Source organism: Agaribacillus sp. DX54 (genome assembly GCF_056858335.1).
On sequence record NZ_JBXEQE010000012.1, the window covers coordinates 1 to 57,671 of the forward strand.

At 41.5% G+C, this 57,671-nt stretch carries 60 protein-coding genes and 2 tRNA genes (1 of these 62 running past the window's edge); 25 read left to right on the forward strand and 37 right to left on the reverse strand.

The window, feature by feature from the left end; genetic code table 11:
* Positions 1 to 104: 104 nt before the first annotated feature.
* Together AC04NP_RS14095 and AC04NP_RS14100 are read right to left on the reverse strand one after the other, a co-directional pair.
* Positions 105 to 503: a response regulator gene (locus tag AC04NP_RS14095; protein WP_482860409.1), complete on the reverse strand. Its 399-nt coding sequence runs from the start codon at positions 501 to 503 to the stop codon at positions 105 to 107.
* A gap of 182 nt (positions 504 to 685) precedes the next feature.
* Positions 686 to 1,204, reverse strand: a complete 519-nt coding sequence (locus AC04NP_RS14100; protein ID WP_482860410.1) for a DinB family protein — start codon at positions 1,202 to 1,204, stop codon at positions 686 to 688.
* Positions 1,205 to 1,589: 385 nt separating this feature from the next.
* Between AC04NP_RS14100 and AC04NP_RS14105 the strand changes: the two genes are divergently transcribed.
* A complete protein-coding gene (locus tag AC04NP_RS14105) occupies positions 1,590 to 2,213 on the forward strand; it encodes a Tll0287-like domain-containing protein (RefSeq protein ID WP_482860411.1) in 624 nt (207 codons plus the stop codon).
* A 10-nt stretch (positions 2,214 to 2,223) separates the two neighbouring features.
* On the opposite strand, the gene AC04NP_RS14110 is transcribed toward AC04NP_RS14105, so the two are convergent.
* Complete coding sequence (locus AC04NP_RS14110) at positions 2,224 to 2,820, reverse strand: porin family protein (protein ID WP_482860412.1); 597 nt, start codon at positions 2,818 to 2,820, stop codon at positions 2,224 to 2,226.
* 582 nt (positions 2,821 to 3,402) lie between these two features.
* Positions 3,403 to 3,618 carry a helix-turn-helix domain-containing protein gene (locus AC04NP_RS14115; RefSeq protein WP_482860413.1) on the reverse strand — a complete coding sequence of 72 codons (216 nt, stop codon included), beginning with the start codon at positions 3,616 to 3,618 and terminating at the stop codon, positions 3,403 to 3,405.
* Positions 3,619 to 3,800: 182 nt separating this feature from the next.
* On the opposite strand from AC04NP_RS14115, the gene AC04NP_RS14120 reads away from it, so the two are divergent.
* Positions 3,801 to 4,133 carry a hypothetical protein gene (locus AC04NP_RS14120; protein ID WP_482860414.1) on the forward strand — a complete coding sequence of 111 codons (333 nt, stop codon included), beginning with the start codon at positions 3,801 to 3,803 and terminating at the stop codon, positions 4,131 to 4,133.
* Between the two features lie 548 nt (positions 4,134 to 4,681).
* Positions 4,682 to 6,103, forward strand: coding sequence for a LamG domain-containing protein (locus AC04NP_RS14125; RefSeq protein WP_482860415.1), 1,422 nt, complete (start codon positions 4,682 to 4,684; stop codon positions 6,101 to 6,103).
* Positions 6,104 to 6,387: 284 nt separating this feature from the next.
* On the opposite strand, the gene AC04NP_RS14130 is transcribed toward AC04NP_RS14125, so the two are convergent.
* From AC04NP_RS14130 to AC04NP_RS14145, 4 genes are all read right to left on the reverse strand, one after another.
* Positions 6,388 to 7,116: an MBL fold metallo-hydrolase gene (locus AC04NP_RS14130; protein WP_482860416.1), complete on the reverse strand. Its 729-nt coding sequence runs from the start codon at positions 7,114 to 7,116 to the stop codon at positions 6,388 to 6,390.
* Positions 7,117 to 7,407: 291 nt separating this feature from the next.
* Complete coding sequence (locus tag AC04NP_RS14135; protein WP_482860417.1) at positions 7,408 to 7,653, reverse strand: helix-turn-helix domain-containing protein; 246 nt, start codon at positions 7,651 to 7,653, stop codon at positions 7,408 to 7,410.
* Between the two features lie 412 nt (positions 7,654 to 8,065).
* Entirely contained in the window at positions 8,066 to 8,413 is a 348-nt protein-coding gene (locus tag AC04NP_RS14140; RefSeq protein WP_482860418.1) for a helix-turn-helix domain-containing protein, read from the reverse strand.
* Positions 8,397 to 8,798 carry a type II toxin-antitoxin system RelE/ParE family toxin gene (locus AC04NP_RS14145; RefSeq protein WP_482860419.1) on the reverse strand — a complete coding sequence of 134 codons (402 nt, stop codon included), beginning with the start codon at positions 8,796 to 8,798 and terminating at the stop codon, positions 8,397 to 8,399. Before AC04NP_RS14145 ends, AC04NP_RS14140 begins: the two co-directional genes overlap by 17 nt.
* 316 nt (positions 8,799 to 9,114) lie before the next feature.
* Between AC04NP_RS14145 and AC04NP_RS14150 the strand changes: the two genes are divergently transcribed.
* Positions 9,115 to 10,599 (forward strand): phytoene desaturase family protein, encoded by a 1,485-nt coding sequence (locus AC04NP_RS14150; RefSeq protein WP_482860420.1) that lies wholly within the window; start codon positions 9,115 to 9,117, stop codon positions 10,597 to 10,599.
* A gap of 455 nt (positions 10,600 to 11,054) precedes the next feature.
* Here the strand turns inward: AC04NP_RS14150 and AC04NP_RS14155 are convergent, their stop codons facing one another.
* From AC04NP_RS14155 to AC04NP_RS14180, 6 genes are all read right to left on the reverse strand, one after another.
* Positions 11,055 to 11,255 carry a hypothetical protein gene (locus tag AC04NP_RS14155; protein ID WP_482860421.1) on the reverse strand — a complete coding sequence of 67 codons (201 nt, stop codon included), beginning with the start codon at positions 11,253 to 11,255 and terminating at the stop codon, positions 11,055 to 11,057.
* Between the two features lie 89 nt (positions 11,256 to 11,344).
* Complete coding sequence (locus AC04NP_RS14160) at positions 11,345 to 11,881, reverse strand: hypothetical protein (protein ID WP_482860422.1); 537 nt, start codon at positions 11,879 to 11,881, stop codon at positions 11,345 to 11,347.
* A gap of 153 nt (positions 11,882 to 12,034) precedes the next feature.
* Positions 12,035 to 13,027, reverse strand: coding sequence for a hypothetical protein (locus AC04NP_RS14165; RefSeq protein WP_482860423.1), 993 nt, complete (start codon positions 13,025 to 13,027; stop codon positions 12,035 to 12,037).
* Between the two features lie 363 nt (positions 13,028 to 13,390).
* Positions 13,391 to 14,212 (reverse strand): hypothetical protein, encoded by an 822-nt coding sequence (locus tag AC04NP_RS14170; RefSeq protein ID WP_482860424.1) that lies wholly within the window; start codon positions 14,210 to 14,212, stop codon positions 13,391 to 13,393.
* Positions 14,213 to 14,723: 511 nt separating this feature from the next.
* Positions 14,724 to 14,837, reverse strand: a complete 114-nt coding sequence (locus AC04NP_RS14175; RefSeq protein ID WP_482860425.1) for an ATP-binding protein — start codon at positions 14,835 to 14,837, stop codon at positions 14,724 to 14,726.
* On the reverse strand, positions 14,800 to 15,042 hold the full coding sequence (locus AC04NP_RS14180) for an ATP-binding protein (protein WP_482860426.1): 243 nt from the start codon (positions 15,040 to 15,042) through the stop codon (positions 14,800 to 14,802). The genes AC04NP_RS14175 and AC04NP_RS14180 overlap by 38 nt, the downstream gene beginning before the upstream one ends.
* On the opposite strand from AC04NP_RS14180, the gene AC04NP_RS14185 reads away from it, so the two are divergent.
* The gene (locus AC04NP_RS14185) at positions 14,926 to 15,549 is read left to right on the forward strand and encodes a mobile mystery protein B (protein ID WP_482860427.1); all 624 of its coding nucleotides are present in this window, start codon (positions 14,926 to 14,928) and stop codon (positions 15,547 to 15,549) included. The two genes, AC04NP_RS14180 and AC04NP_RS14185, sit on opposite strands and share 117 nt — an antisense overlap.
* Positions 15,550 to 15,735: 186 nt before the next feature.
* On the opposite strand, the gene AC04NP_RS14190 is transcribed toward AC04NP_RS14185, so the two are convergent.
* The 9 genes from AC04NP_RS14190 to AC04NP_RS14230 all read right to left on the reverse strand — a co-directional run bounded on the left by AC04NP_RS14190 (position 15,736) and on the right by AC04NP_RS14230 (position 19,418).
* The gene (locus AC04NP_RS14190) at positions 15,736 to 15,927 is read right to left on the reverse strand and encodes a hypothetical protein (protein ID WP_482860428.1); all 192 of its coding nucleotides are present in this window, start codon (positions 15,925 to 15,927) and stop codon (positions 15,736 to 15,738) included.
* 223 nt (positions 15,928 to 16,150) lie between these two features.
* Positions 16,151 to 16,528 (reverse strand): hypothetical protein, encoded by a 378-nt coding sequence (locus AC04NP_RS14195; RefSeq protein ID WP_482860429.1) that lies wholly within the window; start codon positions 16,526 to 16,528, stop codon positions 16,151 to 16,153.
* Between the two features lie 3 nt (positions 16,529 to 16,531).
* On the reverse strand, positions 16,532 to 16,792 hold the full coding sequence (locus tag AC04NP_RS14200; protein WP_482860430.1) for a hypothetical protein: 261 nt from the start codon (positions 16,790 to 16,792) through the stop codon (positions 16,532 to 16,534).
* 169 nt (positions 16,793 to 16,961) lie between these two features.
* Complete coding sequence (locus AC04NP_RS14205) at positions 16,962 to 17,336, reverse strand: hypothetical protein (RefSeq protein WP_482860431.1); 375 nt, start codon at positions 17,334 to 17,336, stop codon at positions 16,962 to 16,964.
* A gap of 33 nt (positions 17,337 to 17,369) precedes the next feature.
* Positions 17,370 to 17,651: a DUF4304 domain-containing protein gene (locus tag AC04NP_RS14210; RefSeq protein WP_482860432.1), complete on the reverse strand. Its 282-nt coding sequence runs from the start codon at positions 17,649 to 17,651 to the stop codon at positions 17,370 to 17,372.
* A 519-nt stretch (positions 17,652 to 18,170) separates the two neighbouring features.
* Entirely contained in the window at positions 18,171 to 18,671 is a 501-nt protein-coding gene (locus AC04NP_RS14215) for a hypothetical protein (protein ID WP_482860433.1), read from the reverse strand.
* Between the two features lie 208 nt (positions 18,672 to 18,879).
* A tRNA-Val gene (locus tag AC04NP_RS14220) sits at positions 18,880 to 18,954 on the reverse strand.
* Between the two features lie 103 nt (positions 18,955 to 19,057).
* Positions 19,058 to 19,132: transfer RNA gene (locus AC04NP_RS14225), tRNA-Val, on the reverse strand.
* Positions 19,133 to 19,211: 79 nt separating this feature from the next.
* The gene (locus AC04NP_RS14230; protein WP_482860434.1) at positions 19,212 to 19,418 is read right to left on the reverse strand and encodes a hypothetical protein; all 207 of its coding nucleotides are present in this window, start codon (positions 19,416 to 19,418) and stop codon (positions 19,212 to 19,214) included.
* A gap of 181 nt (positions 19,419 to 19,599) precedes the next feature.
* Between AC04NP_RS14230 and AC04NP_RS14235 the strand changes: the two genes are divergently transcribed.
* Positions 19,600 to 20,487 carry a glycerophosphodiester phosphodiesterase family protein gene (locus AC04NP_RS14235; RefSeq protein ID WP_482860435.1) on the forward strand — a complete coding sequence of 296 codons (888 nt, stop codon included), beginning with the start codon at positions 19,600 to 19,602 and terminating at the stop codon, positions 20,485 to 20,487.
* A 34-nt stretch (positions 20,488 to 20,521) separates the two neighbouring features.
* Here the strand turns inward: AC04NP_RS14235 and AC04NP_RS14240 are convergent, their stop codons facing one another.
* The 4 genes from AC04NP_RS14240 to AC04NP_RS14255 form a co-directional block, all read right to left on the reverse strand.
* Positions 20,522 to 21,526: an adenosine kinase gene (locus AC04NP_RS14240; RefSeq protein WP_482860436.1), complete on the reverse strand. Its 1,005-nt coding sequence runs from the start codon at positions 21,524 to 21,526 to the stop codon at positions 20,522 to 20,524.
* 8 nt (positions 21,527 to 21,534) lie between these two features.
* Complete coding sequence (locus tag AC04NP_RS14245) at positions 21,535 to 22,413, reverse strand: YicC/YloC family endoribonuclease (protein WP_482860437.1); 879 nt, start codon at positions 22,411 to 22,413, stop codon at positions 21,535 to 21,537.
* A 65-nt stretch (positions 22,414 to 22,478) separates the two neighbouring features.
* Complete coding sequence (locus tag AC04NP_RS14250; protein WP_482860438.1) at positions 22,479 to 25,745, reverse strand: translocation protein TolB; 3,267 nt, start codon at positions 25,743 to 25,745, stop codon at positions 22,479 to 22,481.
* 26 nt (positions 25,746 to 25,771) lie between these two features.
* On the reverse strand, positions 25,772 to 26,824 hold the full coding sequence (locus AC04NP_RS14255; protein ID WP_482860439.1) for an NAD(P)/FAD-dependent oxidoreductase: 1,053 nt from the start codon (positions 26,822 to 26,824) through the stop codon (positions 25,772 to 25,774).
* 258 nt (positions 26,825 to 27,082) lie between these two features.
* On the opposite strand from AC04NP_RS14255, the gene AC04NP_RS14260 reads away from it, so the two are divergent.
* From AC04NP_RS14260 to AC04NP_RS14280, 5 genes are all read left to right on the forward strand, one after another.
* Positions 27,083 to 27,733, forward strand: coding sequence for an MBL fold metallo-hydrolase (locus AC04NP_RS14260; protein ID WP_482860440.1), 651 nt, complete (start codon positions 27,083 to 27,085; stop codon positions 27,731 to 27,733).
* Between the two features lie 17 nt (positions 27,734 to 27,750).
* Positions 27,751 to 28,467, forward strand: coding sequence for a CDP-diacylglycerol--serine O-phosphatidyltransferase (gene pssA, locus AC04NP_RS14265; RefSeq protein WP_482860441.1), 717 nt, complete (start codon positions 27,751 to 27,753; stop codon positions 28,465 to 28,467).
* Positions 28,468 to 28,623: 156 nt separating this feature from the next.
* Positions 28,624 to 32,094: a type IX secretion system sortase PorU gene (gene porU, locus AC04NP_RS14270; protein ID WP_482860442.1), complete on the forward strand. Its 3,471-nt coding sequence runs from the start codon at positions 28,624 to 28,626 to the stop codon at positions 32,092 to 32,094.
* Between the two features lie 27 nt (positions 32,095 to 32,121).
* Complete coding sequence (gene porV / locus AC04NP_RS14275) at positions 32,122 to 33,345, forward strand: type IX secretion system outer membrane channel protein PorV (RefSeq protein WP_482860443.1); 1,224 nt, start codon at positions 32,122 to 32,124, stop codon at positions 33,343 to 33,345.
* Positions 33,346 to 33,349: 4 nt separating this feature from the next.
* Positions 33,350 to 34,651, forward strand: a complete 1,302-nt coding sequence (locus AC04NP_RS14280) for a M16 family metallopeptidase (RefSeq protein ID WP_482860444.1) — start codon at positions 33,350 to 33,352, stop codon at positions 34,649 to 34,651.
* A gap of 47 nt (positions 34,652 to 34,698) precedes the next feature.
* Here AC04NP_RS14280 and AC04NP_RS14285 read toward each other — a convergent pair whose 3' ends face one another.
* The 6 genes from AC04NP_RS14285 to AC04NP_RS14310 all read right to left on the reverse strand — a co-directional run bounded on the left by AC04NP_RS14285 (position 34,699) and on the right by AC04NP_RS14310 (position 40,245).
* On the reverse strand, positions 34,699 to 35,103 hold the full coding sequence (locus tag AC04NP_RS14285; protein WP_482860445.1) for a hypothetical protein: 405 nt from the start codon (positions 35,101 to 35,103) through the stop codon (positions 34,699 to 34,701).
* 180 nt (positions 35,104 to 35,283) lie between these two features.
* Positions 35,284 to 36,150, reverse strand: a complete 867-nt coding sequence (rfbA, locus tag AC04NP_RS14290) for a glucose-1-phosphate thymidylyltransferase RfbA (RefSeq protein WP_482860446.1) — start codon at positions 36,148 to 36,150, stop codon at positions 35,284 to 35,286.
* A gap of 44 nt (positions 36,151 to 36,194) precedes the next feature.
* On the reverse strand, positions 36,195 to 37,202 hold the full coding sequence (locus AC04NP_RS14295; protein WP_482860447.1) for an SDR family oxidoreductase: 1,008 nt from the start codon (positions 37,200 to 37,202) through the stop codon (positions 36,195 to 36,197).
* A gap of 2 nt (positions 37,203 to 37,204) precedes the next feature.
* Positions 37,205 to 38,266: a dTDP-glucose 4,6-dehydratase gene (gene rfbB, locus AC04NP_RS14300; protein ID WP_482860448.1), complete on the reverse strand. Its 1,062-nt coding sequence runs from the start codon at positions 38,264 to 38,266 to the stop codon at positions 37,205 to 37,207.
* A 2-nt stretch (positions 38,267 to 38,268) separates the two neighbouring features.
* Positions 38,269 to 39,291, reverse strand: a complete 1,023-nt coding sequence (gene galE / locus AC04NP_RS14305; protein WP_482860449.1) for a UDP-glucose 4-epimerase GalE — start codon at positions 39,289 to 39,291, stop codon at positions 38,269 to 38,271.
* Positions 39,292 to 39,300: 9 nt separating this feature from the next.
* Positions 39,301 to 40,245 carry a UDP-glucuronic acid decarboxylase family protein gene (locus AC04NP_RS14310; protein WP_482860450.1) on the reverse strand — a complete coding sequence of 315 codons (945 nt, stop codon included), beginning with the start codon at positions 40,243 to 40,245 and terminating at the stop codon, positions 39,301 to 39,303.
* Positions 40,246 to 40,689: 444 nt separating this feature from the next.
* On the opposite strand from AC04NP_RS14310, the gene AC04NP_RS14315 reads away from it, so the two are divergent.
* From AC04NP_RS14315 to hpf, 4 genes are all read left to right on the forward strand, one after another.
* Complete coding sequence (locus AC04NP_RS14315) at positions 40,690 to 41,829, forward strand: acyl-CoA dehydrogenase family protein (RefSeq protein ID WP_482860451.1); 1,140 nt, start codon at positions 40,690 to 40,692, stop codon at positions 41,827 to 41,829.
* Positions 41,830 to 41,918: 89 nt separating this feature from the next.
* Positions 41,919 to 42,113 carry a 30S ribosomal protein S21 gene (gene rpsU, locus AC04NP_RS14320; RefSeq protein WP_482860452.1) on the forward strand — a complete coding sequence of 65 codons (195 nt, stop codon included), beginning with the start codon at positions 41,919 to 41,921 and terminating at the stop codon, positions 42,111 to 42,113.
* A gap of 69 nt (positions 42,114 to 42,182) precedes the next feature.
* Positions 42,183 to 43,064, forward strand: coding sequence for a tyrosine-type recombinase/integrase (locus tag AC04NP_RS14325; RefSeq protein WP_482860453.1), 882 nt, complete (start codon positions 42,183 to 42,185; stop codon positions 43,062 to 43,064).
* Positions 43,065 to 43,093: 29 nt separating this feature from the next.
* Complete coding sequence (gene hpf, locus AC04NP_RS14330; protein ID WP_482860454.1) at positions 43,094 to 43,384, forward strand: ribosome hibernation-promoting factor, HPF/YfiA family; 291 nt, start codon at positions 43,094 to 43,096, stop codon at positions 43,382 to 43,384.
* Positions 43,385 to 43,429: 45 nt separating this feature from the next.
* Here hpf and metK read toward each other — a convergent pair whose 3' ends face one another.
* The 4 genes from metK to AC04NP_RS14350 form a co-directional block, all read right to left on the reverse strand.
* The gene (gene metK / locus AC04NP_RS14335) at positions 43,430 to 44,692 is read right to left on the reverse strand and encodes a methionine adenosyltransferase (protein ID WP_482860455.1); all 1,263 of its coding nucleotides are present in this window, start codon (positions 44,690 to 44,692) and stop codon (positions 43,430 to 43,432) included.
* Between the two features lie 105 nt (positions 44,693 to 44,797).
* Entirely contained in the window at positions 44,798 to 45,520 is a 723-nt protein-coding gene (locus tag AC04NP_RS14340; protein ID WP_482860456.1) for an SAM-dependent methyltransferase, read from the reverse strand.
* Between the two features lie 21 nt (positions 45,521 to 45,541).
* Positions 45,542 to 46,303, reverse strand: a complete 762-nt coding sequence (locus AC04NP_RS14345) for an alpha/beta fold hydrolase (protein ID WP_482860457.1) — start codon at positions 46,301 to 46,303, stop codon at positions 45,542 to 45,544.
* Positions 46,304 to 46,315: 12 nt separating this feature from the next.
* Complete coding sequence (locus tag AC04NP_RS14350; RefSeq protein ID WP_482860458.1) at positions 46,316 to 47,032, reverse strand: pyridoxine 5'-phosphate synthase; 717 nt, start codon at positions 47,030 to 47,032, stop codon at positions 46,316 to 46,318.
* Between the two features lie 63 nt (positions 47,033 to 47,095).
* On the opposite strand from AC04NP_RS14350, the gene AC04NP_RS14355 reads away from it, so the two are divergent.
* The 10 genes from AC04NP_RS14355 to AC04NP_RS14400 all read left to right on the forward strand — a co-directional run.
* Complete coding sequence (locus AC04NP_RS14355) at positions 47,096 to 47,551, forward strand: GatB/YqeY domain-containing protein (RefSeq protein WP_482860459.1); 456 nt, start codon at positions 47,096 to 47,098, stop codon at positions 47,549 to 47,551.
* Entirely contained in the window at positions 47,552 to 48,088 is a 537-nt protein-coding gene (locus AC04NP_RS14360) for a CvpA family protein (RefSeq protein WP_482860460.1), read from the forward strand.
* A gap of 132 nt (positions 48,089 to 48,220) precedes the next feature.
* Complete coding sequence (locus AC04NP_RS14365) at positions 48,221 to 48,991, forward strand: alpha/beta fold hydrolase (protein WP_482860461.1); 771 nt, start codon at positions 48,221 to 48,223, stop codon at positions 48,989 to 48,991.
* A 52-nt stretch (positions 48,992 to 49,043) separates the two neighbouring features.
* The gene (locus tag AC04NP_RS14370) at positions 49,044 to 49,709 is read left to right on the forward strand and encodes a CBS domain-containing protein (RefSeq protein WP_482860462.1); all 666 of its coding nucleotides are present in this window, start codon (positions 49,044 to 49,046) and stop codon (positions 49,707 to 49,709) included.
* Between the two features lie 51 nt (positions 49,710 to 49,760).
* Positions 49,761 to 50,636 carry an NAD kinase gene (locus tag AC04NP_RS14375; protein WP_482860463.1) on the forward strand — a complete coding sequence of 292 codons (876 nt, stop codon included), beginning with the start codon at positions 49,761 to 49,763 and terminating at the stop codon, positions 50,634 to 50,636.
* Between the two features lie 92 nt (positions 50,637 to 50,728).
* Positions 50,729 to 51,811, forward strand: a complete 1,083-nt coding sequence (locus AC04NP_RS14380; RefSeq protein WP_482860464.1) for a DUF6089 family protein — start codon at positions 50,729 to 50,731, stop codon at positions 51,809 to 51,811.
* Between the two features lie 694 nt (positions 51,812 to 52,505).
* Positions 52,506 to 53,609, forward strand: a complete 1,104-nt coding sequence (locus AC04NP_RS14385; RefSeq protein ID WP_482860465.1) for a DUF6089 family protein — start codon at positions 52,506 to 52,508, stop codon at positions 53,607 to 53,609.
* Positions 53,610 to 53,618: 9 nt separating this feature from the next.
* On the forward strand, positions 53,619 to 54,332 hold the full coding sequence (gene porG / locus AC04NP_RS14390) for a type IX secretion system protein PorG (RefSeq protein WP_482860466.1): 714 nt from the start codon (positions 53,619 to 53,621) through the stop codon (positions 54,330 to 54,332).
* 78 nt (positions 54,333 to 54,410) lie between these two features.
* Complete coding sequence (locus AC04NP_RS14395) at positions 54,411 to 55,148, forward strand: isoprenyl transferase (RefSeq protein WP_482860467.1); 738 nt, start codon at positions 54,411 to 54,413, stop codon at positions 55,146 to 55,148.
* Between the two features lie 5 nt (positions 55,149 to 55,153).
* On the forward strand, positions 55,154 to 57,671 hold the 5' portion of the coding sequence (locus AC04NP_RS14400; protein WP_482860468.1) for a BamA/OMP85 family outer membrane protein. It continues 215 nt past the right edge of the window; 2,518 of the gene's 2,733 nt are visible here — the first part of the coding sequence; the start codon lies at positions 55,154 to 55,156; its stop codon lies beyond the right edge, outside the window.

The following is a 57,671-nucleotide window of genomic DNA, read 5'->3' on the forward strand; positions in this document are numbered from 1 at the left end:
TTCTTGGTTCCTCCGTGGTGAAAAATGGTCAACCACGGAGGCACCAAGACACGAAGGGACACGGAGAATTTTGTCGGGTTTGTGGTTAAAAATGAGGCATCATTTTAATACTCGATAAATATATTCCCCTCATAGACCGTTTGAATCGCCCTGAGCAGGGTTTTTTGTGTAGTCAGTTTTGAAAGAAATCCCAAGGCCCCTGCCCTGAACATTTCATCTACATAGTCTTTTTCCTCATACATGGTAAGGGCCAATACCTTTACCGATGGATGGTTTTTTGAAATAAGTCGCGTAGCTTCAATGCCATTCATTTCAGGCATACTGATGTCCATTAATACAATATCACAGTCAATATTGTTATTATCCAGTATGGCCAACACCTCCTTGCCTGTTGACGCCTCTGCCTCGATCTCCACAAAATTAATTTTTAAAAGCAAGGCTTTTAAGGCATCTCTTATCATTTCATGATCATCTGCTATCAATAATTTAATCAAAAGTTCCAAAATGTCAATTTATTGTGAAACACATGGACTTATTCTCTATGTAAGTATGAATATAAGCGGCTTGAAATGATTAAAATATGATTATTGTCACCGAATCTGATATTTATAAACCGTTAAAATAAGCGGAATAGTGTATCGGACTGCTATCGGTAACAGCTTACAGCAACTGTGATTGGATTTTACTATTGTTGCAAACTGTTGCTGATTTCTGTTATTCTCACAAGGTGGTGGTCATCGTGGTCGGCGACAAAAAGGAACAGGTCCATCGTTCTCATGGGCTTTTTCAGCCGGGGATGGAGGGCAAATCTATATACCTCCACTTCATTAAGGGTTTCCAGTTTGGCCACGGTAGCATTTCTTATTTCTGTGAACGCCCGGATCAGTTCATCGACATCTTTGCTGTTATGGTTGGCCGAATCTGTTTTTCTGTTCAACAAATCAGTGGGCCTGAGTTCCTTTTCACCGTTAAGAATATCCTGAAGCCTTCCCTGCCACAAAGGTTCCAGGTCGATCAGATGACCGACATTTTCTTTTATAGACCAGGCATTGGCGGGCTTCATGGTAAGATATTCATCAGGTATTTTTGAAACCTTATCAGCCAGGCGAATGGGCGTGCCACGTAACCGTTCAATAACCGATGGAAAAATGTTTTGCTCAAAAGAAAAATCAAATTTCCGGTCAAACCACTTTGTTTGTTTCATGTAGACAGTTTTAGGTATGCATTTAATGGTTTTTATCCCAATTGCCTAAAGTTACTCAATCAATACCATTTTTAACAAGCTAAATAGCTGAATCCTCAGGGTGACCATCATTAGAATTTTTCATACAGCTTGAAAACAACAAACCAAAATTTGGGGTCGGTCCATCTATTCATTCAGCCGTTATGTCCATAATTTATGGTATAGATGCCGGGAGATTAACCCTTACAGGCAGTAACTCATCCTTACTAAATGACAGCTAAAACCTAGTCATAGCATGGCTCAAAGCCATACTATGACTTCCCACCATGAAAGATTTCTTCAATCAATTCCCAACTTATGAAAATATTTAGCTATATTCATGTATTGAAATAACACCCTACGAAAAATGAAAAAAACACTCCCATTATTGTCGCTAATTGTGCTCATTGCTTGCGCTGAGCGTAAAAAATCTAAAAGCATCACAGACCAGCAAATACAAGATGCCGTTATGATCGAGGGCAACCGGATTTCCAACGCCGCACAGAAGGCTCTGGGCGGGCAATTGAAAAAAGCTATGGGGGAAGGTGGCCCTCGATACGCTGTCCGGTTTTGCCAGACAGCCGCTTATCCGATTCTCGATACACTCACTACCGGTCTCGATGTTAAAATTAAACGCGCATCACTCAGACTTAGAAATCCCAAAGACGCTCCGGACGATACGGAAAGGAAAATACTCGAGCAATATCAAAAATCATTGGACGGCCAGGCAGCACTTCAGCCCGTGGTGGCATTTCCCAATGAAAATCAAATCCTCTTTGCCAAACCCATTGTGCTGAATAACCCTTTATGTCTCAATTGTCACGGCTCAGTAGGGACCGAAGTCAGCAGTGAAACCCATACTTTAATTAAAGACCTGTATCCCGACGATAACGCAGCCAACCACAAAATAGGGGATTTAAGAGGTATCTGGAGCATTACCTTTGACAGGGATAAGCTGATCACTTATCTGGAACAACAGAAACAGGAATGAATTTTTGCTTTTATTTCAGTAGGTATCCAACCGACAGTTGAAAAGTTCTGTTTTGCAACCTGGAACTACCGATACCAAATTCTTTGGTTAAATCTGACAACCCATGTGTGTACCTTAGCTCAGCGTGCAGGTTTTCAGTCATCCACACCATAACTCCGGCCGCTAATCCAAAATCAAACCTATCATACATATCGTCGATATCATCGGAAGATCCGGTGCGGTTATTTTCTTGCCTCGCGGCGATGATATAACCAAATTCCGGCCCGGCTAACAGACTTAACTTATCAAGGGGTGTGAATGCCATGAGTAGTGGTAAATTCAAATAATGAAACCGGTTATTAATTTCAAGTGTTTGATACACGGTAGATAACTTCCGGTCATATCCTTTTTTTGAATAAAGCGCTTCCGGTCTTAATGATAGTTTATGGGTTATCTCAATGGTACTAAATACCCCGGCATGAAATCCGAATATATAATCCCCATATTCGATGCTTGAATTATTGACGATAAGATTTGCGTAGTTGAGCCCCCCTTTAATGCCAAAGTTCTGACCGTAACTTGTCGTAGTAGCAATGATTACCAGCATTACTGTGAATATTTTTTTCATTTTAATTAGCTGTTTGGATTGGGCGATCTGTATAAAATTTAAAGGTTGTTTAAAAAATATCTTTGGCAAAGTAAAAAGTTTTCAAACGAGATAAAACGCTATTTATATTTTGTGTGGTTGCATGTAAGGTTTTAGCATTTTCATGATATCAGCTATCACAGGTTGTATTCCAGGGTTGTGCTTAGCTCTTGAATACAGGTTGGGTTGCAGGTTGCTCAAGGTTGAAAGTTTAGGGGCTTTATTGTTGCTGTATGCTATTAATATGGCGCAAGCATCCTGTGGCTGTTGCACAACGTTTTCGGCAAAGCTCTTTGTGTCTCTCCGTGACTTGGTGCCTTCGTGGTGAAAAATGGTTAACCACAAAGGCACCAAGTCACGGAGAGACACAGAGGTTTTTGTCGATAAAATAAAAATAGAGGCACCTGTTTGAGTCGTGCAACAGCTACGTCTCGCTTGTGCCTTTCGACACCGGGCGAGCACGCGTGTGATGCGATCGCTATCTGTTGCAGGTTGTGCGTAGCTCGAGGGTATGAACCATGGGTTTAGAGGAATTGAATAAACAAAGGAACTGTAGCCAGGTTTTTAAGATTTAAGTTTCAAATGGCCGCAAACATACTCAAATAGTTCACCGGGATTGGCTTCAATAGCCAGAGAAATAAGGTAAAGTTCTTCTGCTTTTATTTTAGTTTTTGGATTATTGGAGAGCTCATGAAGCCTGGTTGTCCTGATTCCGGTCTTTCTGGATACGCTGGCCCGGTTGATAGACCGTTTAACAAAGTATTCCCCAAGTTTGGTCATAATTCATCCTTTAAGAACTTTAATATAGCTTGTGAGAATAAATATTATGAAAAAAATAATAATTATTTTTGAAAGAATTACTTTTATAGATATATTTATAACTAATAAAGTAATTTTTAGTCCAAGCCTATATAGCAGGAAAGAATCGGACAAGGCCATAATTCAGATAAAGACAAGTACTTATGAAAATCAAACTCCCTAAAAACCCATCCTTAGTCACACTTCCCCCCAAAGCCGAGCTTGCCATATTGCTTATCAAAGCGGAATTAAAAAATCTGAAATTCATCAATGATTTAACCCAAAAGGGAATCGATGCCAGCGCCGGCTTATCGGACCTGAGTGAGTTGATCTTAGCCGTTGTTGGTTTTAACGGTGGTACTACTGATGAAATCCACGAATGGTATTTCCAGCGCCAGCTCAAGCTGACAGAAAATATTGACCCATCGAATGGTAAGGCGCTTTGGAAGCAGGCCTTTTATTTTTATGTTGATTTGATAAACAAAAAACGGGAATAGGATGCAGGGGGTTAAATCGGGGACATTGTCCGGGCTGTTCAATAAGTTTGATGTGGCTACGACATGGTAAATTTTGTGCGGCTTAGCATTATTATCAATTATTTCTCTATTACTTACTCCTTATCAAGAGATAAGAATGAGTTCTTCTGCCGCCTGGCCAAACAACCCAATTGCCTTGTATTTCCTCCCTTATTTTAGGTTAAAGGGTATGGTTAACCTTTGAAGCAAGTTATGCAAACAAATCTTACAATATGCTGAAAAAGAAAAGGTAGCGGTCGGCATTGACATCGGTGAGCGTCAGGGTAAAGCTGCCTGTTGCTATTCCCGGTCAGACATGAAATAAGAAATTAATTCAGGAAAGCATTCACGCCGGAAAAGGAGGGAATCACCCACATTAGTTGCCAAACCTGACATGGGTTAGGTATCCCTGTTCTATGTCCGATTCACGGGGTTACAACAAATTAACATGCGGTATTAAAATTGTATAAGGCAAACAAAGTTTTAACTAATCCAATTTTTTAGAAGTTTAACCAATCCATTTTTATAATATGAAAAAACTAGTTATTTCACTTCTTGTTTCAACTGCTATTTTTTATGGATGCGATGAGGATAGTCCCAAGGTTGAATCAGAAGCACTCGGCATTGAAAGCGGAATGATTGCCTACTATCCGCTTGACAAAGATGTCAAAGACGCCTCAGGGAATAACCGGCATGCTACGGTAATCGGTGTTTCTACCTTCCAGTCAGGAAAAGTAGCACAAGGCATTAAACTGGATGGCAACGAGAATTCTTATATTTCACTGCCTCCAATAGATTTTAACAGTATGGAATCCTTCACCTTGTCCATTTGGGTCAATGAAGAAGGTATAACCCATTCTGACGGTTCGGGGTATCTGTCTTTTGGTGATCACCACGGCGGCCAGTTAGGGATAGGACACTACTGGGGAAGCATACGATTTTCGGTAGGCGCCCAAATAGATACCGATGTGGAAAAAAACGTGTTTGTCTCTCATTCTTTCAATAAAACAGATGTCAAAAAATGGGTCTTGTATACACTGGTGTATGATCAGGGAAAACTCAGCGCCTACACCAATGGTGAGTTGATAGATGTCAAGGAAGATGAAGTCAATGTATCTAATGATAAAGCGGCGGCAGGTGCACACTGGTCAGCTAACGGCGCAGGCTTTTTCAACCGGTTTATTGGCATGATGGATGATATAAGGATCTACGATTGTGCTTTGACCCATGAGGAAATCAACGATCTTGTCACATTTCATGGATGCCCGAATGATGATAAGCCTGAACCTGAAACGCCCGGCATTGAAACCGGAATGATCGCTTACTATCCGCTTGACGGAGATGTGAATGATGCTTCAGGGAATGATCTGCACGCTAAAATCCAGGGATTCTCTGACTTCCGGCAAGGGAAAGTTTCACAGGGTATTAAACTGGACGGCAACCAAGAGTCTTACGTTTTACTTCCGGAAATTGATTTTAACAACATGGATGCTTTTACCTTATCTGTTTGGGTCAATGAAGAAGGTTTAACCCACACTGATGGTTCCGGGTATCTGTCTTTTGGCGATCACCATGGTGGTATGTTGGGGATAGGACACTACTGGGGAAACATACGATTCTCGATAGGGTCGCAAATCGATAACAATGCAGAAAAAAATGTGACTGTTGCCTATCCTTTCGAAAAAACAGATGCTAACAAGTGGATGCTGTATACAATGGTATATGATAAGGGCAAATTCAGTGCCTATACCAATGGTGTATTGAAAGGTTCTAAGGAAGACAAAATCAATGTGTCAAATAGTAATTCGGCTATTGGTGCACACTGGTCTGCAAATGGCGCTGGTTTTTTCAACCGTTTTATCGGAATGATCGATGACGTAAGAATTTATGACCGCGCATTGAGCACCGAGGAAATCGACGATCTTTTGACGTTTACAGGGAAACAAAAGTAAAATCATTTGTTCTCCATATGATATAGAAGAGGAGGCCGTCTCAAAAGTAATTTGAACGGCCTCAGTTTTTTGTATTGGGGATTTTTCTCAGGTAGGTACCCGGATATGTTTACCCTTTTGAGACAACCTCTTTTTCTGTTGCCCATCGGCCTGTTTCTGTGCAGGCTTTTTTTAAAAAACAATACAAGGCAAAAGGTTGTGAGTGGCTATCAGTATGAACTGTTGTCCTTCAAAAACTCCTTAAGGTTTTGCCTGCCCGTTTGCTGGTCAAACGAGTTCACCGCTCATAATATCTCAACTTTTACCTTCTTTTCAACCAGACTTTTAAAGTTCATCAAATCTTCCTGTTTTTTGACTTCATAGTGCATCGGGACTACCACTTCAGGACCAATTTCATTGACCATTTTCGCAGCATCTTCTATATTCATGGTCAGGTTATCTCCACCAACCGGAACAAGGGCGAGGGAAATATCTCTGACATTGCTCATTTCCGGAATATAGTCTGTATCGCCGGCATGGTAAATGCGTCCCCTGTTGCCAAGTGTCAGGATATAGCCGACATTTTGTTGCGATTTCGGGTGAGCTTTTATCCACAAAAAGACTGGCTTTGTGTTGTAGGCTGCCACTGCTTCACATTTCAAACCGTCACCCAAATCCAGTTTGTCACCGGGTTTTACCTGCTTAATATGATAATCATATTTTGCAAGGCGCCGGGCCGGCCCCCTGGCGCAGATGAAAATTGTTTCCGGTTTTGTCAGTTTCCTGATATCCTTCATAGAAAAATGATCCGGATGCGCGTGCGTCAGGAATAGGTAATCCGCCTTATCTGTACCATTTGTTTCCACCGGGTCTATAAAAATCACTTTTCCGTTTGATTTGATCCGGAAGCTTGAAGGGAAAAAATCCGATTGGTTAACTTTTATAGCCCCCCAGGTAGTTACTACCGTATCGCCATCCAGTAAAACATGCCTGGGTGATTGGCTCCGTTGGTCACTAACTGTTATTTTAACCATGGTACAACTTTGAAATAGTATAGTTAAGAAAAACAGAAATCCGATCAAATTTTCCTCCCGGATCATCTAAAGTTTAAGATTTGCCTGCAATTTCCATCGATTTCCTGTTGGTTACGATGATCATTGTTTTCAGTGTCAATGACAATCATCAGCAAAAATGGAAAAAAGTTAATGGCCGGTGTACCAAATATCTGCGATATTCTAAAATTTTAAGCCTCCTTGAGCTGAACTCAAGGCATCATTGCGAAACCGGTGCCATGGGGGATACAGGCCCGGCAGTTTCCGGTTTAATCAGGAAAGGCTTGTATCAACCTTGTCTTTTAAGTGACCGCAAAGAAATTCAACCAATTCACAGGGGCACGCCTCCAGTGCCATCGCAATTAAATAGAGTTCTTCTACCTGCAATTTGGTTTTTTTGTTAATTGCCAGTTCGCTTAACCGCTGCTTGCTTAGCCCGGTTCTCCTGGCTATTTGAGATCGGTTTACCGCCTTACTGGCAAAATACTCTCCTAGTTTGGTTAGATGTTTTTCTGACATGGCTTTTTTAATATGGTTTAACGATTTTATTTATGAATATCCTCTTCATCTGTATAATTATATGAATTATTAGTACTAATATAAATAAAATCTTCACATATTTTTTCAGATTGTCAAGTTTTTGTTGACAAATTGCAAATAAATGCTGATTTCCTGTTTGACCATTCACCGAAAACAGCCATGTACTACCTTTTAGCCCTCAGTGTTTTCCACAATCGGCCTGATCCTGAAGTACGTTGAATACTTTGACAGAAATGCTGAAAATAGATTATCGGGACAAAAGACAGACCAGGCTCCCAAACAAGCGAAGGAGCCTGGAACTACCTTGTATCTTACACGGGTTGTATGCTTCCTTGTAAGCCTGAAATAGCGATGAGCAGCAAGCTATTCTTTTACCCGGATCGACAGTTGCCTACAATACCGAAAAATCAATTTTGTTAGACATCGAGGAATGAATAGCGATACGTTTTTTTCCTTTCACCAATTCAATTCCGTATCCGCAAGCTTCGATGATAGAGACGAAGTTTTTAAACTTCACATCCTTTGTTTTTCCCGATCTGAGATCCTGAATGGCAGTAGGCGACAAGCCGGCCAGTTCGGCAAGCTTCCTGACGCTTATTGGGTCATCTTCCATCAATGCAAGCATAAGTTCGGATAAGGCGAATTCTTTTAGTTCCTTGTCATAATTCTTATTGTATTCGGGATCATTTTTCCACTTATCAAAAACTGAACCGCTCCGATTTTCATTTTTCTTTTTCATAGTAAATTCCTTTCTTGTTACGATTTTCATAGTCCCGCCTGCACCTCAAAGCCCTCTCTTTTTCAGCTTTTGGTAGTTTTCGCTGTTTCTTCATAAAAGCATTTGTAATGATGATTTTTCCATCATCAAAGAAAAAACACAGAAACCTGTGTGGCTGAGGTTTGAAAGCATAAATTTTATCGCCTTCATTTCTAAACTTTTGCTCATTGCGGATATATCCTGTATCACCCATTACAATCAGTAAGTGCTCAAATTTTTTGGCATCCGCACCCGAAAACTTCTCCAGCATATAATCTATGGGTTGACTTTTACCATTGACATCAAAGTAAAATTCGATTTGGTAAATTTGGCCTTTGTACGCTATGTAGTCCGGTTTTTCATCCATACCACAATGTACAAGTATACTTATACAATATCAACGTTTTTTTTGAAAAAAAGTTGTAGTTCATGCATCGAAGTCATACTATGGCTCGAAGCCATAGTATGACTATAGCATGGTGGATGGCGATATTACCCTTTCATTTTCGTTAGTCATAGTATGGCTTGAAGCCAGGCTATGACTGCTTGGCGTCATGCTATGTGCACAAAAGGTTGCCAGACGTGACAAAAGTCATCCGTTAACCTGATATAGCTAATTGTTTTCCCTTTTAAAACGTTTGAGTTTTACTTCGTTTAATTGAGCAACAATCTATCTATTGACAATGAAAAACAACGATATTCTCATCATTGGGGGTGGCATCGCGGGCATGACGGCCGGTATTTATGCCCAAAAAAGCGGTCTGCAGGCCACAATCCTTGAAATGCATGAAAATCCCGGCGGCCAGCTTACCGCCTGGGAACGGAACGGATACCTTTTTGACTACTGTCTGCACTGGCTCGTCGGTACCGATCATGGCACCTATCACGATATATGGCGGGAAACGAATGCTATTACCGATGATGTACAGATCATAAACCACCGCACTTATGCTAAAATGGTTGATGAAAAGCATGGCGAGTTTATCGTTTACAATAACCTTGACGAATGGGAAGAATACCTGATAAATCTGGCTCCGGAAGACAAAAAAAGTATAGAAAAAATGTGCAGATTGATGCGAAAAGGCAACCGGCTGGACCAGTTTGAAAACCCGCCGGGCATGCGGTCTGTTTTGGACTACTTTAGTTCATTCCTTCATATCGGAAGTTTTTTTCCGATACTGATAAAATATGGAAAACGCAACTGCCAGGAGCTATTAGAAGAACTCGGGTTCAATAACCAAAGGCTTCTTTATTTCCTCAACAGACTGTTTGTCGGGAGGGATTTTTCAGCCATCAGTTTCATTGTGATGTTGGGTTGGTTTCATGCCAAAAATGCCGGATACCTCCTGGGCGGCTCCTCTGCAATGACCCGGCGGATGGCCGAAAAGTTCTCCTCACTCGGTGGACAATTCCGGTTTAAAAGCAAGGTCACGGAGATTGTCGTTGAAAATGATACAGCGATCGGTGTAAAGCTGGAAAATGACGAAATCATTTATGCAGATCATGTGATTGGCGCCTGTGACGGGCATACAGTGCTATTTGATATGCTGAAAGGAAACTACCTTGACGACAAAATCAAAAAGGCTTATGCCGATTGGCCGTTGTTCACGCCTATCGTGATGGTATCTTTCGGAATCAACGATGTTATTGAGTCAGAAAATCATATTACCAGTTACTTTAAGGAGGGTTTATCCATCGGCAGCACCAAAATTGAAAGTTACAACATCATGAACCGTTCCTCCTATGATCCTGCATTTGCACCGGAGGGTAAAACAGTGCTGTTATGCCAGTTTGAGTCGCCCTGGTCACATTGGGAAAACCTCGAGGCCACCGCTTATCCGGACGAAAAAGAGGCCATTCGCAAAGATGCCGTAAACCTGCTCGAAAAACACTACCCGGGCATCACCGCAAAAATAGAGGTCATCGACATCGCCACACCTTTAACCACTGCGCGTTATACTGGTGTTTGGCAGGGATCATACGAAGGTTTTTTGCCTACCCTCGATATTACCAATGAGTTGCCCATGAAGCTTCCCCGCTTAAAAAACTTCACCATGATAGGCCAATGGCTCTATCCCGGAGGTGGTCTGCCACCTTCCGCACAGTCGGGCAAATGGGCCATCAAAATGCTTTGTGAAGAGAAGAAGCTGGCGTTTAAGTCAGTTTAGATATATAGGTCTTTTTAATTTATCACATAAAAAACCCCGATGTGAACATCGGGGATACTGCTTTTGTATCGAAATGGATACTTATAAAAAAGCAATCATAAAATGTGCAAAACCAAAGGCTTTTAGCTACGGTTATGAATAATCAATAATCTACATGGATTGCTATGGGTGGGCTTTCAAACAATATAGCAAATAAAAAAAAATAGTCGGATTTGCACAGGAAGGCGCTAAGAGCGTGGTATGCTTCGAATCATAGTTATTGAAAAAATCGCTGTTCCCATTCATGGTTTGGATACTTGTTCGTGCTAAAAATAACCTGGATAACCTCCCTGTCAGGAGTTCCAGGCTTTTAGCATCATTAAAAAGTGATAAAAATAGCTTTTGCATATAGGATTTATTAATAAAAATAGCTTTTTCAAAACCAGCAAAAAACATGACAGTTGGGCATGCTTTCACTATTTATATACCTGTAATCTGCTGGAAGTAACCTGGGGAATTGAAGTTTTTAACAAGAAAAAATACAATTTCGGATATACCTTGAAAAATGGATCGGTCTTGCGGCAAAAGCCGACTTTGAAGGAACTGGCATTTTGGTCTTGCAGGGCATTGAGCGCTTTGTCAATTTCAATGCGCTTACCATCCCCGGAGCCTATCATCGCAAACCGGGAATTTTTGTCGGAGGCATTTTCAATTTCTTTTGGCCCAAGGACAAAACGGTCTCATGTAACTGTCGTTTTTCTCTTTTTTACATACCAAAGTCAAAGAAATATGCCTTTTGTTTTTCCTGGTCATACCAATAGTATTTAAAGTATTGGTCTCCATTTGTCCAACTGTATTTCTTTAGTCCTGAAATTCTTTCCTTATCCCACCATTCAAAGTCGTGCTGTAATCCAAAGGCATTATCAGAATTAAGTGTGTCTATGGTCAAATTGTGCACTTCAATTATTTTTCTTGAAGTTGTCGATTCACAATTAAAAGCGAACATGTAATCTGCATCAATTCCAATTGCGTCAGCGAAACAATAGATGTTTTTCACATCCGGAGTAATTTCGATTTTCAGGAAGTCTTTGAACCTTTTCTTATTATTATACGTGTCCGGCCGGTCGTGGTCAAATGGAGGAAATACTTTGTCAACTATTTTTTGAGTTTGCTCCTTCAGTTCTTCTTTGGTTTTCTCTTTGACTTTATCTGCGAACCGCTCAGTTTTGTTCTTAATTCGGTCACAGGAAATCAGTACTGTTATCAGAATCAATATTGTTGCTATGTAACTTCGTAGTTTCATTTAAATGCCAAATAACAGTTTGGGCGCATAATCTTCAATGTACTGATATTCTTTTCATAAATCAGATTCATTTGGAAAAATTTTGAAGCTTTTGCGCTTCTATGGGTTGAGCGTTGGTTTTGTGCGGCTATGATTTCATGCATAGATATTGTTCTATGCTTTTTTTATGTTTTCCTCGAACCACTTTCGTTCAGTTTCATCAAGAAATGCCATTTTTTTGGCCTCAACAAATTTAAAAAGTTGGTCTGCCTCTTTTTGATGATTGTTTTGCAGGAATTCAAAAATATGAACCAGTTCAGGTTTTGTCCCTCCAACATAAATGGTGTTTGATGTACGCGCTTTAGATAATAGGCTTTTTGCTCTTTTTACTAACAAAGGAATAGCCTTTTCGTTTCCATATTCACAAAGAGTTTGGGTTGAAGTCGACTTTACATCATTGTTTCTGTTTGATTCGAAAATTTCAACAAAAAAGGCTGTTTGATTTTTTCCGTCAATTTCACCAATGGCAGTTAAAGCAGCGTTCACTGCCAAAGCCTTGCTATTTGTTCTCGCAATTTCTTTAATTGCTTCCACAGATTTAGTAGAACCATGTCTGCTTAGAACGCCACATAGAGCACTTAGTTCATGGGGTTTCTTCTTGTTGATTTTGATGAATTCCAAACATGCTTCTTCAATTCTTTCAGAATAAGAAGAGTCGAGTTTTTTAAGTAAATCAAGAGCACTTAGTTTTATTTGCCAATCTTTATGTTTGACCAACTCGAAGAGGAGTTCTCTGTTATTCTTAACTGCTAATTTGGATTGACTCAATTCCCTCAACGAAACATCATTTACCCATCTTATTTTCTCTTTTGCTACTAGGTCCAATACGTAGTCACCCAGTTCAACCCTATTCAACTTATCAGCCAGTCTTATTAAGTAGGCAATCAGGTTGATCTTATTGATGGTTGTTTTTTCTGTTTCCAAAAGCTTTTGGAAGACAGGTATGTACTGCTCATCGCTCAAATTATTAATTTCTTGATGTGCTTCATGAGCTACGGTCAAATGAGAACTTGACTTTACACCTTCAGGTAAAGTAATCCCCGGTCGAAGCCTTCGATCTTCCAATCTAACTAGCAGGTCTTGTAAATATGCTTCTCTATTCTTCATTTAATTGCATAGGACTTCAGCGTATGATACACTTTACGCAATCATCTATCATTTATACTATTTCATTTTTTATGTAAAAAAGTAAATCTCCAATAGCTTTCAAAATTATGCAAAGTTGGGATATGAAACTGATATCTGAAACTTTTACAAGTTAGTTGCGGCTGTTGCACAACTCAAACATGTGCCTGTATTTTTATTTTATCGGCGAAAACCGCTGTGTCTCTTTGTGTCTTTGTGCCTCTGTGGTTAAAAAAGGGACACCACAAAGTTCCCCAAGGTCAGACAATTGACCAAACATCTAACAAAAAGAACTAGTTCATAAATATTTGACAATCAATAATTTAAGAATTACTTATATAGTGATCAGTGATACAATAAATCAACATTTAACAGCGGTTGGCTTTTATTTATTGCCCCCTCAGACCGAAATACTACAAAAGAGGTTATGACTACTTCAGAATCAGGATCTCTTAGTGAATAAGGTTTGAGGTATGTTTTGACTCCCCTGCCTTTCAATCTAATTTTAGGCCAATCCTCCTTAAGCAAAGCGGGCCAATCCCCAAGGTTATGTCCTGGAATTAAGCTAAGCTCTTTTATGTCTTCCCTTATTTTGAATATTCCCTCATGGCCAAATTCTTCACCGACCAAGGGCTTCAAAATGTCAGGATTATCAGCGCTGTATATAGGGTATGAATAGGGATTAATCCCCCAAACTATCATGATTACTTGCTCCTCGAACAATTTATTTATTATTTCGGTATTAGAAAATATTTCAACTAAATCCAACTTTTTGTTTCCGTACTCCTTATAGATTACCTCTTTTATATATTCGAGCGCTCCCAGGCAGAAACCCAAATGGCTGTATCCATCGAAATATTTCTGAATAGCAGTGGCCGTATTGAGTGATAACTCTTTTTTGGAAAAGGTAAAATATAGCGTCAAGATATCTGTGGGAATTGGAACTGCATCCAGTACACCGTAGTGATGAACGGGGCTATCTTCAAAGATCCTGAGTTCTATTATATAGTTTTGTCTTTCAAATGGGAGTTTGATCTCATGATTCAAAGGATCATTGGGGTGAAAAAAAAGTTTGGTTTCTGCATCAATCACTTTTTCAGCACATCTGACACTTGCTATTTCTTTGCCAAGTATATGTGCTGGATATGACGGTGATTCATTTGCCAATTCAAAAATGCACCGGACATTGTATTGCTTTTTCAATGGTAAGTCAACAGCAATATCAAATGTGTCCTCATCCACCTCGAGCTGAAGGTTTTGAAGGAACTTAGAGCCCCTGAAAGCGAATATCTGTATTCGGTCCATATTAATCATTTATATTTCACTACAAAGCCCTGATCTTTTGCCCATTTCTTTGTTAATTCCCAGGTCTCTTTTGGAGAAACATTTGTCTATGGGACGCTTACCTCTAACCGAACGCTGTTCAAAGAAATGTTTATACCTGGTTAATTAACTCCACATTGTTCACAGTTGTTTTCATCGGTTAGCAATCGCTGGGGTGTTCCACTGTGGGTAGATGAAGGCTTCTCCGTGGCGATCTCTACTTGCCTTTAGCAGAGGAAGGTGAATTCTAACCCTTAGTACTTTGGTGGATATTCCGGAGATGCTGACCCCTGTACCGGAGATACTGCTCCCTCAAAAGGTTCAGTTTTTCAGAGAACTCAGATGACTGACAATGTTACAGTTTTTTTCTCAGACTTTCACCTTTTATTTCAATTCTGGGTGAGGAGTGCACCAATCGGTCCAGTATCGCATCAGGGATCAGGGATGGTTTCTTCTCCAATGATATCATACCCGCTTGCTACAGGCAATTGACTGACGATAATAGTGGATACTTTACCATGCCGATCTTCAATGATTTCCATCAAGTCTACCTGTTGTTGTTTTTCCAGATAATTGAGGCCAAAATCGTCCAGAATCAACAGGTTGGTTTTGGACAGTTTTTCAAAGAACTTAAAGATAGCTCCTTCCAGCCGTGTCATTTTCACTTTCAACATCAGCTTCTGAAAATTAAAATAAGCTGCCTTTTTGAGTATCCAGAAGGAGCAACACCCCTTGATTCTGATGAAATGGAAGGGCTTAAGCTTAGCCATATCACCACCCGTGGTGAGCTTGACCGGTGGGAACAAGAAAATATTAATGACGCAATGGACTGGCTGCAAAGAAGGCGTAAAAGTGATGTTCTGACAGAAACTTTTGTACTAAAGCTACACATTCAGATGTTTGGCAAAGTGTGGAATTGGGCTGGTAAATATCGCCAATCCGGGAAGAATATAGGGGTAGACTGGACTACGATTTCGGTTGAATTGCGGAAACTACTAGAGGATATCCATTACTGGATTGAAAACGGCACCTATGATTCTGATGAAATTGCAGCAAGATTTCACCATCGTTTGGTTGCTATTCATTTATTTCCCAACGGAAATGGGCGTCACGCCCGATTCCGTTCATGGTCAGTAAGACCAGCAAGATTTTCTTCATTCAGTAGTATTTCTTTAAGATAAGGTGTCGTCAAAGGCCTCCCGGCTTTCTTCACGGCCCTGCTTAATCTATGATCTTGTTAAACAGCCGGCCCGTATCAAAGTTTAGCCGTTCACTTTAATTGACTGTTTCAATAATGGTTTTCACGTGAATAAGGTCTTTGTTGGCACCGGATGCTTTTTTACCTTCTTCTTTTATCCGTAACACCACTAGTCCCGTAATTTAAATGTATCATCACAGGTAAGGTTTTTATAATCCTTGTCCCCTATAAGATTGCCTAAATTCCGTATGGCCTTGACACGCAGGTTTCTCCATTTCCTGACCTGATTTGGCGATTTGGACACGATCAGGTCTTTTGTGAGTTCACAATTTATTCCTCGGCGAATGAATATTTTAGTCATTTTAAACGTTTGCGTAGCATAAGCCCTAATTTCTATTACAGCCTAAACCCCAAAAAGTGAATTAACTCTGGTTCCAGTTGTTTGTTATCTTTTAGTTCCATTTTCATTAGCCAAAGGCAAAACTGGTTTAGCAATAGAAATGGTATTGTGGCTACGAACCTTTGATAGGAGATCAGGTCAGGAAAAAGGTCATTGAGATGAGGACAAACATACATTGTGTTTTTTATTTTTTCATTATTTGTTCCACATAGTTTTTGTGGTTTTCATATCCGTTATTCTCTGGGTTTTCCAAATCAATCATACTTCCTAATCCAGTATCGAAAATTTGCCAACCTTGTTGTTTTGCAAGTTCAATCAATTCGAACAATCCGTTTTCCCCATACAAGCTCAGCATCTTGTTACTTACCGGTTCATCGTCAGTAAAGAAGTCAATCGAGAAATCTTTTCCTTTTATCTGTCGATGATTTTCTTCTTTAACAATTTCAGTAAATGAACTTTCAAGGACTCCTGTGAAGTTAATTGGTTCGAGTTTGTCTACGTCCAATTCTTCAATTGATTTAATAGTCTCCTTTGAGTTAAATAAAACAATATCCCAGCTCATATTTTATTCAGTTAATTTTTTCAATTTTTTAGCAATTTCCAGGTGGTCAGTTAGACCTGTTGATAGTCCAATGTTGACATTAGCGTGTTGATGAAGGAGTTTAGCAATTCTCGATTCGTCTGCATTGTCTTCTAAGAGTTTAATTATGGAAGGAACATATCCTCGATATTCATCGTCAGGTCCTCCGTAATCATTTACTCCAATTGGATCCCATTCCTCCCATAGAATTTTATTCACTTTTATCCAGAGTTCTTTTTTGTCCATTTTGCCTGTTTAATGGCCTATAGTCCCCTTGTCCGATTTCATCCAGGCCCGAGGCCTTAACCATGGTTGTCACTCGGCACAGCCGAGCGACTGGGGAGATCGCCCGACAACTAAGCATTTGTATGGCTGATAGGCCGAACATGAATGCTTAGTTATTGTGTGCCGTATTTTATTTAAGTTCAATGTTATACTTTTTTGAGATCTTAATCAAACTGTCTACATATGCTTGATTTATCTTAGGCTCTGATTGAGTCTCAACTCTTTTACCATCCGGATAGTTAATCACAGACACCCTCGATTTAGGAATCAGTGCATTCTTATATTCTGAATTAAGAAAATTTACAGCTTCTTTTTCTGAATTTGTTTTCATCATAAATACAAATCTCGCAGTTATTCCCATTTTTTTTTGTAAATCAGGATATTCACGAACTAAATCTTTTATAGAATTCAAAGTTTGATAGTTGTTAAACAAGCTAATAGTTGAATTTTGAAGAGCCGAATTTATCTCAGCTATTAATTTGTTGTAGTTAACTTTCTCATTCAATTCATACCATTTATCTTTATTATTAGTAATAAATCATGGACGTAAACTTATAAAACAATCATACTCTTTTGGAACATCAGAAATCGGTCTATCTCTAGTTTTCTTGAAAATATCAGGATTAAAAAATCCAATATTGAAAGTAAAGGATATATCTTCTTTCGAATTCCATTGACTTTTTCGAACATTGAATATTTGAATCAAATCATTGGTTGATTTATAAAAGTTATTGTTCTTCTTTTTAAATCCAATTGCCTTGAACGCCGGAGCAATAATTTCTTTAATCAGATTGTCAAATTCAACTTTAAAATTTCTCATAGTTATGGTTTATCCGATTCTTATGGCACAAAACGAACTACTACTATGCTTAGGAAGTAGAACCGGCAGGCAGTAGCACTGTCCTTTCCTCATGCACAATCCCGATAGCTACCGTGATAAAATTACACAATCGTGGCGGACTTTCCAATCCCCACTATCAGTTCCTTACAGATAAACCCCTATGCATTCATCGTTCATATTATCGGCATTTTCGCTATTAAGTCCCGTTATTTTTTTTATCTTTTCGCTGCTAACTTCATCATATTCTGATGATGCTACAACTATCAATTTGGTTATAAAAGAAAGATCTTGGAGAGGCATACGAGTGCAAGTCCCGGGACCTATTCAAAGCATCGCTTTGATGAAGTGAGCGGTGACTTCTCCTCTTTTTATTTATTTACCCATTTCATTTATGCTAACTTCCAATGGTCAAAGTGTTACTCAGAACAGTAGTTCTAAAAATGCTTCGGTTGATACACGTTAAGTATCAGGAAATTCCAGGAACTATGCTGGTTGTTATTAGCAATATCCCTCGGGCAAACCGAGATCAGTGAACTTCTGCGAGAAAGCAATGTGCTCTGGTAGCTTTCCTGTTTCAAGTACTTGATTGCCAAGCATGACCATTTTTTCGAAATCGACCAGCGCTGTCCTGGGCAAAAAATAGGTGAGTCCCCATCTATCATCCCAGATCTGCAAGAGGTCAGGGTTGTCCTCGTTTATCGACGGCTGGCCGAAAATTAGAATCTCATGCTTGTACGTGTCCTGAAATAAGCAAAACCCATGTTCGTTGCCAAACCCCTGGAACCTTAGGTGGGAATCTTTCCGTTCGATCTCAAAAAAGACCTTCGGCAAAAGTGAAAAAGCCCCTCCCAACAGTGCCCAGAGATCATTGACATTATTCGGGGCAAAGTAATGATCTGCAAATGCACCCTCGGCAAAATCGATCGTCAAGCCAAATGGCGGAATTTGATTGTCCTTAGGGAGTACAATCAGAGATTGAGGCAGTTCGTACAACTTCATTTTCTTTTATGAGTTATTCCTACTTTGACAGATTAAAAGAAAGGGTTAAAAAAGGCCTAAATACTGAAATCCGGTACACTTAGGAATGGTATTATTTATAACGAGGTTCATTACTTAACTAACCAGAAGTAAATTATGAAAAAATACTCAAAACTTCTACTGAGAAGTTGAGTGATTTTATTTTTGGTTTCAGGTCATTACTTTTAAGTGGGCGCTGAGGGATTCGAACCCCCGACCCCTTGGGTGTAAACCAAGTGCTCTGAACCAGCTGAGCTAAGCGCCCTTTCTTAAACTTTTTTAACAATTTTAAAAAAAGTGTGCGTAAAGTGTGCATAATAAAAAAGGGAGTTGCAAAATAAAATTTTGCAACTCCCTGATAATCAACGTGGGACCTGCTGGATTCGAACCAGCGACCCCCTGCTTGTAAGGCAGGTGCTCTGAACCAACTGAGCTAAGATCCCGGGATGCTCCCCGTAAATTTGGAATGCAAATCTAGGATAGAAATTGATTTTTACAAAAATATAGCTGAAAAAAATTAAATCAGCCCTCAACCTCCTCAAAGAGGTAGTCTTTTCCTTTCCCGTACTTTACCAGTTCGCTCAAAAAAAACATTTCCAACGTGTGTATGTCTTTTACTTTGAAATCTCCATCTCCCATCACTTCGTGAACTTCGAAGGTGGACTCCTCGCCAAAATTCTTTAAATAATATTTTTTGCCGGTTCTTATGTTGTCAAATGACATGGCCATATACTAAATAATTAACAGGGTCATTACTACTTTTTTCAAAAATTAAGCTTACTTTATGGGTCAAATCCAAATCTCAAAAGATTAACATCGGATTTAACACAAATTTAGGGAATTTATTCACCAACTATTCACTAACATTATACTTTGAAAAGAAATTACCCCGTATCGTAACAACCACGTCATGAATTGGAATAAAAAACTATTGTTCATCTTATTTATCGTTTTTATAGTGCCTCACCAAACCTTTTCCCAAAAAATCGATATTCAGGGCCACAGAGGGGCCAGGGGATTACTGCCTGAGAATACGATCAACGCTTTTATCAAAGCCGTGGATCTGGGGGTCTCTACGCTGGAGTTGGATGTGGTGATCTCAAAAGATGAAAAGGTCGTCATTTCACACGAGGCCTACATGTCAGGGGCAATTTGCCTGGATCAAAATGCCCGTGCGATAGAAAATGCCGACGAAAAATCCCACAATATTTATCAAATGGCCTATGAAACCATTAGAAAGTATGACTGTGGCATAAAGGGTAACGACCGGTTTCCGGAGCAAGAGAAGGTTACTGCCCACAAGCCGTTGTTAAGCGAAATGGTTGAAATTGTGGAGAAGCATATCAGGGAGAATAACCTGGATCCGGTCAATTACAACATCGAAATCAAAAGCACTCCCGGAGGGGATAATATTTATCATCCTTCACCAAAAAAATTTACCGACATCGTCTATAACGAGGTGAAGCAGCTTTTACCATTAGAAAGGGTGATTATTCAATCGTTTGACATTCGCGTGCTGCAGTATTTACATGAAAAGGACCCCAAGGTAACGCTGGCTTTTCTCGTCGAAAACAAGTTGAATTATAAGGCACAGTTAAAAAAACTTGGCTTTGAGCCAGCCATCTACAGCCCCTACTACAAACTGCTCGATGCCAATGTAATAGAAAAGCTGCACAAAAAGAACATCAAGGTAATCCCCTGGACGATCAACGATCCTGTAGAAATGAAATTAATGATAGAATGGGGCGTAGACGGAATCATCACCGACTACCCAGACCGCGCCATCAGGCTACCATAACCAACACCCCCATTTTTATTTTAATTTCCACCCACTATTCCACCTTAAATAACGTATCAACTATTTCCCGTACCTGGTTGGCTTTTAATCTCGGCCCGAATTTAGCTACGACCCTTGAGGAGGCAAGACTGGCAATTTTGCCAGCCTCGGCATAAGTATGCCCGTGGGTAATACCGTACAGGAAGGCCCCGGCAAACATATCACCGGCACCATTGGTATCCACCGCATTTACACGATAGGGTTCAATATCTACAAAAGTATCTCCATCAAAAATAGAAGCGCCATTGGCTCCGAGGGTGATAGCAAATTTTTTCGCAAAATATTTAAGCCGTTCCCTGGCTTCCAATATGTTGTCTGTTCCTGTGAAAAGGCATGCTTCTTCTTCATTGCAAAACAGCATATCCACGCCTTTGCCAACTACCTCACGCATCTCTTTCTTAAAATATTGTATCATACTGGGATCGGAGAAGGTGAGGGCTGTTTTCACGCCATGCTTCTCTGCCATACTTTTAGCGGCTTTCATGGCTTCCCTACCCATTTCGGATGCAACAAGGTAACCTTCTATGTAAACATAATGAGAATCCCTGATAGCCTCTTCATGCAGCTCTTTCGGTGAAAAGTCTGACGTTATACCCAGAAATGTATTCATGGTCCGCTGGGCATCAGGTGTGGTCATCACCAGACATCTGCCGGTAATGCCGTCGGCCAGGCCGGCACCATTTAAATTGGTATCGACATGATTCGCCACCAGGTCCCTGAGATAAAAGTGCCCCATCTCATCATTGGCTATTTTGCAACTGTAAAAACAACGGCTTCCAAACTGGCTTGCACTAATGATTGTATTGGCAGCCGACCCACCACATTGGCGATCACTATCGGGAAGGTGGATCGCTTCGATTAATTCATGTTGCCTCGTTTCGTTTACCAGGGTCATCACACCTTTTTCTATACTATACCTGGTAAAAAAATCATCGTCAACCTCTGTGACTATATCTACCAACGCATTACCCAAACCGTAAATATGATATTTCTTTGACATAACAAGTGTTAAAGGATGTTTAATAATTGTTCTTTAATTTTTTCCAACTCCTCTTTCATGCCCACCACAAACCTTTGTATGGTGGCATCATTGGCCTTGGAGCCGATGGTATTAATCTCACGGCCGATTTCCTGCGAAATAAAACCTAATTTTTTCCCTCGTGATTCGGGGTGGTCGAGCACTTCGACAAAGTAATCCAGATGACTTCTTAGCCGGACTTTCTCTTCGTTGATATCAAGTTTTTCAATGTAATAGATCAGTTCCTGTTCAAAGCGGTTTTCATCAACCTTTTCCACGTGACGCAATTCGTCTATTTTTTGCTTTAACCTTTCTCTAACCAACTGAATCCTTTGAGGATCCTGTGCTTCGATTTTATGTAGAAATTCGCCGATGTTATCAATATAGGATAAAAGCTTTTGCTGTAACCCGGCCCCCTCCTTAATCCTGAAATCATCGCATTGGTCTATGGCCTGGTGAATATGTGCTGCAATCACTTCCCAGTCTTTGGTCAAATCTTCATCAGCGTCCTGCTGCAGTACCACATCCGGCATTTGAATAGCAAGCTTAAAAATATCCTGTTCGGGGGCATTTGCCTCCTTCGCTACCGCTTGCAGACTTTCATAATACTCATTAAAAAGCTCCCGGTTAATGGCCATTTTGACTATGGGAGCCTCTTTTTTTTGAAAAGTAATAGCGATGCTTGTCTTCCCCCGGATCAGACGCTCTGTGATGATATTTTTAACCTCCAATTCCTTGTCTGAAAATTCCCTCGGCAGTTTGATCAATGCATCCAGAAATTTCGAGTTAAGGGATTTGACCTCAACACTCAGGTTAACATCGCTGTTGTCCAGCTTGGACTGGCCAAAGCCTGTCATAGATTTTACCATAAACGACAAATTATTTTGGGCCACTTTGCCAAATAGGCCTCAAAAATAAAGGAAATAATCCGTCATTAAAAATCATAACCCAGGGTCACGTAAAACTTGGTGGATTTCACCTCATAGTCTTCTATAGGCCAGGCGACATCGAACTTCATGAAATAACCTAAAAATACGGTTCTTACGCCAAACCCATAACTGGATAGCCAGGGGCTGTTGAAATTGTCAATTAAGGCTTCAAATGGCGATTCCTCTGAACCGATAAACTCCCTGTTCAGACTGTTTTCATCCGGCCATAAACGGTCACCGTTCCATGAAGACCCGATATCATAGAATCCTACAAGCTGAAAGTTCCTTAAAAAATTAGAAGAGATAGGCCCATTACTCAGGTATTGCACGATGGGCAATCTTAGTTCGGCGTTAAAAAGGATGGCGTTTGATCCGTTAAATTTGTTGTAATTAAATCCCCTCAGGTTGGTAACATAGTCCACAAACAGCAGGTTGCTGTTATCTTGTTCCGATATGATAGCCAGGGGATCATTCCCTTCCTGCGAGTCAGTTCTTTTGAAAAGCCAGTTGTCCATGCCGCCGAGCAAAAACCTGGGTGAATTTGTACCAAAAAATCTGCCATAAAACAGGCGGGTAGCAAATATAAATTCTTTGTGTATTTTTTGATAGTTCCTCAGATCCAAAATTAACTTGCTGAAACTCGGTCTTACACTTTCATTAAGGCTCTGATAGTGCGTAAATGATACTTTACCCCTTGTACCTTCATACAAATTCAACCCTTTTACGGAAGAATTGTCAAAGACCAGTTCCACCGTACCACCCCCATAGCTGGCATCGGTATCGATAGGTGTCAGTTGAGTGCCCGGAATCAGTGTCCGGTCATCCAAATCAAATGACCTTGTCAGCGCATAAAATGGCTTGAAGCTCAACCTGGAAGTAACGCTCAATGGATAAGAAGCACTTAACTCCACCTTATTCAGTGTGTACCTCTGCCGGATATTACTATCTTCATCTGCCGTCATGGAAATAGTCCTTCGCTCATAACGGGCTCCCAAGTCTATTTTATGTTTTAAATACTGATATTCTGTAAAAAGATCATTATTTCTGAGATCCGTAATCGCCAGAATACCTCCGTAAAAACGATGATTCTCCAGCATATCGTTCATCCTGGCCTCCAACTGGATACCAAAGCCTCTCATTGGATCAATTACCCAGGAGGTAATCAGATTGTCAGCGCTAAACCGTGTTTCGTAGGGTAAAGGGCCCACTATCTTACTTTCTTTTTGCAGCTTACGATAGTTAGACAGGAAGGAGGTTGCGTTGTCATTGCTCTCTTGTTTTTCCTCTACCACATCTTTATCAAAAACATAATTATCAGTGTCAATGATATCTGTTTCACCACCCGTATCCACTTCCATTTCATCTATCAGGGCTTCATCGATGATTGAGTTTTCGTCAATTTCTTCTGCTGCTTCTTCCGCTTTAGTCTGCTGTTGTGCCTGTTGTTCCTGATTCAATTTAAATTTATTTAACCTGTTGGTTATAAATTTGGCCTGCAGCACCTCCTGGCGTCTGGTTTGAGGGGTAAAAATACTTTTGTTAAAGTCGAATGATTTATCCAGGTATACAAAATCCCTGCCCCTGTTTATCATAATATATGATAAAGTCCCCTGGTTAAAATCAATATCATAATCCTTAATACTATAGTTAAAATTAGATACCTGAGTGAACAAATTTTTATCTACTGTGTACCTGTAAAGATTAAAGATGCCTTTCTGGTCGCTCAGGTAGTAAATCGTATTAACGTCCTGTGGGATTGGCTTAAAATCCCTGCTCAAGGTATTGGTAGCCCGGAAAAGCACATTGCGGGTCGTATCGAGGTTATAAATGAAAAGGTTATAATTATCTCCCAAAACCTTGTAATCATTAAATTTAACATCTATGGTATCACTTACCCTGTTGGAACTGAAAACAATCGATTTCGAGTTAGGAATAAACCGGGGGCTTATGTCATCATAAATATCATTGGTTATCCTTTTCAGGCCATTGCGGTTCAGGCTGATGATAAAAATATCACTCCTGCCTTTGATATCGGCACTCAGTACCACAAGATTTCCATTGGAAGAAAAATCAAATTCCTTGATTTGATTAAACCTGCCCAACTCTTTTTTAAATTTGCTTTTGGTGTTTACATCGTACAACCAAAGGAAGCTTCTGCCCCTTTTCACATTAATGATCCCAAGGGTGTGATCATCTTTCCAGCTAAGCATAGGTATTTCATAGTCAATCTCCTGGTTAATCACCTTGTAACCTCCAACCAGTGCTGTTCTTTCTTTGCCTGAACTGTTATCCCTGACCACTACCTTATATTTTCCGTCATTATTTTTAGCATAGGCTATGTAGTTGCCCCCGGGACTCAAGCTTACTGCATTAAAGTCAAATTCTTTGCGATTTTTCTTTTGCAACTTACCTTCATCACCTGCTGACACATAGCTTTCATTAACACCTGTTGCCATATTGGCATAATATTGCTGCCAGTCAGCCAAAAATCTTTTGAAGGGAATACTTAATGTATTGGCGATACCTTTTTCTTCGTCCCTGATGATCCTCGTTAAATTCAATATGTAGGAAATGTTACTCCTTCCGTAGGTCTCGGCGATGTAGTTCCAGATGGACTGACCAACCAGGCCGCCTTCTTTCGTACTGAACCTGGACAGTTTTTTAAACTTTCTGGTTCCAAATAAATCCCTTACGTGATCATCCATTTCCACGCTCCAGCCTTTGGCAACATACAGTGCCGCTCCATCTAAAAACCACTCTGGCAGTGATAACAATAAACCGCTTTGAAACATGTCGGTAATACTGCCCCCAAACATCATGTCATTAATCAACATTTCGGAAATGCGGTAGAGCAGTTCTTCCTTAAAAGCACTAACGGTACCCGGATAAGCGATTTCCACCTGGGATTTTACAAAATTGGTTTGCCCCCCTATGGTAAAAATGTTTTCATTGACACCGACATTGCTTTGTTGTAAGTCGCTGACTGAATTGTAAAGAAATATTTTGGTTTTCGAATAAGGCTGATAGCCAAGTACATCTGTCAACCTGTCAAACTCTCTTTCGAGAAAAGAAGCGGCCATTTTGGCGAGATTGTTACCTCCTTCGTAGAAATATACATCAAAGTTATCTGAACTATAGTATCGCCATTCAAAGTTCTTGTACTGTATTCTGTTCTTCCCAAAAGTGCCTATGGCTTCCTGTGCTGATGATTCATTTATTGTAAAAGTGGTAACAAGTAATAAAATTGAAATCGTAAAAACCCGCAAACTCATACTCTGAAAACAATTTGTTTTTAATTCTAATATAACGAAAAATACCGATTAATATTCACTTCTTCCGGCAACTCTTTGTCATTTGAAAGAAAATTGCAAAATTTTGCTGAGAAGTATGGCATCAGGGATACCCCTTTGGTGCCAAACCCATTAAATATCATTAACTTGTTAAACTCAGGATGAGCACCGATAAGAGGTCTGCGATCAAGCGTGGCCGGTCTGATACCCGCAACCTGATCGATAACTTTATAATACTTTTTGAAAAAAACATGCAGTTTTTTCCTGAGTTCGATACCTGCTTTTTCAGTCACTTCCCAAGTCATATCCTTCCAGTCATAAGTAGATCCTACCTTGCAATGACCATTTTCGAGCGGCAAAATGAACAAACCTCTATTGAGAATAACAGGTACAGGTTCCTCAGGTTCAATTATTAACAGCTCCCCCTTAACCCTGCGAAAAGGAAGCCACGAAAAAAAACGGTCAACATTTGACAATGGTCCTTCACAGAATATTACTCGCCGGGCCTCAATATGCCTGTATCTCACCAAATGCGTATCAAAAACCAGCTTTTCTCCTTCAAAGGTCTCCTCACTTATGATCTGTTGCTGTTTCAAATAAGTCCGGTATTCACGTAGCAAGGTAGCAATATCAACGTAACCACAATAATTTAGTTCCAATCCACCATAAGCGTCTTCAACAAAATCACCATAAACACTGTTCCGGTGGATTTTTCTAATAAATTTTTTAATTCCCGGGTCGGCACTTTTCCCCATCCACTCATTTTGTTCTGCCATGTTTACAAAAGGCCTGTAGATGGGTTTTTGATAGAAAAACCTGCACCCCAAAAATGTCTCCAATTCCCTGTAAAAATCTACCAGCTCTGAAAAAAGCTCATCGGCCAACCAGGTTTTTACCATTCTGTTGCCTGTTATAGGGTTAAAAAGCCCCGCGGCCACAACAGAAGAAGATTCCATTTGAGGCTGATCTATTACCAGCACCTTTTTTTCCTGTTTCAGCAACCGGTAGGATAAAACCGTCCCCGCCAACCCCTGTCCTACAATGAGATAATCCGCTTTCATCTTACCTGAGCATTTAAAGCCTTCATACAAATTACAACCAACACCCTCTGTGTCCCTTTGTGTCTTGGTGCCTTTTTGGTTCAAAAAAATCACCACGGAGGCACCAAGACACAAAGGGATACGAAGTCGATAGCCAATCTGAAAAAAAATTATCGGGCATAAAAAATATTAGTTATTCATATTAAACATCAATTATTGGTATATTTCAACATTATTGTTTCACTTTGCTGAAAATTCCAAAATAACGATCTCAAGGTTATGATCAAAATTCAATCCTTTGTCTTCGGCCCGTTTATGGAAAACACTTACATTCTCAGTGATGAAACCGGAGAAAGCGTCATTATTGATCCGGGCTGTTATGATCGCGGAGAAAAAGATACCATTACCGGCTATGTCAGCACCAATAACCTGAAAGTAGTGAAGCTGTTAAATACACATTGCCATATAGACCATGTATTGGGAAATGATTTTATCAAAGAAAAGTACCAAGTCACGCTGGCGTCGCATGAAAAGGAGGCACCATTGCTGAAGGCTGTAAAAACCTATGCGCCAAACTATGGCTTCCCCAATTACAGTGAAGCAGAGATTGATGAATTTATCGATGAAAATGACACTGTCAAATTCGGCCAGACACAACTGGAAATTCTTTTTGTGCCGGGACATTCCCCGGGGCATATCGCTTTTTATAACCGGGAACAAAAATTCTGCATAGGTGGCGATGTACTCTTTCAGGGAAGTATCGGAAGAACCGATTTGCCAGGCGGGGATTTCAATACATTAATACAAAGTATCCACCAAAAGCTTTTTTCGCTGGATAATGACGTCACCGTTTATTGTGGCCACGGCCCCAGCACGACGATAGGAGAGGAAAAAAAATCAAATCCGTTTTGTGCCATCCACATGGCTTAACGCCGGCCTTTGTTATTTTGTCAGTAAAAAAACATATTCCTAACCTATTTACCTGCCTCAATCTGCTTTCGGGTAGTATCGGCATAATCCTGGTCTTAAAAAACAATGATTTGAGAAGTGGTGCCTATCTCATCTGGCTGGCCGGTTTATTCGATTTTCTGGATGGTTTTGTCGCCAGGGCCTTAAAAGTTAACTCTAAAATTGGCAAGGAACTGGACTCATTGGCTGACATGGTAACGTTCGGTCTTCTGCCGGCGATTATGGTTTTTGATATGATCCAGGCATCTTCAGACCACCCCATCCTACCCTACACGGCTTTGATAATCACTGTATTCTCCGCACTCAGACTGGCCAAATTTAATATTGACACCAGGCAAAGTGAACATTTCATAGGACTCCCAACGCCAGCCAACGCCCTGCTCATCAGCTCATTACCTTTCATCATTTACCAGCAAAATTTCTGGCTTACCGAAGTGCTGCCCCTGTCAGGCTTGTTGGTGATGATCACCGTCGTCTTTTCATTACTCCTGGTGTCTGAGATTAAACTGATGGCTTTGAAGTTCAAAGGGTTTCAGTGGGAAGTCAACAAGATGAAGTATATCTTTATCCTGATGGCTTTGGTTTCCCTCTCCGTTTTTAAGATAAAAGCCGTTCCGTTGGTAATAACGTTGTACATACTGCTTTCGATAATTAACAATTTTTTAATTTCCAATACCCGCAAAAACCCGAATTAATGATAAATTAGTATTTTGGTACTATTTTAACATAAAATCCGGCGGTTCCGCAACGTAAGATTTAAGCTTACTTTGAATTTGAATTATTAATTAAATAAGGAACATTTAAATATAAATAGGGGTTTTACGTTCGTTGGTAAGAGTCTTAGATATAATATGTACCACCATTTTATTGAAAAGCCTGGGAAACAGGCAAGGGTATTTACCTGCATGCTGCTCTACCTGCTTGCCGGTACTTCCTCGTATGGGCAGATCGACACCCCCAGGAGATCCTCCGGCGAATTCAATTCAGTACTATCGGAGGGCAATTGGTACAAATTCGGTATTACCGTAAGTGGCATTTATCAGATGAATGCCGGTTTATTGTCAGAGGCCGGTGTAGATATTAACAATATTGACCCGAAAAAGATTAAAATATTTGGAAATGGCGGAGGCATGCTACCCCAGGCCAACAGCCAGGCCCGACTACAGGATCTAACAGAAAATGCCATTTTTGTGAACGGCGAAAATGACGGAAAATTTGACAATAACGATTTTATACTGTTTTATGGTCAGGGGCCGGATGATTACGGATACGACCGACCCGGACAAAAGTTTACTTATCGAAAAAACCTCTATTCAGACACCACTTATTACTTTCTTACCATTGGCTCAACCAATGGGCAACGAGTTGCTAATCAGGACAACCTCGGTACCGGTTTCCCTGTGATAAGCGATTACGACTATTACGTGGCCTTTGAAGAAGATAAGTTTAACTTAATATCTTCAGGCCGTAAATGGTTCGGCGAAGGTTTCAAAGCAAGCGCAAAAGATTTCGTTTTTGATATGCAAGGTATCGTGCAAAACACCACCGCCGTTCTGGAAGTCAGCACATTAAGTTTTAATTCCTATGACAACAATTCTACCTTTGATGTGTCAGTAGACGGAAGCCTGCTGGGGAAGCAAAACTTTTCTGCGGTTACCAGCTATATTTATGGCCTCAGGGGTGATGAACAACTCGATAGCTTTGAATTCAACACGACTATTTTAAGCTCCGATAGCAAAGTCGGTGTGAACCTTCGCTTTAACCCCAGCGCTAATCTTGAATCTACCGGTTACCTGGATTACCTGTTTTTGACAGTCAAAAGAAGGCTTTCCCTGGTTGAGGACCAGGTACCATTCAGATCCACCGGCAGTCTTGCCCAGCCTGCCAGTACATTTGAAATGAATAACTTTTCAGGTGAGGCACGAATATGGGACATAAGCGACCCTTTGAATCCCAAAGAGCAGTTATTTGACTTTGATTCAGGAAACGGTAAGGCTAGTTTTGGGGTAGCTACAGTGGATTTGAAAGAATTCATCGCGTTCAACGGGAATTATCTTTCCCCTTTATTTACAGGTAAGGTAAAAAACCAAAACCTGCGGGGCGATGAAGTTACGGATATGGTAATTGTTTCACACCCCGATTTTTTGAGTGAAGCCAACCGGCTTGCGAATTTCAGGCAGAATCACGATGGCCTAAGTGTAAAAGTAGTAACCACTGAAGAGATTTACAATGAGTTTTCTTCCGGGGCACAGGATGTGACAGCCATAAGAGACTACATGAAACATCTTTATGATAAAAGCACCGCTGGCAAATTCAAATATCTTTTGTTGTTTGGTGACTGCTCTTATGACTACAAGGACAGGGAAAATAATAACACTAACAAGGTACCTGTCTATGCGTCCAGGGATTCCCTGTGGCCTACACGGACCTACTCATCAGATGACTATTATGGATTTTTGGATGATGATGAGGGGGAATGGATTGAAAACAATGATGGTGACCACCTTTTGAATATTGGTATCGGCAGGCTGCCGGTCAATACAGTGGAAGAGGCCGGAATTATTGTCGATAAAATTATACATTATTCCACCGATACCGGTACCCTGGGTAACTGGAGGAATGAAATATATCTTATCGCAGATGACAGTGATGGAGATGCCTTCCGTCATTTCCTGGACGCAGAATCCTTGTCCGGGCAGGTAGAAGAGAGCTATCCTCAGTTTAACATCAACAAGCTGTACCTCGACGCCTTTCCCCAGCAAGTCACGCCCAATGGCGAAGTAGCGCCGGAGTTCAGGGAATTAATCGAACAAGCGATTGACAGGGGTACCCTCATTGTAAATTACACCGGTCATGGCAACGAGGAAAAACTGGCCGAAGAAGCCGTCATTGATCTGGACATGGTTAAAAACCTGGAAAACTATGATCAACTGCCGTTATTTGTCACTGCCACATGTGAATTTGGCCGTTATGATGACCCGGTCAGGAAATCAGGCGCTGAAGAATTGATCCTGAATCCGGAGGGAGGGGCCATTGCTTTATTGACCACCACACGCCCGGTTTTTGCGAATAGCAATCTGACGCTGAACATCGCATTTTATAATACTGTATTTAAAAGGTACAATGGCCAATATCTTCGATTGGGGGATATTGTACAGGAGACAAAAAATAATAGCCTGGAGGGTTTCAAAAACAGAAACTTTTCATTGCTTGGGGACCCTTCAATGAGGCTCAGCTATCCTGAAAAAAACATTCATATTAATGAAATTAACGGCTTCCCGGTTGCAACTAAAATAGACACACTTACGGCGTTGAGTAAAGTGACAGTCACAGGGGAAGTTATTGATGAAAATACGAATTTAATCACCGACTACCATGGCGTTCTCGAGGCGACGATTTTTGACAAAAAGACTACCCGGGAAACACTTCCGTCCGAAGGAAGAACCTATCGCTTTGAAAGTCAGGAAAATATAATCTATAAAGGTAAAGTCAGTATCGAAGAAGGCAAGTTCCGGTTGGAATTCATTGTGCCAAAAAACATATCTTATGTCTCTGATAATGGAAAAATAAGTATGTATGCCCGCAGCCAAGAGGGACTAAAAGATGCCAATGGCGCCAATGTAGATGTGGTTATAGGGGGAAGCAGTAAAAATGTACCGATAGACAATAATCCGCCATCAATTAAGTTATATATGGAAGATACCAATTTTGTATCCGGCGAATATACCAATAGCAACACACTTTTACTGGCGCATTTGACGGATCAAAGTGGTATCAATATTTCAAACGGCGGCCTGGGTCAAAACATCACCGCTGTTCTGGATGGAGAAAAAACCTTTAATTTGAACGATTTTTACGAGACGGATATAGATAGTTACCAAAGTGGGTGGGTAGCTTTTCCTTTGAATGATATCGAAGCGGGTGAACATGTCATTGAATTGAAGGCCTGGGACACATTCAACAATTCGGCAGAGGCATCCATTCGCTTTAAAGTAAAAGAAAACAATGAAATAATTTTCACCAGCCTGTATAACTATCCTAACCCATTTGACCAAAATACAACTTTTCATATTGAACATAACCGGGCCGGAGATGATCTTTATGTGATCATTGAAATCTTCAGCATGAAAGGGGAATTGGTCAGAAGAATCGACTACACCTACGAAAACAGCCCACGAACGATTAACGATATTGCATGGAACGGAAGAGGGTTTGACGGTAAAATTTTGGAGAATGGTATGTATATTTACAAAGTTTACCTCTCATCCAAAGAAGATGGAGCAAAAAACCAGCAATATCAAAAGTTAGTAATTATTAATTAATTATATTTGTTTGTTAATTGAAATTTTATGATAAAGTTAAAATTCTTGGCAGTAAGCTGTTTCGTGCTTTTTCTTTTAAATAAATCGTATGCACAAACAGGTACGGGCGTGGTAGCAGGGCAGGACACCTCGAGGCGTGTAATTACCACCGCAGTTCCGTTTCTACTCATTTCACCTGACGCTAGGGCCAGTGCCATGGGTGATGTAGGAGCGGCAACCAGTGCCGATGGCTTTTCCAGCCATTGGAATCCAGCCAAATTAGCATTTATTAACAAGGAAATGGGCTTTACGCTGTCTTATACACCCTGGCTGAGTAATATAGTCAGTGATATGTCTATTTCTTATTTGACCGGCTTTAAAAGAATTTCCAAAACCCAGGTAGTAGGATTGGCACTCAGGTACTTTGATTTAGGTGATATTCCTTTGCGCGATGAATTGGGAGGCTCCACCGGACAGTTTAATCCCCGGGAATTTGAGTTTAACGGAACCTATTCCCAGGCTTTGAGCGAAAACCTGAGTATCGGGGCCAATGCAAAATTTATTTTATCCAACCTATCAGGAAATATAGCTGTCGCCAATAACGACACAAAACCCGGGACCGCTGTTGCGGTAGACCTCGGTGTTTACTGGACCAAGGACCTTATGGTAGGAGGAAGTGATTCTAAACTCGCCCTCGCCGGGATTATTTCCAACATAGGAAACAAAATGACTTATAACAGCTCCAGGAACCGGGATTTCCTGCCTGCTAATCTTAGGTTGGGCAGTTCTTTAACGATGAATCTGGACCCCTACAACACCATCACATTTGCCCTCGATCTCAATAAACTAATGGTTCCCACCCCGCCAATCTATGAACTGGATGAGAACGGAAGACCTGTAATTGTAAATGGACAACCTGTCATCCGGGAAGGAGAGGATCCTAACAGGCCTTATCTCGGGGCCACCTTTGGCTCATTCGGAGATGCACCGGACGGATTTAGCGAGGAACTGAGAGAAGTCATTATTAATTTTGGTGTGGAGTATTGGTACAATAAAGTTTTTGCTGCAAGACTGGGCTATTTCTATGAAAACCCTGAAAAGGGTGACAGAAAATATTTTTCTATGGGACTGGGTTTCAGGTACCAGAAATTTGGCCTGGATGCCGCTTACCTTGTGCCACAAACAAGAAACCATCCACTGGCGGAGACATTGAGGTTCAGCCTTTCCTTTAACTTCGAAGCCGCCGATGACGAATCTGTAACCGAGGATTAGATATTTGATTACCCCGGATAGAACTAAAGCGCCTGATTTTAAGCACTTTCAGGAATTCGACATCAAGGAGGCACACACCCTGACGTTGAATAATTCATTGGTACTGCATTGTATTAATGCAGGAGACCAACCGGTGGCACGGCTGGAATTGATCTTTGACGCAGGCGTGTGGCATGAAAAACAGGCCGGCCAGGCTTATTTCACCGGCCAAATGCTAAAAGAAGGCACTACAGGCAAAGACAGCCAGGCCATTTCATTATTTTTTGATCAATACGGTGCATTTCTCGAAATCACCCCCGGAGTTGACCAATTAACGATTACCGTCTATGCTTTGACTAAACACTTCCCGGTGCTCATACCCTTTCTAAGGGAAATGGTATTTGATTCGGTATTTCCGGAAAAAGAATTAGATACCCTGAAGAACATCAAAATACAAAACATCAAAGTCCGGAATGAAAAAAACAATGTACTCGCATCAAAGATTTTCAGGGCTGCCTTATTTGGTGAAAATCATCCTTATGGAACATATCTTACCGAAGAATTAATCCACGCTGCAGGCCGGGAAGATTTGCTTACCTTCCACAAAACCCATGTGCTCAAAGGGTTCCAAATAATCTTGAGCGGGCAGGTACAAGACAAGGAAGTCAGGCTCATTGAGGAAAACTTCGGTGATATTTCCATGGTCGATGCCACCAAAAACGATATACAGCACCCGGTTTCCAGTGAAGTAAAACAAAAAACTGTTAAGAAAAAAGATAGCCTGCAATCTTCAATAAGGTTGGGTAAAACATTATTTTCCAAAAACCATCCCGATTACGCCAGGTTTTCAGTAGTTCTGGAAATACTTGGCGGGTATTTCGGATCGAGGCTAATGAAAAATATCAGGGAAGAAAAAGGTTATACTTACGGAATTCATGCTGCCATGGCCAATTTCATACATGCAGGCTACATGATCATCGGCACCGATGTGAAAAAGTCTTTTACCCAGGCCACTATTGAAGAGATTCATAAGGAAATCAACATCCTGCAAAATGTCGCTGTGCCTAACGAAGAGCTGGAAACAGTGAAAAACTATATGCTTGGCAGCTTTCAGGCGAGCATTACGACGCCGTTTTCGCTGGCAGACAAATTCAAAGCAATACATTTTTACGGGCTCGATTACCAGTTTTATCAAAATTATCTGACTTCTGTAAAAAATATCGGCCAGGAAGATATTCTAACGCTTGCCCAAAAATATTTACAGGTAGACTCCTTTACACAAGTGGTCGTAGGAGGGGAACAAAACCATCCCTCGACCCATTCATAGTCAGTTTTGAAGCCATGCTGTGGCTCCGGACTAAGAAAGGTTGCGAACTAGAAACTTAACCCCAAAATAGAAAGTACAGTTAGGATTACCTTTTGAAAATTTTCATCTGAAGAGAGGGAATTCCTAAACGGGGAAATATCCCTGTTTTTCCCGGCAATCCCTTCTCTGCCTTGATTTTCATCAGGTTTTCCGGACCGGTGAAATGGGCCGTGATAAGCTATTGCTTCCGAAATATGCTCAGTAGTTACATACTGTGCCCCGTCTTTTAACATGTCCAGCAAAAACTCGCTGACGTTAAATTCAAAATCCTGAAATTGTTTTTGACCGTTGGGTAAGGAGTGATAATAATGTTGTGCCTTTTTCAGATAAGAAGAAAGCATTTCATAATCACTTTTTTCAAGATGGAAAATGATGTTGCTTACAGTTAACCTTATGTGTTCTCTTCTTATCATGAAACTACTTTTCTTTTTTTTATAATAGATGCACAAACCATCCGAAAAGTTGCACTTAGCAGGGTATTTATTTTTTTGACAATCTAAATATAGGTTACTGTAAAAACTAACCACAGACATTTACGACGAATGGTGATAATTGAAGGATGAATCGGCATATAACCTGATAAACCATGCCCTTTATAAATACTTAGGCAAATTCAACAGGTATTTTCCATAACCACTTTTGATAAGAGGCTCTGCAATTTTCTTTAGTTGTTGCTCGTCTATATAACCCATTCTGAATGCTGTCTCTTCGATACATCCGATCTTCTGGCCTTGCCTTTCCTCAATAACCTGAACAAAGGTGCCTGCCTGCATAAGGGAGGCAAAAGTGCCCGTATCGAGCCAGGCCGTGCCGCGGCTTAACACCCCCACTTTTAACCGGCCTTCTTCCAGATAGCATTTATTCACATCAGTAATCTCCAACTCACCCCGGGGGCTTGGTTTAAGGTTTTTAGCCATATCGACTACCTGGTTATCATAAAAATATAAACCTGGAACCGCATAATTAGACTTGGCCAACTGTGGTTTTTCTTCTATGGATATCACATTTCCGCTGGCGTCAAATTCGACCACCCCATACCTTTCAGGATCATTAACGTGATAGGCAAAAACCACCCCACCGTCCGGGTCGCTGTTGCTTCTTAGCAGCGTCTCGAGACCATCGCCATAAAATATATTATCGCCAAGGATTAACGCCACTTTGTCCTTACCGATAAATTCCTGGCCAATCACAAAAGCCTGCGCCAGCCCCTCGGGCCTTGGTTGCACCGCATATTGAAAGTTACAGCCTAACTTCGATCCGTCACTCAACAATTGATTAAATAACGGCATGTCCTGAGGAGTGGATATAATCAATATGTCGCGGATACCAGCCATCATTAAAACCGAAAGCGGATAATAGATCATAGGTTTGTCATAAACCGGCATGAGTTGTTTACTTATTACCAGTGTGAGCGGGTGCAAACGGGTACCGGATCCTCCGGCTAAAATTATTCCCTTCATGATATAAATACGATTAGTTTATTTGATTAACCAGGACATGGATATTAATTCCGCCTGGTAATAAATGTCTTATTTTTTCTGAACCATTCCAATGTAATTTCGAGGCCTTCCCGGATATCTATGCCCGGATTGTATTCAAAATCCTGTCTCGCTTTACTAATATCCGCGAGGCTGTCCCTGACATCCCCTGCCCGCTCTGGCTTATGAACAGGATCGAAGTCTACACCCACTTTCGTTTTAAGCACTTCCAGTAACTGGTTTAGCGATGTTTTTTCGCCATAAGCTACGTTGTAAACCTTCTCCTCGCTTTTAAAGCCCAGCGACAAGGCCGCTTTGATATTAGCTTCCACCACATTTTCTACAAAGGTAAAATCCCGGGTCTGCTCGCCATCACCATTGATGCTGGGGGGGCGGTTTTCTAAAACCGCATCAATAAACAACGGTATTACAGCCGCATAAGCGCCTTTGGGATCCTGACGGGGGCCAAATACATTGAAATACCTCAGGCCGACACATTCCAAACCATAGGTTTTCTCGAAAATTTCGGCATAAAGCTCATTCACGTATTTTGTGAGGGCATAAGGGGAAAGTGGTTTTCCTATGGTACCTTCTACTTTCGGTAACTGCTTGCTGTCTCCATAAGTAGAGGAGGAGGCCGCATATACAAACCTTTTAACCTTATTGTCCCTGGCAGCCACCAGCATGTTTAAAAAACCGTCGATATTCACCGAATTAGTAGTAACAGGATCTTTGAGGCTTCGGGGCACCGATCCTAGCGCAGCCTGATGTAAAACAAAATCACAATCACGACAGGCTTCCCGGCAGTCATCCGAATTTCTGATATCCCCTTCTATAAACTCCAGAGAAGGATGACTGATAAAAGGTTCAATGTTTTTGTAAAAGCCATTGGAAAGATTATCCAACACCTTTACCCTGCCGGTGTTGAATTTCAGCAAATACTCTACAATATTGGAACCGATAAATCCCGCCCCTCCTGTTACCAATATGGTGAGTGTGTTTAATGGTCGGTTGTGAAATGGTTTTTCAAACATTACTAGTTTCCGTATTGTTCCTGATAATACTTTTGATAGCTTCCGGAAGTCACATGCTCCAGCCATTCTGTATTGGCCAGATACCAGTCCACTGTTTTACTCAATCCTTCTTCAAACTGCAACGAGGGCTTCCAGTTTAATTCTTTCATCATTTTGGCGGCATCAATGGCATATCTTAGGTCGTGGCCGGCCCGGTCGGTAACATAGGTGATTAATTGCTCAGAGCTTCCGGGATCCCTGCCCAGTTTTTCATCCATTACCCTGCAGAGAAGTTTAACGAGGTCAAGGTTCTTCCATTCATTAAAACCTCCGATATTGTAGGTTTCTCCAATCCGACCCTCGTTAAATATCAGGTCAATAGCCCTGGCATGATCTATCACATAAAGCCAGTCCCGGACGTTCTCACCTTTTCCATAAACCGGCAAAGGCTGGTTATTTTTAATGTTATTGATAAAAAGTGGTATCAGCTTCTCGGGAAACTGGTTAGGGCCATAATTGTTTGAACAGTTGGAAACTATGACGGGCAACCCATACGTATTGCGGTAGGCCCTTACGAAATGATCGGAGCTGGCCTTAGAAGCCGAATAGGGTGATTGCGGATCGTAGGCCGTAGTTTCTAAAAAAAAACCTCCTTCATCTAAAGACCCGTATACTTCATCGGTCGAAATATGGTAAAACAAATGATCCCCGATGTTATGCTGCCAAAGATCCTTAGCAGCGTTCAGCAAATTAACCGTCCCTAAAACATTGGTATTGATAAATGCCAGGGGATCTTTGATCGACCTGTCTACATGCGACTCGGCCGCCAGGTGCACAACCGCATCAAACTTTTCGGTGGTAAACAAATCATGGATAAACGCCTGGTCAGTGATATCTCCTTTGATAAAACGATAGTTTGGCTTGTTTTCAAGGTCCCGGAGGTTTTCCAGGTTACCGGCATAGGTCAACAAGTCCAGATTGTAAATCATGCCATCCGGATACTTATTAACAAATAATCGTACAACATGCGACCCTATAAAGCCCGCACCTCCTGTAATCAATATCTTTTGATAGTTGTTTCTCATGGTTACAATGTTTTTTGCCAATTCCATGCATCTTTTAATGCCTGGGCCAAATCCAGCTCCGCCTGCCAGCCCAAAATTTCATTCGATTTATCCACGCTGGCGTAAACCTGTTCCACATCGCCGGAACGCCGTGGCCCGATTTCATAGTTAAGTTGCTCACCGGTTACTGTCTCAAAGGTTTTTATGACTTCCAACACGCTATTGCCTTTTCCCGTACCAAGATTAAAAACTTCGTACAGTTTGGCCTTCTGTGATTCCTGAATAAAACTAATGGCCTTGACATGGGCTTTTGCCAAATCCACCACATGAATGTAATCCCTGATACAGGTACCATCCGTGGTATCGTAGTCATCTCCGAATACCACCAGTTTTTCCCTTAAACCAGCGGCGGTTTGTGTGACAAAGGGCACCAGGTTGCTGGGAATCCCAAGTGGCAATTCACCAATCAGTGAAGACGGATGTGCGCCGATGGGGTTGAAATACCTCAGTGAGATGGCCTTGAACTGGCCGGCACTTTTTACAAAATCCTCAATGATTTCTTCACAGACCTGCTTGGTATTCCCATAGGGCGACTCCGCTGGCTTTTTTGGGGTATCTTCGGTGACCGGCAGCTTATCCGGCTGGCCATATACTGTACAGGAAGAAGAAAAGACAAAATTTTCTATAGCATATCTTTGCATCAACTCCAACAACACAAGTAATGATCCTATGTTATTTTTGTAGTATGCCAGGGGTTTTTCAACCGACTCACCTACCGCTTTGAAGGCGGCAAAATGAATGATCCCTGTTATACTTCCCTCCTTTTCAATCACCTCCTGCATGAAGTCCATATCATTGCAGTCGCCCTCATAAAGTGCCAGGTTTTTGCCGGTGATGGTTTCCAGCCTTTCATGCACCTTGTGGTCAGCGTTACTGAAATCATCGACAATCACGGGCTCAAAGCCGCTTTCGACCAAAGCCACTACCGTATGGGAACCGATGTAACCAGCTCCACCGGTTACGATTATTTTTTCTGCTTTTGCCATTACAGGTTGTTATCCATTTATTTTTTGTTTAAAAAACTCATAAGTGGGTTTTAATCCTTCCGCTCTCGAATACTTAGGCTCCCAATCAAGGATCTCCCTCGCCTTGGTAATGTCAGGTTTTCTTTGCTTTGGGTCGTCTGTGGGTAAAGGTTTGTAGATGACCTTCTGGCTGGTACCGGTGAGCCGGATTATTTCTTCCGCAAATTCTTTAATAGTGATCTCATCAGGATTGCCGATGTTGACAGGATCACTGTGGTCGCTCATCAGTAACCTGAAAATACCTTCTACAAGGTCATCCACATAACAGAAAGACCTGGTTTGGCTTCCATCCCCGAATACTGTCAAATCCTCTCCTCGCAGAGCTTGTCCTATAAACGCAGGAAGTACCCTGCCGTCATCCAATCTCATACGGGGGCCATAAGTATTAAATATCCTGACAATCCTGGTTTCAACATTATGAAAGGTGTGGTAGGCCATTGTAATGGACTCCAGGAATCTTTTGGCTTCGTCGTATACACCCCTCGGACCTACCGGATTGACATTGCCCCAGTATTCTTCTGTTTGAGGATGCACCAAAGGGTCGCCATATACCTCCGAGGTGGAGGCCACCAGAATTCTGGCATTTTTGGATAAAGCCAGGCCCAAAAGGTTATGCGTTCCGAGTGATCCTACCTTTAAGGTTTGAATGGGCATTTTCAGATAGTCAATGGGACTGGCAGGGGAAGCGAAGTGAAGTATGTAATGAAGGTCACCGGGAACATGAACAAATTTGGTGACATCATAATGGTAATATTCAAAATTTTTAAGTCCCATCAAATGCTCGATGTTATCCAGGGAGCCGGTCAGCAGATTGTCCATCGCAACAACATGGAAGCCTTCGCTAATGAAACGGTCGCAAAGATGAGAGCCCAAAAACCCGGCACCTCCGGTTATTAACACTTTCTTTTTTGTCATATCTGATAATAAGTATATTTAGTTACAAAGGAATCTTGGCTTAAAATCATTCAGTGGAAATTAAACTTTAATCTGGCGGTTGCTACAAGAGGTTTGATAATTATTATTTCTCTAATAAGATTTATAAAAATTTTAAGAGCCAAAAATAAATTTTTCAATCATTAAATACTAAAAAATCTAACCCTGAAATGCCAAAATTAGGCAACGAAGTAATATCTCAATCATTATTCAATATTTTCTGCGAAAATTTATCACAAATTTGTCGTTCAAAACCAAATATACTATGGCGATATGCTCAACAATCAGCAGAATACATGGCATTTATCCAATAAATAAATGAAAACTTCAGTTGAAAGAACAAAGTGCAGAAGCTTACGAATGTTAGTTGGTGAAACCCCTTCTTTTAGCTATTTTTGAACTTATCAACAACTATAAATCTAAGTGATGAATTTTGAAGAAAGCGAAAATCAAAGGATGATCGCGGAGATGATCCGTGATCTGGGGAAAAAAGAGATAGAACCCTATAAAATGCAATGGGATGAAAGTCAGGAATTCCCGGCAGCACTATTTAAAAAGCTGGGTGAGCTGGGGTTAATGGGTGTATTGGTACCCCAGGCGTATGGTGGATCTGGTTTTGGTTATCCGGAGTATGTGACTGCTATTGCCGAACTTTCTAAAATTGATGGTTCGATCGGTCTTTCCATGGCAGCCCACAATTCGCTTTGTACGGGTCACATTATGCAATTCGGCAATGAAGCCCAGAAAAAGAAATGGCTTCCTAAACTTGCCAGCGGCGAATGGCTTGGCGCATGGGGCCTTACCGAGTCTAACACAGGCTCTGACGCAGGTAATATGAAGACTATTGCCAAACAGGAGAACGGCCACTGGGTTATCAATGGATCGAAAAACTTTATAACCCACGGTATAAGTGGCGATATTGCCGTAGTGATTGCCCGTACGGGAGCGCCCGGTGACTCGCACGGTATGACTGCTTTTGTCATAGAAAAAGGCACGCCCGGTTTTAGCGGAGGGAGGAAAGAAGATAAACTGGGTATGAGGGCCTCTGAAACCGCCGAGCTAATATTCGATCAGTGTAAAATACCTGACGAGCATGTGTTGGGAGAGGTTGGGGAAGGCTTTATTCAATCTCTTAAGGTATTGGATGGCGGCAGGATTTCCATCGCAGCACTCAGCCTTGGCATCGCCTGGGGAGCTCTTGAAGCGGCCCTGAAGTATTCACAGGAACGGGAGCAATTCAATCAGCCTATCTCGAAGTTCCAGGGCATTTCATTTAAGCTCGCCGATATGGCTACAAAAGTGGAAGCCGCCAAATTGTTAACGTTTCAAGCCGCATCGCTAAAAAATGCCGGCAAGAAAGTGAGCAAAGAGTCTGCCATGGCCAAATACTATGCTTCGGAAATAGCAGTACAAAATGCCAACGATGCCGTGCAGATATTCGGGGGATATGGCTATACGAAGGATTTCCCTGCTGAAAAATACTATCGTGACGCAAAATTATGTACCATTGGGGAAGGAACCTCTGAAATTCAAAAGCTGGTAATTTCCAGGGAAATACTGCGATAGCCGATTTATTTTGGGCTTGCATTGAATAATATCAAACTATTCATTATTTTTGCAGCCCATATTTTTGGCATAAAAATATTATAACACATATGATTATCATCAACGTAAAAGAAAACGAGTCAATAGAAAAAGCCCTGAAAAGGTTTAAAAAGAAATTTGAAAGAACCGGCGTTTTAAAAGAGTTGAGGTCGAGGAATTACTTTGAAAAAAAATCTGTCAGCAGGAGAAATGAAAAGCTGAAAGCTGCCTACAGACAGAAGATGTATGCGAAAGAAAATTACTGAAAATCAATTTTTTTAGACAGCATTATTGGTTAAATTAGTACGAGGCAATTCTCCAAATGCAGTACTGACTTGATTCAATCATTTTTAAAATACCTGGCATATGAAAAGAGGTGCAGCCAGCATACTGTCACCTCCTACCAATGTGATTTAAATCAATTTCAGGAATTTTTGACAGGCAATTTTGAGGGATTGCCATTGCAACAGGTTAGCTATCACCACATACGTGCCTGGATTATTGATTTAATGGAAAAGGGTTTAAATCCCCGCTCAGTAAATCGCAAAACAGTCTCTTTACGATCATTCTATAAATACCTTTTGAGGAATAAAGCCATTGGCGCCGACCCTACCACCAGGATCAAGGTTTTAAAAACCGCCAGAAAATTGCCGGATTTTGTACAGGAAGAAGATATGCACAGATTGTTGGATAATTTTACTTTCGAAGACGACTTTGCCGGCTGGCGTGACAGGCTCATCCTGGAGCTATTTTATGGTACCGGCATACGGCTCAGCGAGTTGATGGGGTTAAAGGAGTCTGACATCGACCGGTTTCACGGTCAGATAAAAGTTTTAGGTAAAAGGAATAAGGAGAGGATTATTCCTTTTTCAAAAAATCTGGACAATATTTTAAGCGGTTATCTTGACAAAAAAAATTCTGTTTTTAACCACAACAGCGATGATTATCTAATCGTTACCAATAAGAGAGGAAGAGGTTATCCAATGATGATTTACCGGGTAGTTAAAAAGTATCTCGGAATATTCACTACCGTTGAAAAAAAGAGTCCTCACGTACTAAGACATACCTTTGCCACGCATTTACTGAATAAGGGTGCGGATTTAAATGCGGTAAAGGATCTGCTAGGCCACACCAGCCTTGCAGCTACGCAGGTTTATACCCATAACTCGCTTGACAAACTCAAACGTGCGTTTGATCAGGCTCACCCGAAAGCTTAAGGTAAGTTTAACTTTAAAATTAAATTATTATGAAGTTACAAATGCATTCCATCCACTTTGACGCCGACAAAAAGCTGTTAGATTTTATCCACAAAAAAACAGGGAAACTGGAAACGTATTTCGATAGAATTATCGACGGAGAGGTATTTTTGAGGTTAAACAAGGATGTTAAAAATGAAAACAAAATCGTTGAGATCAAATTAAATATGCCCGGCCAGCAACTTTTTGCGAAAGAACAGTCCAAAAGCTTCGAGGCTGCCACAGACCAGGCTGTAGAAGCACTTAGAAAACAGATTAATAAGTATAAGGAAAAGTTATAATATCAAAAGCAGCATATCGATAAAAAGGGGTCATAACCCCTTTTTTCATTTGAAAAAATCTTTGAAAACTTCCTTGACCTGATCGACATAGTCAAGTTTTTCCCAGGTAAAAGTTTCCACTTCATGAACAACCTCCCGCCCGTTAGTATTTTTAAAAGTGAGCTTTTTGGTCTCCGACTCCCTGCCCATATGACCATAGGCGGCCGTATCACTATAAATAGGGGTTCTTAATTTAAGACGTTGCTCAATGGCAAAAGGCCGCATATCGAATATTTCACCAACCTTGGTCGCGATTTCACCATCTGTGAGATTTACATTTGATTTACCATAAGTATTGATATATATTCCCATCGGTTTCGCCACGCCTATCGCATAAGAAACCTGTACCAGAATTTCGTCAGACACTCCGGCAGCTACCAGGTTTTTAGCAATGTGCCTCGTGGCATAAGCTGCCGACCTGTCGACTTTAGAAGGATCTTTTCCTGAAAATGCCCCACCCCCGTGTGCGCCTTTGCCACCGTAGGTATCAACGATAATTTTCCTGCCTGTAAGCCCTGTATCCCCATGCGGACCGCCAATCACAAATTTGCCGGTGGGATTAATGTGATACGTGATCGTCCCGTTGAATAATCCCCGCAATTCCGGTTTTACCTGCGCTTTAACACGGGGTATCAGGATGTTGATCATATCATCTTTTATCTTGTTGAGCATATTGGCTTCCGTATCGAATTCATCGTGTTGGGTAGAGATGACAATGGTGTCAATCCGCTGTGGCCGGTTGTCATCGGAATATTCGATGGTCACTTGCGATTTGGCATCGGGCCTCAGATATTTTATCTCATCGTTTTCCCTTCTGAGTTTGGCCAGTTCAATCAGGATCTTATGAGACAAATCTAACGCCAGGGGCATATAGTTATCACTTTCCGACGTGGCATAGCCAAACATCATGCCCTGATCACCGGCACCCTGCTCTTCGGGGGTACTCCTGTCAACACCCTGGTTGATCTCAGGTGATTGCTCATGAATCGTTGAAATAACGCCACATGAGTTAGCGTCGAACATGTATTCTCCTTTGTTATAGCCAATCCTGTCGATTACATCCCTGGCAATTTGTTGTACGTCCAGGTAGGCCTCCGATTTGACCTCTCCGCTTAAAATGGTCAATCCGGTGGTTACCAAAGTTTCGCAGGCAACTTTCGAGTTGGGATCAAAAGCCAAAAAATTATCTATCAGTGCATCTGATATCTGGTCTGCTACCTTGTCAGGATGACCTTCGGCAACTGATTCTGAGGTGAATAAATATGGCATACTTGTATTTTAGTTTAAATCATCATTTGGGAGCGCAAAATTAATTAAATTGTGATAAAGTCGAATCATTTTATGAATTGATTTATTGTATAAAAGAAGATCGAATTATACTTCACGCCCTGCATACAACACAAAAACTGTTGGCTTCTTGTGCAAAGCCGGCTGGTTACGCTTCCACGCTGCAATCGTTTGGGTCTTTATGAACTCATTTTCACCGGTGATACTTCTCGCGACACAAAGCTGCGTTTCAGGCCTGCAATGATCCATTAGATCCTTTAGTATTTGTTCATTACGATAGGGAGTTTCCATAAATATTTGTGACTGGTGATGTTTTTGGGATTCGCTCTCAAGATATCTAATTTTGCTAATCCTCTTTTGCCGCTCAATAGGCAGGTAACCGTGGAACTTGAAACATTGTCCGCTTAGCCCGGACGACATCAGGGCCAAACAGATAGCAGAGGGACCTACAAGGGGTATTATCCGGATGTCCATCTTATGTGCCAGGTTTACGGCCAAGGCACCCGGGTCTGCAATTCCCGGACAACCAGCCTCAGACATCAGTCCGATATCAGTTCCGGTAAGTGCTGGTTTCAGCATGACTTCCACCTGCCCGGCGGCACTGCGTTTGTCAAGTATTTCAAAATGGATATCTTCAATGACTTTCCCGGTTTTTAAAGCGCTGATAAATCGCCTGGCAGTTCTGATATTTTCTACCAAAAAGTAATCCAACTCCTTCATAATCGCTTTGACTGCCGGCAAAATGACCTGGTCGTGAGTATGTTCGGCAATCACGGTTGGGATCAGGTATAATTTACCTTTTTCACTCATGGGCATGGTTGATTTAAATAGCTATCCCAAAAACTGACTGACCGCCGATATAAATTCCGCTGGTTTTTCCGCATGTACCCAATGCCCGGCATCTTCGATGGTCACCAACCGGTTATCCGGAAAAATACGGTTTATCAACTGAATATCTCCATTTTGTATATAATCCGATCGGCCACCTCTGATGAAAAGTGAAGGTTTTGAAAAACTGGCTTCCCCCTGTAACGGTTCTCCTACTTTTTCAATTTCCCTGGTAATCACCGGCAGGTTTAACTTCCATGTAAATGCCCCATCACCGTTTCTGCCTAAATTTTTAAGCAAAAACTGCCTGATGCCCGGCTCAGGTACATACACCGACAACATACTGTCGGCGTCTTTCCGTGATTTCACTTTACCTAAATCGATGCTGTTCAACCCCTTTAAAATTTGCTGATGATGAACAGCATATGCTCCGGGACCGATGTCTACGACAATCAGCTTATCAATCATCGAGGGGTTACGCACGGCAAAATTCATAGCCACTTTGCCTCCCAGTGAATGGCCCAGTACGACCGGATCGATGATATTATGCGCTTGAACAAAGTCAAGCAAATCGGTACTCATAGACCGGTAATCGAAGGCTTCGTTATGGAAAGACTGTCCATGATTTCTCAGGTCGGGTAATATTACCTGATAATCAGTGGCCAACGTCTTGGCTATACTAAGCCAATTGTCAGAGGATCCGAAAAGACCATGTAAAATAATTACCTGCGGTCCGCTCCCCGCTTCTCTAAAAAATAAAGGCATTGGTAGTATTTATTATTTATTTAATTCCCTGAGATACATTTGAATTGTATTTTCCAGGCCATAATAAAGCGCATCACAGACCAGGGCATGACCAATGGACACTTCCGCTAAAAAGGGGATCTGCTTTTTCAGAAAATGAAGATTATATAAATCCAGATCATGGCCGGCGTTGACCGCAATCCCCAGTTCCCTGGCCTTGCCGGCAGCCTTTACATATGGCGCCACCGCGGCTTCCTTACAACCTGCAAAATTCGCAGCATAGGGTTCGGTATACAATTCAATACGATCGGCACCTGCCGCTACCGCCCCCTCCACCTGCCTGATAGCAGGATCTACAAATAACGACACCCTGACGTCTAACTTTTTTAACTCACTGACAATTTCCTTCAGTAATGAAGCGTTTCTGACCGTATCCCAACCAGCATTTGAAGTTAAAACATCGGGTCCATCGGGAACCAGGGTGGCTTGTACAGGTCTGACTTTCTCTATGATTTGCAGGTAACGCTTGTCAGGGTAGCCCTCGATATTAAACTCTGTGGTCACCACTTGCTGTAAATCCATCACATCTTGATAGGTAATATGACGTTCATCGGGCCTTGGATGAACTGTAATGCCCTGTGCACCAAAAGCTTCACAGTCTTTAGCCACATTTACCAGATTAGGATTATTTCCACCTCTGGCATTTCTTAACGAAGCAAATTTGTTTACATTAACACTAAGCTTGGTCATTACTTTTCAAAAAATGTATAACTTTGCCTGCAAGTTAATAATTAATACATAAAGTAAGCACATATGAGTTTAAAGCAGCAAATCGAAGGCGATATAAAAAAAGCAATGTTGGCCAAACAAAAAGATGAGTTAACGGCATTGCGGGGTATTAAATCCTTGATTTTGTTGGCTGAGACTGAAAAAGGCGCTCAACATGCCTTGTCACAGGATCAGGAAATGAAATTACTGATGAAAGCTGCAAAGCAAAGAAAGGACTCAGCCGAACTTTACAGGGAAAAAGGAAGGGATGAACTGGCAGATAAGGAGCTGTTGGAACTGGAAGTCATAAACCGCTACCTGCCCAAGCAACTGTCTGAGGAGGAATTAAGGGAAACATTAAAGGCCCTCATCGCTGAGTTAGGTGCGGCTGGCCCTCAGGACATGGGCAAGGTAATGGGGGCAGCTACCAAAAAGCTGGCCGGCAAGGCTGACGGCAAGACCATCTCCACACTGGTAAAGGCCATGCTTACAGGGACATAAATGATGAATACCCTCGATGTCATATTGCTGATTATCCTGCTGATCGGGGCTTTCAGGGGTTTTCAAAAAGGGCTGTTGATCGAAGTAATCGGTATAGCAGCGCTGGTCATTGCTGTCATCGGAGGATTTAAATTACTGCATACGGGGATTGCATATTTAAATACGCATTTTGGCAATTTCAGCCATTTGGTCCCATACATTGCCTTTATATTGATCTTTTTGATTATTCTGGTGCTGATTAATTTGCTGGGGAGAACCATTAAAAAAGCACTCGATCTCACACTGCTTGGAAGCCTCGATAACTTCGCAGGGGCGCTGTTGGGCGTCTTGAAATGGGGCATTGCTGTGAGCATACTTTTGTGGTTAACCCACCTGGTTGGATTCCGGATACCGGAAGAAACACAGCAGGCATCTTTCATCTATCCGTACATTGAACCACTGGGGCCGAAAACCATAGAGGTGATCTCCTCTTTCATTCCTTTTACAGGTGATCTGATAGCAGTCATCAAAGACCTTATCGAACCCCCATCGGCATAATTTCTTAACGCACTTGTTTCCAATGTTTTATAGTGATACCGGGAAAATATTATGACAGAATTAAAGGTATTCTGAATTGATTATCTTTTAATTTTTGTTATTTTGCAAAGACGACAATTTATAGGTTGGATCATGAAAGCAGATTACCATTTAAAAAAATCAGGGCCTTACCAGTACATTGATGAAGGTAGTGGGCGGATCGTTTTGTTGCTTCATGGTTTATTCGGTGCGTTAAGTAACTGGGAGGGTGTTATTAACAAGTTTAGACAAAACTTCAGGGTGATTATTCCCATGCTTCCCATTTATGAGATGCCGGTGAGGGAGGCAAAACTGAATGGGCTTGTTGAATACCTCGAGGGGTTCATAGACACGTTCGATCTCCAAGATGTGATTCTTATGGGCAATTCCCTAGGTGGGCACATTGCCCTTATTTACACGCTAAAACATCAGGGAAATGTTAAAAAAATGGTGCTAACCGGAAGTTCAGGATTGTTTGAAAACTCTATGGGCGGGTCATTTCCGAGAAGAGGCAGCTATGATTACATCAAAGAGCGGGTAGAGTATACCTTCTATGACCCGAAAACGGCTACCAAAGAATTGATCGATGAGGTGTTTGCCATCACCAAAAGTGTTCCCAAGTGCCTGAAAATCGTGGCCATTGCCAAATCTGCCCAGAGGCATAATATGGCTACTGAAATTCCTTCTATAAAAACCCCTGCTTTGCTGATTTGGGGTTTGAATGATACGATCACCCCGCCAATGGTCGCACACGAATTCAACAGGTTGTTGTCAAATTCAAAATTAAAGTTTATTGACCGATGCTGTCATGCGCCGATGATGGAACATCCGGATAAGTTCAACGATATTATTGAGGAATTTATAGAAGAAAAGGTGGAAGTATGATGGCAAAGTTTTTGATTAGGATAGTTAAAAGATCAGGTTATCCAGATTAGTTATGATAGCGATAGAGATAATAAACCAGATGATTCCACCACTGAAGATGACTGATCCGGCATCGAAGGCGCTGAAATGGATGGAAGAGTTAAGGACCAACCAGTTACCGGTTTTGGAAAACGGCTATTATAAGGGGTTGATATCGGAAAACATTATATTAGAAGAAAACAATCTCGACAAAAACATAGAGGAATTTAACCTGGAAGGGGAAAAATGCTTTGTATATTTTCACCAGCATATCTACGATGTCATCAAAATAGCTTCAGACAACAAGGCACAAATCATTGCCGTGTTGGATGAAGATAGTCAATATCACGGGGTAATCAACATAGAAGATACCATAGCGGTATTCGCCCAGACGGCGGCCGTGCAGAGTGCAGGCGGGATTTTTGTATTATCATTAAATCAAATAGATTATTCACTGGCTGAAGTCAGCCGCCTGATCGAAGCCGAAAGCGCGAAAATACTGAGTGCCTGGATCACCAATGACCTATTAGACCCCAACAAAATCAAACTTACCATAAAAATCAATAAAACAGATCTATCTCACATAACCGCTACCCTGGAGCGGTTTGGGTATAAGATTATTGCCAGATTCCACGAAACCAAACATACGGCCACCGAGCAGGAAAGACTGGATATATTAATGAAATACCTGGAAATGTAAATTCTTTTATCCACATTTAACTGCCTTTACAAACGGGACAAACATTTGACAATGAAAATAGCTATCCATGGCAGAAAGTTCAATGAAGACAGTGTAACATATATCCAGGGCTTGTTTAATGAACTAAACCTGAAAAAAGCCGATTTGCTGGTATCCGGGTATTTTCATAACCGATTGGCCTGCTCTGGAATTAAAACAGGAAAATACGATACCTATCAGCTAAAGGACGATTTATCGGAGGTTGACTTTATGGTTTCAGTAGGCGGTGATGGCACGCTGCTCGAAGCAGTAACACATGTCGGGTCCCTTGAAACACCCATTTTAGGCATTAATATGGGCAGGCTTGGCTTTCTGGCCACCACGCCCCGTGACCGGATCAGCAATGCCATAGAAGCTTTGTATAAGGATTACTATAAAATAGACCAGCGTTCCTTAATACACCTGATCGCGGACAGGGATATTTTTGATGACCTGAATTTCGGCTTAAATGAAATGACCATTCTTAAAAAAGATACTTCCTCCATGATCGTAGTTCATGCCTACATAGACGGGGAATATCTGAATTCATACTGGGCAGATGGATTGATCGTTTCCACACCTACCGGATCTACCGGTTATTCCTTAAGCTGCGGAGGCCCACTGGTATTACCACAATCCAACAACTTCATTATCACCCCGGTGAGCCCTCACAATTTGAATGTTCGGCCAATGATTGTTTCAGATAAAAGTGTCATTTCCTTTGAAATTGAGGGGCGTAGCAAAAATTTCCTGGTTTCACTGGACTCCAGATCCTATACAGTCGATGCCTCCATTCAACTGGCTGTCAAAAAGGAACAATTTAGCGTAAAGCTCGTTAAGCTGGACGGTTATAATTTCTTCGATAACTTACGTCAAAAACTCAACTGGGGCCTGGACGTCAGGAATTAACTATTATTGGTTTTTAATAAATCGGAATACTTGGGTTCTTTGCTCAAGTAAAGAATTATTGTACCTCAAGCAAGATTAATTTGGTGGAGATTATGAAAAAGACGTTACCTGTTCTAGTATTGCTTACCCTTTTTTTTATAGCCGAATATGAAGTAATGGCTCAGTCCAAATCCAGAACCAGACAAATAAGGGCCCAAAACAAACGCATTGCCAACTACAGAGGCGGCTTTGCAGGCGGATTTGGCAAAAAAGCCTTTACAACCATAGGATTTAGTATGAATGCTTTAAACTACTTTGGAGACCTCGCCCCAAAGTCCAATGCAGCCAGTACTGACATTTCTTTTACAAGGCCGGGCTTCGGCTTACATTTAGAACGTAAGGTAGCCTCCCGGTACTGGATCAGAGGTTCACTGATTTATGGACGTCTGCAGGGCTCAGACTTCAAATCTGCCAGTCCTGACGATGAGCTTTCCAGATTCAGATATGTGAGAAATCTACAATTTAGAAACGATATTTTTGAGTTTTCTGCCCAGGGTGTGATAGATATTACACCAAATTACAACACTTTTCTCGGTCGCCCTGTCCTTACACCCTATGTATTTGGCGGGTTGGCAGTTTTATATCATAATCCAAAGGGTCTTGTCCCTGAAACCGATGTTAATTCCGGGCAGCCTTTGGAAGATGCCGGAAAATGGGTAGCCCTGGAACCACTGGGAACGGAGGGACAACATACCGAAGGTAGTGTGGTAGAAACGTACAGTAAAATTCAAATAGCCATACCAGTTGGTATTGGTTTAAGATGCATGGTGAACCAATCATTTGACATAAGCTTTGAAATCGGTTACCGTCACCTCTTCTTTGATCACCTTGACGATGTAAGTGGCCGTTATGTAGACCTCAACACGCTTGACAGCGACCTGGCAAGGGCTATGTCAGACCGCTCCAGGGAACTGGTAGACGTTGAGTCAGGCCAGGCCCGCGACCTGACTAACCCATTGGTAGCTGAAATCTCTGACAACAGGGATGCCAATAATCTGATTAGAGGTTATGGCAGCTTTGCAAACGGCACCAACATCAGGGGCAATTCTGCTGATAACGACATTTATATTATTACCAATATTAAGCTGACTTACATTCTTGGTAGTTCAATATTTGGTAAGGCGAAATACCGGTAATCACTTTTCATAGCTTCCGGTTACCAAAATATCACGTAAAAATGAACGGCAGCTCCCCCCTCGCGTTTCTGCTTGCGACGGATAGCTCATGTTAACTTCCTGACAGCGTCGCATTATGGCTACTACGCGATTCAGGCCAGTGTTTGTTTAATCAGGTTGGTTGTCACCATTGGATGAAGAATGTTAACTGGCTTCATGTTTCATGACACCCCCTGCCCCCTCGAGGGCACAGCCGTCAGTTGAAGAAAAAACAGCTTATGGCGCGAGCATCCATGGCTGTTGCGCATCGCATAACAAAAGAAGCGAAAGAAGCTGGCGCGCGTTTAGCGGAGGAAACGCGTGCCTTCTCTACGATGAGCACGCGTTACCGTTTCATCTGCCAAGCTTTCAGCCTTGGCAGGTTACACTCAAACGTGCGCGCTTTCATTATTTTCGAAAAATCTTTGTGCAACAGCTACGGAAGCGCGCGCTATTAATTATTTTTGTGTGCGCTTAAGTAATTGAACATCATATACGTAAGAATTTGGGCTAACGGCTTTGCCTCGTTTCTTCCGCTATATTAAATCCTGCACACATTCGGCGATTCACTATTATTTAAGTAAAATATTATTATTTTTACCGGTATTGTAATCACTTTACGCTTTAGCCTGGATCAGACCCGGCTTGTTCCTATTGACTTTAACTTTAACTAAAGATGAGAAAAATAAGTTTGGTTCTGTTGCTCCTGGGGTTCTTCCTGTTTGCAGAAACCTATGTTTATGCTCAACACAGGCCTAAAAGCCGGAAAATCCGGTCAAAAAGCCGTCAGATTTCCAGCTACAGGGGTAGTGTTTCCTCACCATTTGGACGGCGGGCCTATAATTCTGTCACCTTTCATATCAGTTCAATGAACTATTTTGGTGACCTGGCACCAAAATCATCCATTGCCAGCACCGACATCTCTTTCACCCGTCCTGGAATCGGTGTCTCGATTCAGAGAAAGGTATTGCCACGTGTCTCGGTCAGGGGGGGACTTCTGTTTGGCCGGTTAAAAGGATCTGATTTTGATTCTGCCGACCCTAACGACGAGAATGCCAGATTCAGATATGTACGAAATCTGCAGTTTCGTAACGATATATTAGAATTTTCGGTTTCCGGCGTATTCGACCTTATCCCCAGCTACGGAACTTTTGTAACCCGTTCGAATTTCGTACCCTATGTTTTCGCCGGCGTGGCAGTTTTACATCATAATCCGCAGGGGCTGGTGCCCGAAACAGACGTCAACACCGGCAGCCCCCTTGCCGAAGCAGGCCAATGGGTGGATCTCGAACCCCTGGGAACAGAAGGACAATATAGCGAGGGGAGTGGCGTTAGTACCTACAGTAATGTACAATTTGCTATTCCAGTGGGATTGGGGGTAAGATACAGACTGAGTCAGGCCATAGATCTCGAACTGGAAGTGGGGTACAGACACTTGTTCTTTGATCATATAGATGATGTTAGTGGCAGCTATGTTGACCTGGGTCTGTTAAACAGTGATTTGGCCCGCGCCATGTCGGACAGGTCCCGTGAGGTAAATGATGTGAATTCCGGTAATCCGAGGGAATTAACAAATCCTAATGTTGCTGAAATTGTTTCACGTACCGCTTCTTATGTCGGGGCAGATGGCAGAACCTACAATATTATCCCCGGGTACGGACAACCCGGCGATTTCAACATACGGGGTAATTCAGGAGATGACGATATTTATATTGTCACCAGTCTTAAGCTAACATATATTTTTGGAGGGTCTTTGTTTGGAGGTGCAAAATACAGATAATTTAAATTAGTGAATAAAATTATAAGGCATTTTAACCTGGGAAAACTCCGGATGGGTTTTCCTGTTTTTATTATTCTGCTATTGGTCGGGGCAACGGGGTATGCCCAGAAATCAGAGGTTGGAGCAGGATTGGGGGGGTTATCCTATACAGGGGATTTGATCAGGAATTATCAAATCACCGAAAACAGCCTGGGAGGCCTGATCTATTACAGAAACAATCTCAGCGATGCAATTAGTTTACGATATACCGCAACACTGGGCAAATTACAAGGCAGTGACGAAAATCCATTCGACGCATTTGCCGTAGCCCGCGATGCATCATTTGATATTTTTATTATTGAGCCTACGGTAACATTGGAATATAATTTTCTGGATTATAAAGATCCGCATTCCGCGATCAATTTCTCTCCGTATTTTTTCGCCGGTGCCGGCTTTTTTACCTTCTTTGGCCAGGATGAATCACCATTCGAATATAGTACGTTTCAACCCGTAATCCCTTTCGGAGTAGGTATTAAATACAAAATCAACCGAAACTGGAACCTGAATTTTGAGTTCGGAGCGAGAAAAACTTTTTTTGATTACCTGGATAACATCTCCGAAGCCATTCCAAATACTAAAAATTACCAATACGGGAACCCCCATGACAAGGATACCTATTATTTTGTGGGTGTTTCGGTAAGCTACGCTTTTTACCCTATTATATGTCCTTACGATTATAATTAGTCAAAGAAACTTGCATTATTTTTAAAATAAAATAGCTATTTTGTACCTTACAAATTAATTTTGCACCTTAATGCTGGGATGAAAGAAAAGATCGACTTAAGCAAATTACCGCGGCATATAGCTGTAATCATGGATGGCAACGGGCGCTGGGCAAAAAATAAAGGTGCAGCAAGGCTTTTTGGTCATAAAAATGCTATCAAAGCGGTCAGGGAGACAACAGAAGGCTGCGCGGAATTAGGCATTGAATACCTGACCTTGTACGCGTTTTCGACTGAAAACTGGTCAAGACCAAAAGACGAGGTACAAGGGCTGTGGGACCTGCTGGTTTTTACCATAAAGAACGAAATCAAAACCCTGATGGATAATAACGTAAGGTTACTAGCCATAGGTGATATCGATAACCTCCCTCAAAAATGCCTGAAAAACCTGAAAGAAGCCATGGAGATTACCAAAGATAACGCCGGCCTGAAGCTTATTCTTGCCTTGAATTACAGCGGAAGGTGGGAACTGTTGCAGGCTGCAAAAAGTTTGGCTATCGATGTTAAAAATGAAAAAATCAGCATTGACAATATTGATCAACACCTTTTTTCAAACTATCTCAACACAAACACAATACCCGACCCGGAGTTATTGATAAGAACCAGCGGCGAAATGCGAATAAGTAATTTCCTTTTATGGCAGATTGCTTATACCGAATTGTATATGACAGACCTTTTATGGCCCGATTTTAGAAGGGAACATTTGTATCAGGCCATATTGTCTTTTCAAAAAAGAGAAAGAAGATTTGGGAAAATTAGCGAACAGGTGAATTCTTAGACCCTATGAAAAAAATTATACTCGGCATTATCTGTATCTGCGCGGTTAACCTGCTGCCAGCGCAAATCAGGTATAAAAATGATAACAGGAATCGTGTTAATGACCCAATAAGCTATTCTACTCCGAAACAGTATGAAATTGCCGACATTGAAGTAACCGGTGTAGAATACCTCGATCACAATGCCTTGATATCTTTGTCCGGTTTAAAAGTTGGAGATAAAGTGAAAATACCCGGTGACGATATTTCCAATGCTATCAAAAAACTATGGGGGCAGGGACTGATGGGTAATGTGGGTATATATGCTACTAAAATCGAAAATGGGAAAATAAGCCTGAGAATTGAACTGACAGAGCGGCCAAGGTTATCGAAAATTATTTATAAAGGGGTCAATAAAACCCAGGAAGGGGAACTGGACGATGATATCAAGCTCATCAGGGGAAGGGTACTCACTGATGCTATCTTAAAAAATACAGAGTTAACCGTAAAAAAACACTTTGTAGAAAAAGGCTTTCTCAATACGGAAGTAAAAGTTACCAGAATCAAAGACACGCTCGCCTTCAACGCTGTACAAATTTTGGTTGATGTCAATAAGGGTAGCAAGGTAAAGATCAACAGGATTTACTTTGAAGGCAACAACAATTTCAGTGAGGGCAAACTCAAGAAAAAACTCAAATCTACCAAAGAACACCCCAGAATCGGTATTTTCAAGACTGTCTTTGGTGAGTTATTCAGCCTGAACAAAGATAAAATCAAGAATTTTGCCGGCTCTACAGTGAAAGTAAGTGGAAAAGAGGTGAAGGGTTTTATCAACGATAATTTCAAGTTAAATTTCTTTAGCGGGTCGAAGTTTATCAAATCCGATTATGAGGATGACAAGAAAGCTTTGATAGAATTTTACAATTCCAAAGGCTACCGGGACGCAAGAATCGTAACAGACTCGGTCTATACCCATAGCAGCAAAACCATCAACGTCAAATTCGAAGTCGAAGAGGGGAAAAAATATTATTTCAGGGACATCATATGGAGCGGGAATTATGTATACAATGACAATACGTTGGGCCGTATTCTGGGGATCAATAAAGGAGATGTGTACGACCTCGAATTGGTCAATAAAAGACTTAATTACAACCCGACAGGCGCCGATGTGAGTTCTTTATACCTTGACAACGGTTACCTGTTTTTCACCATAGATCCGGTTGAGGTGAGAATTGAAGATGATTCCATCGACGTGGAAATGCGAATCCATGAAGGCACACAAGCCACTATAAATAAAGTGATCGTTAAAGGTAATGACAGGACCAACGACCACGTTATACTCAGAGAAATCAGAACCTTACCAGGGCAAAAATTCAGCAGAGAACAATTGATCAGGACCAACCGAGAAATTGCACAATTAGGATATTTTGACCCGGAGCAGATTGGTATGCAGCCCATACCCAATCCCGCTGACGGGACAGTAGATATTGAATACACCGTAGTGGAAAGACCGAGCGATCAGATCGAGCTTTCGGGAGGTTGGGGTGGCTTTTTTGGCTTTGTGGGTACCCTGGGTCTGGTTTTCAACAATTTCTCTATTAAAAATATTACCGACCGTTCCAAGTGGCACCCCTTGCCTGTGGGCGATGGTCAAAAGCTGGCCTTAAGGGTTCAGGCCAACGGCCGTGCGTTCCAAAATTATTCCTTTACTTTTACCGAACCCTGGCTGGGTGGCAAAAAACCGAATGCATTTACGATTAACCTCACTCGTTCTATTCAGCGTGTAAGGACCTTTGAAACCGATGAAGATGGTAATCCAATCAGGGACAGTAACGGAGAGCTTGTCTTTCCACGGGGTTTGAATGATTTCAATGGCTCTCTTAAACTGACCGGCATCTCGGTAAGCCTGGGCAGAAGGTTAAGGTGGCCCGACGATTTCTTCTTTATTTCAAACTCTCTCAATTATTTCGTTTATAACCTTGATAATTTCGGTTCTCAACTGGGCTTTTCCACCGGTATTTCCAATAACCTGACATTTAATACCACCATAGCAAGAAACAGCGCCGGTCCAAGCACCATGTATCCCACCACAGGCTCTTCCTTATCATTAAGTATGAGCCTGACACCGCCTTATTCTGTGTTTAATGACATTGACTATGAAAATGCTGACAACGCTACGAGGTACAACTTGGTAGAATTTCATAAATGGATGTTCGATGCCAAGTTTTACACACAAATTGCCGGAAACCTGGTATTGGAATCCAGGGCACACCTAGGTTTTATCGGGTCTTATACCCGCAAAGCGGGAATCGGACCATTTGAAAGATTTGTAATGGGTGGTGCCGGCCTCGGTGGGCAAAACTTTCTGATCGGTAATGATATCATCGGACTAAGAGGTTATGAAGACAATACGGTAACGCCACCAAACTTCCAGGCCACCAGCGGTTTGCTGGAGCCTGATGAAATCAGGGGTGGTGTGGTGTTTAATAAGTTTATTTTTGAACTAAGGTATCCTGTATCACTGAATCCATCTGCGACTATCTATG

Bases quoted from the DNA above. Each gene is read 5' to 3' on its own strand.
- AC04NP_RS14200 (WP_482860430.1), bottom strand. From the start codon at position 16,792: ATGGACAAAAAAGAACTCTGGATAAAAGTGAATAAAATTCTATGGGAG.
- AC04NP_RS14285 (WP_482860445.1), bottom strand. From the start codon at position 35,103: ATGATAAGAAGAGAACACATAAGGTTAACTGTAAGCAACATCATTTTC.
- AC04NP_RS14125 (WP_482860415.1), top strand. From the start codon at position 4,682: ATGAAAAAACTAGTTATTTCACTTCTTGTTTCAACTGCTATTTTTTAT.
- AC04NP_RS14130 (WP_482860416.1), bottom strand. From the start codon at position 7,116: ATGGTTAAAATAACAGTTAGTGACCAACGGAGCCAATCACCCAGGCAT.
- AC04NP_RS14195 (WP_482860429.1), bottom strand. From the start codon at position 16,528: ATGAGCTGGGATATTGTTTTATTTAACTCAAAGGAGACTATTAAATCA.
- AC04NP_RS14135 (WP_482860417.1), bottom strand. From the start codon at position 7,653: ATGTCAGAAAAACATCTAACCAAACTAGGAGAGTATTTTGCCAGTAAG.
- porV (WP_482860443.1), top strand. From the start codon at position 32,122: ATGATAAAGTTAAAATTCTTGGCAGTAAGCTGTTTCGTGCTTTTTCTT.
- AC04NP_RS14105 (WP_482860411.1), top strand. From the start codon at position 1,590: ATGAAAAAAACACTCCCATTATTGTCGCTAATTGTGCTCATTGCTTGC.
- AC04NP_RS14310 (WP_482860450.1), bottom strand. From the start codon at position 40,245: ATGACAAAAAAGAAAGTGTTAATAACCGGAGGTGCCGGGTTTTTGGGC.
- AC04NP_RS14235 (WP_482860435.1), top strand. From the start codon at position 19,600: ATGAATTGGAATAAAAAACTATTGTTCATCTTATTTATCGTTTTTATA.
- AC04NP_RS14175 (WP_482860425.1), bottom strand. From the start codon at position 14,837: ATGATATCATTGGAGAAGAAACCATCCCTGATCCCTGATGCGATACTG.
- hpf (WP_482860454.1), top strand. From the start codon at position 43,094: ATGAAGTTACAAATGCATTCCATCCACTTTGACGCCGACAAAAAGCTG.
- AC04NP_RS14165 (WP_482860423.1), bottom strand. From the start codon at position 13,027: ATGAAGAATAGAGAAGCATATTTACAAGACCTGCTAGTTAGATTGGAA.
- AC04NP_RS14140 (WP_482860418.1), bottom strand. From the start codon at position 8,413: ATGAAAAAGAAAAATGAAAATCGGAGCGGTTCAGTTTTTGATAAGTGG.
- AC04NP_RS14230 (WP_482860434.1), bottom strand. From the start codon at position 19,418: ATGGCCATGTCATTTGACAACATAAGAACCGGCAAAAAATATTATTTA.
- AC04NP_RS14360 (WP_482860460.1), top strand. From the start codon at position 47,552: ATGATGAATACCCTCGATGTCATATTGCTGATTATCCTGCTGATCGGG.
- AC04NP_RS14115 (WP_482860413.1), bottom strand. From the start codon at position 3,618: ATGACCAAACTTGGGGAATACTTTGTTAAACGGTCTATCAACCGGGCC.
- AC04NP_RS14385 (WP_482860465.1), top strand. From the start codon at position 52,506: ATGAGAAAAATAAGTTTGGTTCTGTTGCTCCTGGGGTTCTTCCTGTTT.
- AC04NP_RS14155 (WP_482860421.1), bottom strand. From the start codon at position 11,255: ATGATAGGCTCCGGGGATGGTAAGCGCATTGAAATTGACAAAGCGCTC.
- AC04NP_RS14110 (WP_482860412.1), bottom strand. From the start codon at position 2,820: ATGAAAAAAATATTCACAGTAATGCTGGTAATCATTGCTACTACGACA.
- AC04NP_RS14190 (WP_482860428.1), bottom strand. From the start codon at position 15,927: ATGACTAAAATATTCATTCGCCGAGGAATAAATTGTGAACTCACAAAA.
- rfbB (WP_482860448.1), bottom strand. From the start codon at position 38,266: ATGAGAAACAACTATCAAAAGATATTGATTACAGGAGGTGCGGGCTTT.
- rpsU (WP_482860452.1), top strand. From the start codon at position 41,919: ATGATTATCATCAACGTAAAAGAAAACGAGTCAATAGAAAAAGCCCTG.
- AC04NP_RS14100 (WP_482860410.1), bottom strand. From the start codon at position 1,204: ATGAAACAAACAAAGTGGTTTGACCGGAAATTTGATTTTTCTTTTGAG.
- AC04NP_RS14215 (WP_482860433.1), bottom strand. From the start codon at position 18,671: ATGAAGTTGTACGAACTGCCTCAATCTCTGATTGTACTCCCTAAGGAC.
- AC04NP_RS14380 (WP_482860464.1), top strand. From the start codon at position 50,729: ATGAAAAAGACGTTACCTGTTCTAGTATTGCTTACCCTTTTTTTTATA.
- AC04NP_RS14255 (WP_482860439.1), bottom strand. From the start codon at position 26,824: ATGAAAGCGGATTATCTCATTGTAGGACAGGGGTTGGCGGGGACGGTT.
- AC04NP_RS14250 (WP_482860438.1), bottom strand. From the start codon at position 25,745: ATGAGTTTGCGGGTTTTTACGATTTCAATTTTATTACTTGTTACCACT.
- AC04NP_RS14295 (WP_482860447.1), bottom strand. From the start codon at position 37,202: ATGTTTGAAAAACCATTTCACAACCGACCATTAAACACACTCACCATA.
- AC04NP_RS14340 (WP_482860456.1), bottom strand. From the start codon at position 45,520: ATGAGTGAAAAAGGTAAATTATACCTGATCCCAACCGTGATTGCCGAA.
- AC04NP_RS14145 (WP_482860419.1), bottom strand. From the start codon at position 8,798: ATGGATGAAAAACCGGACTACATAGCGTACAAAGGCCAAATTTACCAA.
- rfbA (WP_482860446.1), bottom strand. From the start codon at position 36,150: ATGAAGGGAATAATTTTAGCCGGAGGATCCGGTACCCGTTTGCACCCG.
- AC04NP_RS14245 (WP_482860437.1), bottom strand. From the start codon at position 22,413: ATGGTAAAATCTATGACAGGCTTTGGCCAGTCCAAGCTGGACAACAGC.
- AC04NP_RS14365 (WP_482860461.1), top strand. From the start codon at position 48,221: ATGAAAGCAGATTACCATTTAAAAAAATCAGGGCCTTACCAGTACATT.
- AC04NP_RS14160 (WP_482860422.1), bottom strand. From the start codon at position 11,881: ATGAAACTACGAAGTTACATAGCAACAATATTGATTCTGATAACAGTA.
- AC04NP_RS14150 (WP_482860420.1), top strand. From the start codon at position 9,115: ATGAAAAACAACGATATTCTCATCATTGGGGGTGGCATCGCGGGCATG.
- AC04NP_RS14210 (WP_482860432.1), bottom strand. From the start codon at position 17,651: ATGAGAAATTTTAAAGTTGAATTTGACAATCTGATTAAAGAAATTATT.
- AC04NP_RS14375 (WP_482860463.1), top strand. From the start codon at position 49,761: ATGAAAATAGCTATCCATGGCAGAAAGTTCAATGAAGACAGTGTAACA.
- AC04NP_RS14395 (WP_482860467.1), top strand. From the start codon at position 54,411: ATGAAAGAAAAGATCGACTTAAGCAAATTACCGCGGCATATAGCTGTA.
- AC04NP_RS14120 (WP_482860414.1), top strand. From the start codon at position 3,801: ATGAAAATCAAACTCCCTAAAAACCCATCCTTAGTCACACTTCCCCCC.
- AC04NP_RS14260 (WP_482860440.1), top strand. From the start codon at position 27,083: ATGATCAAAATTCAATCCTTTGTCTTCGGCCCGTTTATGGAAAACACT.
- AC04NP_RS14345 (WP_482860457.1), bottom strand. From the start codon at position 46,303: ATGCCTTTATTTTTTAGAGAAGCGGGGAGCGGACCGCAGGTAATTATT.
- AC04NP_RS14370 (WP_482860462.1), top strand. From the start codon at position 49,044: ATGATAGCGATAGAGATAATAAACCAGATGATTCCACCACTGAAGATG.
- AC04NP_RS14350 (WP_482860458.1), bottom strand. From the start codon at position 47,032: ATGACCAAGCTTAGTGTTAATGTAAACAAATTTGCTTCGTTAAGAAAT.
- AC04NP_RS14355 (WP_482860459.1), top strand. From the start codon at position 47,096: ATGAGTTTAAAGCAGCAAATCGAAGGCGATATAAAAAAAGCAATGTTG.
- AC04NP_RS14315 (WP_482860451.1), top strand. From the start codon at position 40,690: ATGAATTTTGAAGAAAGCGAAAATCAAAGGATGATCGCGGAGATGATC.
- galE (WP_482860449.1), bottom strand. From the start codon at position 39,291: ATGGCAAAAGCAGAAAAAATAATCGTAACCGGTGGAGCTGGTTACATC.
- metK (WP_482860455.1), bottom strand. From the start codon at position 44,692: ATGCCATATTTATTCACCTCAGAATCAGTTGCCGAAGGTCATCCTGAC.
- AC04NP_RS14240 (WP_482860436.1), bottom strand. From the start codon at position 21,526: ATGTCAAAGAAATATCATATTTACGGTTTGGGTAATGCGTTGGTAGAT.
- AC04NP_RS14180 (WP_482860426.1), bottom strand. From the start codon at position 15,042: ATGTTGAAAGTGAAAATGACACGGCTGGAAGGAGCTATCTTTAAGTTC.
- porU (WP_482860442.1), top strand. From the start codon at position 28,624: ATGTACCACCATTTTATTGAAAAGCCTGGGAAACAGGCAAGGGTATTT.